Source organism: Burkholderia sp. Bp8992 (assembly GCF_003853705.1).
Taxonomy (GTDB): domain Bacteria; phylum Pseudomonadota; class Gammaproteobacteria; order Burkholderiales; family Burkholderiaceae; genus Burkholderia.
Genome location: NZ_QTQI01000044.1, coordinates 1 through 43804, shown reverse-complemented (window position 1 = coordinate 43804; position 43804 = coordinate 1). Strand labels below are relative to the sequence as shown.

40 protein-coding genes and 1 tRNA gene are annotated in these 43804 nt (G+C 66.6%); 10 read left to right on the top strand and 31 right to left on the bottom strand.

The window, feature by feature from the left end; genetic code table 11:
* From DIE03_RS36255 to hutH, 10 genes are all read right to left on the bottom strand, one after another.
* Positions 1-368: aminotransferase class III-fold pyridoxal phosphate-dependent enzyme (locus DIE03_RS36255; RefSeq protein WP_124456893.1), on the bottom strand; the 368-nt coding region annotated here is incomplete at its 3' end.
* Positions 369-396: 28 nt separating this feature from the next.
* The gene (locus tag DIE03_RS36250) at positions 397-1734 is read right to left on the bottom strand and encodes a glutamine synthetase family protein (protein ID WP_124456892.1); all 1338 of its coding nucleotides are present in this window, start codon (positions 1732-1734) and stop codon (positions 397-399) included.
* A gap of 12 nt (positions 1735-1746) precedes the next feature.
* Complete coding sequence (locus DIE03_RS36245; protein ID WP_124456891.1) at positions 1747-2553, bottom strand: gamma-glutamyl-gamma-aminobutyrate hydrolase family protein; 807 nt, start codon at positions 2551-2553, stop codon at positions 1747-1749.
* 749 nt (positions 2554-3302) lie between these two features.
* The gene (hutG, locus tag DIE03_RS36235; RefSeq protein ID WP_124456889.1) at positions 3303-4100 is read right to left on the bottom strand and encodes an N-formylglutamate deformylase; all 798 of its coding nucleotides are present in this window, start codon (positions 4098-4100) and stop codon (positions 3303-3305) included.
* A gap of 59 nt (positions 4101-4159) precedes the next feature.
* Complete coding sequence (locus DIE03_RS36230; RefSeq protein ID WP_124456888.1) at positions 4160-5536, bottom strand: formimidoylglutamate deiminase; 1377 nt, start codon at positions 5534-5536, stop codon at positions 4160-4162.
* Positions 5537-5593: 57 nt separating this feature from the next.
* Complete coding sequence (gene hutI, locus DIE03_RS36225; protein WP_124456887.1) at positions 5594-6817, bottom strand: imidazolonepropionase; 1224 nt, start codon at positions 6815-6817, stop codon at positions 5594-5596.
* Between the two features lie 3 nt (positions 6818-6820).
* Positions 6821-7432: a HutD family protein gene (locus tag DIE03_RS36220; protein ID WP_124456886.1), complete on the bottom strand. Its 612-nt coding sequence runs from the start codon at positions 7430-7432 to the stop codon at positions 6821-6823.
* Positions 7433-7434: 2 nt separating this feature from the next.
* Positions 7435-9123, bottom strand: a complete 1689-nt coding sequence (gene hutU, locus DIE03_RS36215) for a urocanate hydratase (protein WP_124456885.1) — start codon at positions 9121-9123, stop codon at positions 7435-7437.
* A 39-nt stretch (positions 9124-9162) separates the two neighbouring features.
* Positions 9163-9858: a histidine utilization repressor gene (hutC, locus tag DIE03_RS36210; RefSeq protein ID WP_039369341.1), complete on the bottom strand. Its 696-nt coding sequence runs from the start codon at positions 9856-9858 to the stop codon at positions 9163-9165.
* A gap of 4 nt (positions 9859-9862) precedes the next feature.
* Positions 9863-11386 carry a histidine ammonia-lyase gene (hutH, locus tag DIE03_RS36205; RefSeq protein WP_124456884.1) on the bottom strand — a complete coding sequence of 508 codons (1524 nt, stop codon included), beginning with the start codon at positions 11384-11386 and terminating at the stop codon, positions 9863-9865.
* Between the two features lie 223 nt (positions 11387-11609).
* Here hutH and DIE03_RS36200 point away from each other — a divergent pair, with 223 nt between their 5' ends.
* Positions 11610-12530 carry a glutamate/aspartate ABC transporter substrate-binding protein gene (locus tag DIE03_RS36200; protein ID WP_124456883.1) on the top strand — a complete coding sequence of 307 codons (921 nt, stop codon included), beginning with the start codon at positions 11610-11612 and terminating at the stop codon, positions 12528-12530.
* A 21-nt stretch (positions 12531-12551) separates the two neighbouring features.
* On the opposite strand, the gene DIE03_RS36195 is transcribed toward DIE03_RS36200, so the two are convergent.
* Together DIE03_RS36195 and DIE03_RS36190 are read right to left on the bottom strand one after the other, a co-directional pair.
* Positions 12552-13307 (bottom strand): 4'-phosphopantetheinyl transferase superfamily protein, encoded by a 756-nt coding sequence (locus DIE03_RS36195; RefSeq protein ID WP_124456882.1) that lies wholly within the window; start codon positions 13305-13307, stop codon positions 12552-12554.
* Between the two features lie 164 nt (positions 13308-13471).
* Entirely contained in the window at positions 13472-14512 is a 1041-nt protein-coding gene (locus DIE03_RS36190) for an alpha/beta fold hydrolase (protein ID WP_124456881.1), read from the bottom strand.
* Positions 14513-14763: 251 nt separating this feature from the next.
* Here DIE03_RS36190 and DIE03_RS36185 point away from each other — a divergent pair, with 251 nt between their 5' ends.
* The 3 genes from DIE03_RS36185 (at position 14764) to DIE03_RS38930 (ending at position 17228) form a co-directional block, all read left to right on the top strand.
* Positions 14764-15708, top strand: a complete 945-nt coding sequence (locus tag DIE03_RS36185) for a LysR substrate-binding domain-containing protein (protein WP_124456880.1) — start codon at positions 14764-14766, stop codon at positions 15706-15708.
* A 174-nt stretch (positions 15709-15882) separates the two neighbouring features.
* Positions 15883-17115, top strand: a complete 1233-nt coding sequence (locus DIE03_RS36180; protein WP_124456879.1) for an MFS transporter — start codon at positions 15883-15885, stop codon at positions 17113-17115.
* Entirely contained in the window at positions 17106-17228 is a 123-nt protein-coding gene (locus DIE03_RS38930) for a hypothetical protein (protein ID WP_260435003.1), read from the top strand. The genes DIE03_RS36180 and DIE03_RS38930 overlap by 10 nt, the downstream gene beginning before the upstream one ends.
* Positions 17229-17258: 30 nt before the next feature.
* On the opposite strand, the gene DIE03_RS36175 is transcribed toward DIE03_RS38930, so the two are convergent.
* A complete protein-coding gene (locus DIE03_RS36175; protein WP_124456878.1) occupies positions 17259-18737 on the bottom strand; it encodes a deoxyribodipyrimidine photo-lyase in 1479 nt (492 codons plus the stop codon).
* Between the two features lie 75 nt (positions 18738-18812).
* Between DIE03_RS36175 and DIE03_RS36170 the strand changes: the two genes are divergently transcribed.
* Complete coding sequence (locus DIE03_RS36170; RefSeq protein WP_124456877.1) at positions 18813-19022, top strand: hypothetical protein; 210 nt, start codon at positions 18813-18815, stop codon at positions 19020-19022.
* A gap of 21 nt (positions 19023-19043) precedes the next feature.
* On the opposite strand, the gene DIE03_RS36165 is transcribed toward DIE03_RS36170, so the two are convergent.
* Positions 19044-20024, bottom strand: a complete 981-nt coding sequence (locus DIE03_RS36165) for an acetyltransferase (RefSeq protein ID WP_124456876.1) — start codon at positions 20022-20024, stop codon at positions 19044-19046.
* A gap of 585 nt (positions 20025-20609) precedes the next feature.
* On the opposite strand from DIE03_RS36165, the gene DIE03_RS36155 reads away from it, so the two are divergent.
* Complete coding sequence (locus DIE03_RS36155) at positions 20610-21977, top strand: MFS transporter (protein WP_124456875.1); 1368 nt, start codon at positions 20610-20612, stop codon at positions 21975-21977.
* Positions 21964-23013 (top strand): beta-propeller fold lactonase family protein, encoded by a 1050-nt coding sequence (locus tag DIE03_RS36150; protein WP_124456874.1) that lies wholly within the window; start codon positions 21964-21966, stop codon positions 23011-23013. The genes DIE03_RS36155 and DIE03_RS36150 overlap by 14 nt, the downstream gene beginning before the upstream one ends.
* Positions 23014-23034: 21 nt before the next feature.
* Here the strand turns inward: DIE03_RS36150 and DIE03_RS36145 are convergent, their stop codons facing one another.
* Positions 23035-24072, bottom strand: a complete 1038-nt coding sequence (locus DIE03_RS36145; protein WP_124456873.1) for an AraC family transcriptional regulator — start codon at positions 24070-24072, stop codon at positions 23035-23037.
* A gap of 200 nt (positions 24073-24272) precedes the next feature.
* Between DIE03_RS36145 and DIE03_RS36140 the strand changes: the two genes are divergently transcribed.
* On the top strand, positions 24273-25382 hold the full coding sequence (locus DIE03_RS36140; protein ID WP_124456872.1) for a fatty acid desaturase: 1110 nt from the start codon (positions 24273-24275) through the stop codon (positions 25380-25382).
* A gap of 9 nt (positions 25383-25391) precedes the next feature.
* Here the strand turns inward: DIE03_RS36140 and DIE03_RS36135 are convergent, their stop codons facing one another.
* The 6 genes from DIE03_RS36135 to DIE03_RS36110 form a co-directional block, all read right to left on the bottom strand.
* Positions 25392-26012: an HAD family hydrolase gene (locus DIE03_RS36135; protein WP_124456871.1), complete on the bottom strand. Its 621-nt coding sequence runs from the start codon at positions 26010-26012 to the stop codon at positions 25392-25394.
* A gap of 103 nt (positions 26013-26115) precedes the next feature.
* On the bottom strand, positions 26116-26988 hold the full coding sequence (locus DIE03_RS36130) for a hypothetical protein (RefSeq protein ID WP_124456870.1): 873 nt from the start codon (positions 26986-26988) through the stop codon (positions 26116-26118).
* Between the two features lie 51 nt (positions 26989-27039).
* Complete coding sequence (locus DIE03_RS36125) at positions 27040-27696, bottom strand: TerD family protein (protein WP_124456869.1); 657 nt, start codon at positions 27694-27696, stop codon at positions 27040-27042.
* A 99-nt stretch (positions 27697-27795) separates the two neighbouring features.
* Entirely contained in the window at positions 27796-28812 is a 1017-nt protein-coding gene (locus DIE03_RS36120; protein WP_124456868.1) for a DUF475 domain-containing protein, read from the bottom strand.
* A gap of 44 nt (positions 28813-28856) precedes the next feature.
* The gene (locus DIE03_RS36115) at positions 28857-29597 is read right to left on the bottom strand and encodes a VWA domain-containing protein (RefSeq protein ID WP_124456867.1); all 741 of its coding nucleotides are present in this window, start codon (positions 29595-29597) and stop codon (positions 28857-28859) included.
* Positions 29598-29624: 27 nt separating this feature from the next.
* A complete protein-coding gene (locus DIE03_RS36110) occupies positions 29625-30722 on the bottom strand; it encodes a toxic anion resistance protein (protein WP_124456866.1) in 1098 nt (365 codons plus the stop codon).
* A 108-nt stretch (positions 30723-30830) separates the two neighbouring features.
* Between DIE03_RS36110 and DIE03_RS36105 the strand changes: the two genes are divergently transcribed.
* Positions 30831-31106 carry a hypothetical protein gene (locus tag DIE03_RS36105; RefSeq protein ID WP_124456865.1) on the top strand — a complete coding sequence of 92 codons (276 nt, stop codon included), beginning with the start codon at positions 30831-30833 and terminating at the stop codon, positions 31104-31106.
* A gap of 44 nt (positions 31107-31150) precedes the next feature.
* Here DIE03_RS36105 and DIE03_RS36100 read toward each other — a convergent pair whose 3' ends face one another.
* From DIE03_RS36100 to DIE03_RS36070, 7 genes are all read right to left on the bottom strand, one after another.
* Positions 31151-32488, bottom strand: coding sequence for a virulence factor (locus DIE03_RS36100; protein WP_124456864.1), 1338 nt, complete (start codon positions 32486-32488; stop codon positions 31151-31153).
* 46 nt (positions 32489-32534) lie between these two features.
* Positions 32535-32798 carry a PAAR domain-containing protein gene (locus DIE03_RS36095; RefSeq protein ID WP_060966367.1) on the bottom strand — a complete coding sequence of 88 codons (264 nt, stop codon included), beginning with the start codon at positions 32796-32798 and terminating at the stop codon, positions 32535-32537.
* Positions 32799-32807: 9 nt separating this feature from the next.
* The gene (locus DIE03_RS36090; protein ID WP_185658298.1) at positions 32808-34289 is read right to left on the bottom strand and encodes a virulence factor; all 1482 of its coding nucleotides are present in this window, start codon (positions 34287-34289) and stop codon (positions 32808-32810) included.
* Positions 34286-36547, bottom strand: coding sequence for a hypothetical protein (locus DIE03_RS36085; protein WP_124456863.1), 2262 nt, complete (start codon positions 36545-36547; stop codon positions 34286-34288). The genes DIE03_RS36090 and DIE03_RS36085 overlap by 4 nt, the downstream gene beginning before the upstream one ends.
* A 23-nt stretch (positions 36548-36570) precedes the next feature.
* On the bottom strand, positions 36571-39348 hold the full coding sequence (locus tag DIE03_RS36080) for a type VI secretion system Vgr family protein (protein ID WP_124456862.1): 2778 nt from the start codon (positions 39346-39348) through the stop codon (positions 36571-36573).
* 235 nt (positions 39349-39583) lie between these two features.
* Entirely contained in the window at positions 39584-39997 is a 414-nt protein-coding gene (locus tag DIE03_RS36075; RefSeq protein ID WP_124456861.1) for a hypothetical protein, read from the bottom strand.
* A gap of 45 nt (positions 39998-40042) precedes the next feature.
* Positions 40043-40672 carry a LysE family translocator gene (locus DIE03_RS36070; protein ID WP_124456860.1) on the bottom strand — a complete coding sequence of 210 codons (630 nt, stop codon included), beginning with the start codon at positions 40670-40672 and terminating at the stop codon, positions 40043-40045.
* A gap of 330 nt (positions 40673-41002) precedes the next feature.
* Here DIE03_RS36070 and DIE03_RS36065 point away from each other — a divergent pair.
* A tRNA-Ser gene (locus DIE03_RS36065) sits at positions 41003-41093 on the top strand.
* 72 nt (positions 41094-41165) lie between these two features.
* Here DIE03_RS36065 and DIE03_RS36060 read toward each other — a convergent pair.
* The 3 genes from DIE03_RS36060 to DIE03_RS36050 form a co-directional block, all read right to left on the bottom strand.
* On the bottom strand, positions 41166-43181 hold the full coding sequence (locus DIE03_RS36060; RefSeq protein ID WP_124456859.1) for a sodium:solute symporter family protein: 2016 nt from the start codon (positions 43179-43181) through the stop codon (positions 41166-41168).
* 3 nt (positions 43182-43184) lie between these two features.
* Positions 43185-43529, bottom strand: a complete 345-nt coding sequence (locus DIE03_RS36055; protein ID WP_124456858.1) for a DUF4212 domain-containing protein — start codon at positions 43527-43529, stop codon at positions 43185-43187.
* An 83-nt stretch (positions 43530-43612) separates the two neighbouring features.
* On the bottom strand, positions 43613-43804 hold a 192-nt coding region (locus tag DIE03_RS36050), incomplete at its 5' end, for an AMP-binding enzyme (RefSeq protein WP_148092913.1).

Sequence of the window (43804 nt, the reverse complement as noted above, 5' to 3'; positions counted from 1 at the left end):
CAATAGAAGAAGTGGTTGAAGCCGGCCGGCGTCACTTCCGCGAGCATCGCGGAAAGCTCGATCACCGGCGGGTGCGTGGTCTTGAAGAACGTGTTGTAGAACGGCAGTTCCTGCAGCTGGCGATACGCGGCGTCGGCGAGCTCCTTGCGGCCGTAGCCGACGTTCACACACCACAGGCCGGCCATCCCGTCGATCACCTTGTTGCCGTCCGAGTCCCACAGGTAGACGCCGTCGGCCTTGACGATCACGCGGCTGCCGGCGCGGTTCAGCGCGCCCATGTCCGAGAACGGGTGGATGTGGTGCGCGGCGTCGAGCGCGCGAAAATCGGCAGTCGAGTGCTGCGAAAAGGCTTCGTTTCGATCGGTCATGTTTTCTCCGTCAAACAGCGCCACACGCTCACACGTGCAGCAGCAGATGCCTGCGTTCCCACGAGCTGATCACACGGAAGAACGCTTCGTATTCGGTTTCCTTCAACGCCAGGTACGCCTTCACGAACTTGTCGCCGAGAATGCCGGCAAGCGGCTCGCATGCGGCCATCAGCGAGATGCCCTCCTCGAGGTTGCGCGGCAGCTGGTAAGGCAGGTCGTAACCGTCCGAGGCGATCGGCTCGGTCGGCGCGAGCTGTTGCGACATGCCGAGATAGCCGGCGGCGAGCGTCGCCGCGAACGCGAGATACGGATTGCAGTCGACGCCCGGAATCCGGTTCTCGATGCGGCGCGCGACGGGGCTCGACTGCGGGATGCGGAAGCCGACCGTGCGGTTGTCGTAGCCCCATTGCACATTGATCGGCGCGGCCATGAAGCGCGACAGGCGGCGGTACGAATTGATGTACGGCGCGAAGATCGGCATCAGCGCCGGCGTGTACTTCTGCAGCCCCGCCAGATAGCTGTGGAACAGCGGTGACACGGCGCCGTTTTCGTCGGCGAACAAGTTGCGCCCGGTACGCATATCCGCGAGGCTCTGATGGATGTGCATCGCGGAACCCGGCTCGTTTTCCATCGGCTTGGCCATGAACGTCGCATACATGTTGTGGCGCAACGCGGCCTCGCGCACCGTGCGCTTGAACAGGAACACCTGGTCGGCCAGCGGCAGCGCGTCGCCGTGCACGAAGTTGATCTCCATCTGCGCGGCGCCAACCTCATGGATCAGCGTCTCGATATCGAGGCCCTGCATTTCGCAGTACTCGTAGATGTCCTCGAACAGCGGATCGAACTCGTTGACGGCCTCGATCGAATACGACTGGCGGCCCGTTTCCGCGCGCCCCGTGCGGCCGACGGGCGGCCGCAGCGGCAGATCGGGATCGGCGTTCATGTCGACCAGATAGAACTCGAGTTCGGGCGCGACGACCGGCTTCCAGCCCTTCGCCTCGTACAGGTCGAGCACGCGGCGCAACACGTAGCGCGGCGAGATCTCGACCGGCGAGCCGTCGAAATGCACGCAGTCGTGGATCACCTGCGCGGTCGGATCGACGGCCCACGGAATGAGGCAGATCGTCGACGGATCGGGCACGCACACCATGTCGGGATCGGTCACGCCGGTCAGCGTGCCGTCCTCCGGATAATCGCCGGTGACGGTCTGCACCATCACGGCCTGCGGCAGCCGCATCGATTCGCCGGACTCGAATTTGTTGCGCGGAATGATCTTGCCGCGCGCGATGCCGGCCATGTCGGGAATGATCGCCTCGACCTCGGTGATGCGGTGCTGACGCAGGAATTCGCTCAGTTCGGGTTGCATGATCGGCCTCGTTCAGTCGACGTCGGATGCAGCCGGCGACGGCATCGTGCCGGCGGCCGCATGAAGGCGTTGCGCCATGCGCGCGCGGCACGCCGCGCCGAATGCCGCAAAAATGTCGCGCGACAGCGGCTGTTCCGCGTAGCGCCATTCGGGATGCCACTGCACGCCGAGTGCGAATGCGCGCGCGCCGCGCACGCTGACGGCTTCGACCAGCCCGTCGGGCGCGCTCGCTTCGACGTCGAGCCCCGCGCCGAGACGCGCGATGCCCTGGTCGTGCAGCGAATTGACCGTCGCCTCCTGCGCGCCGCGCGCGACCCTTTGCAGCAGGCCTCCCGGCGCGAGTCGCACGACATGCGCGGGGCCGTACTGCCGTTCGAGCGGATCGGCCGGTCGTTCGCGATGGTCGTCGAAGCCGTTCGTCGCGTGCAGCCGCTGATGCAGCGTGCCGCCGTACGCGACGTTAAGCTCCTGCATGCCGCGGCAGATCGCGAGCACGGGCACGCCCGCGTCGATCGCCGCGCGGATCAGCGGCAGCGCGGTCGCGTCGCGCGCGGGGTCGTGCAATGTATCGGGCGCACTCGCGGCCCCGCCGTAATGATGCGGTTCGACGTTCGAATAGCTGCCGGTCAACAGCAGACCGTCGACTGCCGCGACGATCGCGTCGGCCGGCTGCCGCGCGCCGAGCGCGGGCAGCACGAACGCCAGCGCGCCGGCGCCGTCGACGAGCGCGGCGAGGTACTTCTCGCCCGCCGTGTGATTCGGATGCGCACCGCGCAGGATGCGGTCGGCGGTGACGGCTACGATCGGGCGCGCACGCATGAGCGTCTCTCCTTCTCCGGTAATCGCGCACACCACACGTGCGCACGGGACGATGCAGGCCTGCAGTCGCGCCGCACGCGCGCGCGATCACACAGCGCATGCACATGCGCGATCCTGCCGCGCGGACGATGCGGCAAGCGGCGGTGCGGCCCGGGACGAAAGCGGAAAACGGCGCTAGGGCAACAAGGATGCGCTGCCGTCGCACTGCACCGCGCTGAATACATGCGCGGTCACGACGTTGAAGCGGCGCAGGCCGCGATGGGAAAGGGCGAAGAAACGAGGCTCGCGTAAAGGGGCGGCACGCGTGCCGCAATCAGCATGCCGGTTCGGCCCGGCCTGAGGCGGCGCGCCCGCCGACGGACTTCGCGTCCGGCGTATCGAAGGGCTGGCGGCTTTCACGATCGTACTCGACTGACTGAAGGAGGCAGGACACGCGTCGCGATCAAGCGCATGCGGCAAAGCCGCGCGGCGACACGTCGGCAAGGTGTCACGCAGCGGTTTCGGCGCGGTAGGGCCAGCGTCGAGGCCCCCGCCGCCGGTGCGCGCGTGACGACTTCCTGACATTCAGCTTATATCACCTAAAAATTGCGTCAAATTTTCAGGTGCCGATGACGACATCGATCAGACAAAAAAACGGCATCGGTCTCCGCGATCGATGCCGTGTTGTGCATTGCGTCGACGCGCATGCTGCACGCCGACGGGCCGCGCCGCCCTGCTCCGCCGCGCTGCCGCATGCGTGCGGTCCGCGCTCAGCGATGCGCGAGCGCGGTTTCGACGAGCGTCTGCAGCAGCGGCGCAATTCGCGCTGCACGCGCTTCGTCGTACGCGTACGGACGCGTCTCTTCCATGTAGGTGATCTGCGACAGCTCGAGCTGCACGGCCTCGACACCGGTATCGGGCACGCCGTAGTGGCGCGTGATGTAGCCGCCCTTGAAGCGCCCGTTCGCAACGGCCGTATAGCCGCCGTGCGCGAGCACGCGCGCGGCCAGTGCCTCCGCGAGACCGGGCGCGGCACTCGCGCCGCTCGACGTGCCGAAGTTGAAATCCGGCAGGCGGCCGTCGAAGAAGCGCGGCACGTGCGAGCGGATCGAATGCGCTTCCCACACGAGCACGCGGCCGTGTTCGCGCTTCAGGCGCGCGATCTCGCCCTGCAGCGCGTCGTGATACGGCAGCCAGTAGCGGTCGCGGCGACGCATGATCTCGTCGTTGCCGGGCAGCGCGTTCGCCGGATAGAGCGGCGCCTTGTCGAACGTATCGACCGGCACGAGCCCTGTCGTGTCTTGCCCCGGATACAGGTTCTCGTTGTCGGGCGGACGGTTCAGGTCGACGACGTACCGTGCGTGCGACGGCACGAGGATCGATGCGCCGAGATCGGCCGCGAAGCCGTACAGCCGCTCGAGATGCCAGTCGCAATCGTCAACGAAGCGTGCATCGGGCGTCATCGTCGCGGCGATGTCGTCGGGGATGTGCGTGCCTGCGTGCGGAATCGAGATCAGCAGCGGCAGCGTGCCCTGCTTCAGCGTGAATACAGCCGGTTGTTCAGTCATGTCGCATCACCGTAAGAGTCTGCCGGCGCACGCATGCGGCGTGCGCCGGTTGCCGCGCGTCAGCGCAGCAGTTGCGCCAGCGCGGCGCGGTAGTCCGCATACGCAGCGGCTTCGTCGCGATGGCGGCGGCCGCTCACGACGCGCTCGCCGCCCGTGTAGACGTCGAGCACGGGCGTCTCGCCATGCTCGGCGAACACGATACCCGACAGCCACGACGTGCTGCCGTGTTCGGCGATCGCCGGATGATCGGGATCGAGCACGAGCCAGTCGGCACGGCAGCCTTCGCGCAGCGCACCGACGCGCCGCCCGCTCGCCTGGGCACCGCCCGCGAGCGATGCGCCGAACAGGCGATCGGCGACATGGGCCTGCGACTCGCTCGCCAGCACGTTGCGCGCACGGTGCACGAGCCGCTGCCCGTATTCGAGCAGGCGCAGTTCCGAGCGCCAGTCGACCGATGCGTGGCTGTCCGAGCCGACGCCGATCACGCCGCCTTGCGCGAGATAGTCGACGGCCGGGAACACGCCGTCGCCGAGGTTCGCCTCGGTCGTCAGGCACAGCCCGGCAACCGCGCGACGCTTAGCGAGCGCGGCCGTTTCGGCCGCATCGACGTGCGTTGCGTGCACGAGGCACCAGCGCGCATCGACGTCGAAGCGATCGAGCAGCCACTGGACGGGACGCGCGCCGTATACGCGCACGCAGTCGTCGACCTCGGCCGTCTGCTCGGCGATGTGGATGTGAACGGGCGCGTCGTCGGGCAGCCCGTCGATCAACGTGCGCAGCCCGTTCTCCGACACCGCGCGCAGCGAGTGCGGCGCAACGCCGTAGCGCAGGCCGCCGTGCTCGGGCGCCGCGCGACGCATCGCGTCGAGCAGTTCGAGCAGGCCGTCGGGCGTGTTGATGAAGCGGCGCTGGTCGTCGCGCGGCGGCTTGTTGCCGAAGCCGGCGAACTGGTAGGACACCGGCAGCATCGTGATGCCGATGCCGGCCGAGCGCGCGGCATCGACCACGCGCGTGCCGAGCTCCGCGAGCTGCGGGTAGCGCGAGCCGTCCTGTGCATGATGCACGTAGTGGAATTCGCACACCGACGTATAGCCGCACTTGAGCATCTCGACATACAGCCAGCGCGCGATCGCCGCGAGCGCGTCGGGCGTGATCTTCAGCGCGAAGCGGTACATCAGGTCGCGCCAGCTCCAGAAGCTGTCGGCGGGATTCGCGCGGTATTCTGTGAGCCCCGCCATCGCGCGCTGGAATGCGTGCGAATGCAGGTTCGGCATGCCGGGCAGCACCGGCCCGGCCGCACGCGCGACGCCTGCCGGTGCGTCGCTATCGGGCGTCACGCCGGTCAGCGTGCCGGCCGCGTCCCAGCGCAGCAGCACGTTGCGGCGCCAGCCATCGGGCAGGTACGCATGGTCCGCGAACAACAGGGTGTCGGTCATTCTGATTCCTTGTCGAGCGGCCGGGTCACGCGCCAACGTGCCCGGCCAACTGCAAAACTATCCGTTCATCCGGCGAAACACGGTCGAGCCGCCGCGCACGACCTGCTCGCACAGCGGCCGGCCGATCCAGTACGCGAGCTCCGACAGCGAGCCCACCGACCATGCGGCGAAGTCGGCCTGGCGGCCGACCTCGAGCGCGCCGTGGCGATCCGCGCGGCCGAGCGCCGCGGCGGCATGGCGCGTGACGCCCTGCAGCACTTCGGGCACCGTCATGCGGAACAGCGTGCAGCCCATGTTCAACGTCAGCAGCAGCGATTCGAGCGGCGACGTGCCGGGGTTGTGATCGGTCGCGAGCGCGATCGGCACGCCGTGCTTGCGCAGCAGCTCGATCGGCGGCAGTTGCGTTTCGCGGATGAAGTAGTACGCGCCGGGCAGCAGCACGGCGACCGTGCCGGCCGCCTTCATCGCCTCGATGCCGGCTTCGTCGAGAAACTCGAGGTGGTCGGCGGACAGCGCGCGGTAGCGCGCGGCAAGCGCCGTGCCGCCCGCGTTCGACAGTTGCTCCGCATGCAGCTTCACGGGCAACCCGCGGCGCATCGCGGCCTCGAACACGCGTTCGGTCTGCGCGAGCGAGAAGCCGATGCGTTCGCAGAACACGTCGACCGCGTCGACGAGGCCCTCGTCGGCCAGTGCCGGCAGCATCCGGTCGCACACTTCGTCGATGTACGCGTCCGCGCGGCCCGCATATTCGGGCGGCAGCGCATGCGCGCCGAGGAAGGTCGTGTAGACCGTGACGGGGAAGCGCTCGCCGAGCTGGCGCGCGACGCGCAGCATCTTGCGTTCGCTCGCGAGGTCGAGCCCGTAGCCCGACTTGATCTCGATCGCGGTCACGCCTTCGGTGAGCAGCGGCTGCAGGCGTGCGGCGGCCTGCACGAACAGCGTCGTCTCGTCGGCCGCGCGCGTCGCGCGCACCGTCGACACGATCCCGCCGCCCTGCCGCGCGATCTCCTCGTAGCTGACGCCCGCGAGGCGCTGCGCGAATTCGTCGGCACGCGTGCCGCCGTACACGAGGTGCGTATGACAATCGACGAGGCCCGGCGTCACCCACGCGCCGTGCAGGTCCTCGCGCCGCCAGTGCGCATAACCGTGCGGCAGCGCGGACAACGCGCCGAGCCAGACGATCGTGCCGGTTTCGTCGACGGCGATCGCCGCGTCGTCGATCGTCTCGTCGGGATGGCCGTGCGGACACAGCCTCAGGTGATGCCAGACAGTCGGTTTCATGCGTTAGTCTCGTGCGCCGATGGCGAGCAATACGGCGAGCAGCGCGCCGCTACCGCTCACGACGACGTCAAACGCACGCTGCGGCCCGTCGAGCCGCAGCGTGTCCATTTCTTCCAGTGCGTAGTGCGTGCCGTCGATCTCGACACCGACGGCGCCGGTCGCGCAAAACAGCAGCACGGTATCGGCGTGCGCAACACGGTGCACGCCTGCGCGCCACACGTCGAGCGTGCCGCGCGCGGCGGAGCGACGCGTCATCAGGTTGAAGTCGCGTGTCGCGCCGTCATGCAGCGTCGCGTCGATCGCCGCTTCCCCGGCGAAATCCGCACGGGCCAGCGGCGCGTCGAGTACGTGCTCCGCACCGCCCGCTTCGGCGAGCGTCATGCCCGCGCCGGACAGCAGCACGAGCGTGCGGTCGACGCCGTCGAAACGCGAGAACGGCCCGGCCGTGCCGACGTCCGCGACGCTCACGCGCCACGCGAACGTATCGAGTGCCGCGCCCGGAGGGAACGCACCGATCTCGCGCGTCACGCCGCCGCCGTTCTTCCACGGCGACGCGACGAGATCCGCTGCGCGAATCATCGTCGCGTTCACCGGTGCCTGGTCGAGCGCCGTCATGCTCAGCGGCCGAGCATCGGCAGCTTCAGGCCGGCTTCGCGGGCCGTCTGCTGCGCGAGTTCGTAGCCGGCATCCGCATGGCGCATCACGCCCGTGGCCGGGTCGTTCAGCAGCACGCGACCGAGACGCTCGTGCGCTTCAGCCGTACCGTCGGCGACGATCACGACGCCCGAGTGCTGCGAGAAGCCCATGCCGACGCCGCCGCCATGGTGCAGCGACACCCACGATGCGCCGCCTGCCGTGTTCAGCAGTGCGTTCAGCAGCGGCCAGTCGCTGACCGCGTCCGAACCGTCCTTCATCGATTCCGTCTCGCGGTTCGGGCTCGCGACCGAACCCGTGTCGAGGTGGTCGCGGCCGATCACGATCGGCGCCTTCAGTTCGCCATTCTTGACCATCTCGTTGAACGCCTGGCCGAGGCGATAGCGATCCTTCACGCCGACCCAGCAGATCCGTGCCGGCAGGCCCTGGAACGCGATGCGCTCACGTGCCATGTCGAGCCAGTTGTGCAGGTGCGGATCGTCGGGGATCAGTTCCTTCACCTTCTGGTCGGTCTTGTAGATGTCTTCCGGATCGCCGGACAGCGCAACCCAACGGAACGGGCCCTTGCCTTCGCAGAACAGCGGACGGATGTACGCCGGCACGAAGCCCGGGAAGTCGAACGCGTTCTCGACGCCCATTTCCAGCGCCATCTGGCGGATGTTGTTGCCGTAGTCGAGCGTCGCCGCGCCGCGTTCCTGCAGCGCCAGCATCGCGCGCACCTGGACGGCCATCGACTGCTTCGCGACCTTCACGATGCTCTGCGGATCGACCTTCTGCGCTTCGCGCCATTGCGCGACGGTCCAGCCTTGCGGCAGGTAGCCGTTGATCGGGTCGTGCGCGCTCGTCTGGTCGGTCACGCAGTCCGGCGTGATGCCGCGCTCGACGAGTTCCGCGAACACGTCGGCTGCGTTGCCGAGCAGGCCGATCGACACGGGCTTGCCCGCGCGCTTCGCTTCGTCGATCATGCCGAGCGCTTCGTCGAGCGTCGTCGCCTTCTTGTCGACGTAACGCGTCTTCAGGCGGAAGTCGATGCGCGTCTCGTCGCATTCGACCGCGATCATCGAGAAGCCGGCCATCGTCGCGGCCAGCGGCTGCGCGCCGCCCATGCCGCCGAGGCCGCCCGTCAGGATCCAGCGGCCCGACGGGTCGCCGTTGAAGTGCTGGTTCGCGACCGAGAAGAACGTTTCATAGGTACCCTGAACGATGCCCTGGCTGCCGATGTAGATCCAGCTGCCGGCCGTCATCTGGCCGTACATCATCAGGCCCTTGCGGTCGAGCTCGTGGAAGTGGTCCCAGTTCGCCCAGTGCGGCACGAGGTTCGAGTTCGCCAGCAGCACGCGCGGCGCGTCCTTGTGCGTACGGAACACGCCGACCGGCTTGCCCGATTGAATCAGCAGCGTTTCGTTTTCCTCGAGATCCTTCAGCGACGCGAGGATCTGGTCGTAGCATTCCCAGTTGCGCGCTGCACGGCCGATGCCGCCGTACACGACGAGCGCATGCGGATGCTCGGCGACTTCCGGGTCGAGGTTGTTCTGGATCATCCGGTAGGCCGCTTCGGCCAGCCAGGTCTTGCAGGTCTTCTCGCTGCCGCGCGGCGCGCGGATCGTGCGCGTCGGATCGAGACGGGGATCGATGTGTTTCGGATGGTTCATGACGACTGCTCCCGAAGGAAAATGACTATCAAATAGGAATCAGAAATGCCCGGTGAAGCGATAACGGCTGCCGGGATGCCACAGATTCGCCACCGAGGCGACGACGCCCTGCGACCAGGTGCGCCGATGTAAAACCAGACACGGCTCGACGTCGTCCATCCGCAGCTGCTCGCGCCGCTCCGGCGCCGGGGCCGCCGCTTCGATCCGGTACTCGACGCGCTGCAGCGGGGCCGCGCGCATCAGGTACAGGTTCGGCGTCGTGTTCGTGAAATCCTGCTCGGCGTAATCCGGCGCGACTGCCGGATTCACCCATCGTTCTTCGAGCTGCACGGGCTCGTCGTTCTCGAAATGCAGCACCTGCGAATGAAACAGCTTCGTGCGCACGGCTACCTGCATCTCGTCGGCGAGCGCCTCGTCGGCGCGGATCGTGTCGAGACCGAGCACGCTGGCGTGATACGCATGCCCGCGTGCGCCGACTTCCTCCGAGATGCTGCGGATCGCCACCAGCGTCGACTCGTACTTCGGCCGCGCGACGTAGGTGCCCGCGCCCTTCATGCGCGTGAGCACCTGCTCGGCCGTCAACTCGCGCAGCGCGCGGTTGACGGTCATGCGCGCCACCTTGAATTCGCGCGCCAGCTCGTTCTCGGACGGCACCTGGTCGCCCTCCTCCCACTCACCGGCGTGGATGCGGGCCAGGATGAAATCCTTGATCTCCTGGTAGACCGGCGCGCTCATCGGCTTACTGTTCCGATGCGAACGAGAACGGTGCGACCTTCGCGAACGCACGCTCGCCGACGAGCTTCGCGATCACCGCGATGTCCGGCGCGAAGTAGTGGTCGAGTTCGTAGTGAGCAACCTTGCTGCGGATCGTTTCCATCACCGGCGCCAGCTTCGGGCTCGTGTGGTACGGCGCACGCAGGTCGACGCCTTGTGCGGCCGCCAGCAGTTCGATCGCGAGGATGTGCTTCGTGTTGTCCGCGATGTCGGCGAGCTTGCGCGCGGCGAACGTCGCCATCGACACGTGGTCTTCCTGGTTCGCCGAGGTCGGCAGCGAGTCGACCGACGCCGGGTGCGCGAGCGTCTTGTTTTCCGATGCGAGTGCGGCCGCCGTCACGTGCGCGATCATGAAGCCCGAGTTCACGCCGCCGTCCTTCACGAGGAACGGGGGCAGGCCCGACAGCGTCGCGTCGATCAGCAGTGCGATGCGGCGTTCGGCCAGCGCGCCGATTTCCGATGCGGCGAGCGCGAGGTTGTCGGCCGCGAACGCGACGGGCTCGGCGTGGAAGTTGCCGCCCGACAGCACTTCGCCGGTATCCGGGAAGATCAGCGGGTTGTCCGACACGGCGTTCGCCTCGACCAGCAGCACGTCGGCTGCATGGCGCATCTGGTCCAGGCACGCGCCCATCACCTGCGGCTGGCAGCGCAGGCTGTACGGATCCTGCACCTTGTCGCAGTCGCGGTGCGACTGGTTGATCGGCGAGCCTTCGAGCAGGTCGCGATACGACGCCGCTGCGTCGATCTGGCCCTGGTGGCCGCGCAGCTCATGGATACGGGCGTCGAACGGCTTCACCGAACCGGCTGCCGCGTCGACCGACAGCGCGCCGGCGACGAGCGCCGTGCGGTACAGGTCTTCGATCGCGAACATGTTGTCGAGCGCCAGCGCGGTCGATGCCTGCGTGCCGTTCAGCAGCGCGAGGCCTTCCTTCGCCTGCAGCGTCAGCGGCGCGAGGCCCGCGACGCGCAGACCGTCGAGCGCGCTCGCACGCTCGCCGCGGATGAACACTTCGCCGACGCCGAGCAGCACGGCCGACATGTGCGCGAGCGGCGCGAGGTCGCCCGATGCGCCGACCGAGCCCTTCACCGGGATCAGCGGCAGCACGTCCGCGTTGAACAGCGTGATCAGCGCGTCCATCACTTCGCGACGGATGCCCGAGTGGCCGCGGCCAAGGCTCGACAGCTTCAGCGCCATCAGCAGGCGCACCGACGAACGGGCCATCGGCTCGCCGACGCCGACCGCGTGCGACAGAACCAGGTTCTTCTGCAGCAGCTCGAGCTGGTCGTGCGGGATGTGCGTGCTGGCCAGGCGGCCGAAGCCCGTGTTGATGCCGTAGGCCGGCTCGCCCTTCGCGGCGATGTCGGCGACGGCCTTCGCGCCGGCGTCGATCTTCGCGAAGCTGGCCGGGTCGAGCTTCAGTTGCACCGATTCGCGTGCGATCTGGCGCAGTTGCGGGAGGGTCAGGTGGCCGGGGGTCAACGTAATCATGTGAGCAATCCTGTCTAGACAAGTTCGGAATGGATTGAAGTGTAGCCATCGGAACTTGTCTAGACAACCCGTTTTTCATAATTCCGACTCGGGAGTTTCCCTGATGTCCGGCGCGGCCCGTCGGATCAGACTGACAAGCGTCGCAATTAACATATGTTGCAATTATTTTGTCTTTGGCAACATACGAATCAACACTTCCACGATCCGCCCACGGAGATCTGCCATGACCATCCCGCCCCGGTTGAACACCCTCCTCGGTCGCAGCCTGCTCGTCGCCGTGTGCGCGCTTGCGTGCGGCGCATCGCTAGCCGCGGAACCGCTGTCCGGCACCCTCGAGAAGGTGCGGCAAAGCGGCCTGATCTCGATCGGCCATCGCGAGACGTCGGTGCCGTTCTCCTATGTCGACGCAAGCGGCAAGGTGATCGGCTTCTCGCAGGACCTGTGCGACCGCGTGATCGCCGCGGTGAAGGCGCGCACCGGCAAGCCCGACCTGCAGGTGCGCTTCATTCCGGTCACGTCGCAGAACCGCATTCCGCTCGTGCAGAACGGCACCGTCGATCTCGAATGCGGCGTGACGACCAACCTCGCCGCGCGCCATGCGCAGGTCGCGTTCTCGACCACGTTCTTCGTCGCGACCACGCGGCTGCTCACGCGCACGACGTCGGGCATCCGCGACTTCCCCGACCTTGCCGGCAAGACGGTCGTGACGAACCAGGGCACGACGTCCGAACGCCTGCTGCGCAAGATGAACGAGGAAAAGAAGATGAACATGCAGATCATCAGCGCGAAGGACTACGGCGAAGGACGCCTCACGCTCGAATCGGGCCGCGCGGCCGCGTACATGATGGACGACGTGCTGCTCGCGGGCGTGCGCCAGCTCGCCGCGAAACCGGCCGACTGGCAGATCGTCGGCACACCGCAGTCGTCGGAAGCCTACGGGTTCATGCTGCGCAAGGACGATCCGCAGTTCAAGGCGCTCGTCGACGGCGTGCTCGTGCAGCTGATGAAAAGCGGCGAGATCAACGCGCTGTACGACAAATGGTTCATGAAGCCGGTGCCGCCGAAGGGGCTCGCGTTCGATTTTCCGATGAGCGACGTGATCAAGGCGCGCTATGCGGCGCCGAACGATGCACCGCTCGAGTGACTGTCGCGCGCCGACGTCCGCTCACGCGCGCGTCCACGCGACGCACGCCGCATAGCCGGGCGCCGCGTCGAGCCACGCCGCGTCGAACGCCGCGACGCCGGCTGCAGGCGCGGCCCGCTCGACGATCGTCGTCGCAGGCGTCGCGGCATCGTGCGGCGGCACGACCGCGAACGCGCGCAGCCCGCCGACGATGCCCGTGCCGAGCGCCTTGAGCAGCGCCTCCTTCGCGGACCACACGCGCATGAACGCGTCGGCACGCGCGGCGAGCGGCAGGCCGTCGAGATACACGACCTCGGCGGCCGCGCACACTTCGCGCGTCAGCGCACGCCAGTCGGTCGTGCGGTTGCAGCTTTCGATATCGACGCCGACGCGCCCCGTTGCTGCCCACGCGATGAGCGCGTGATCGCCCGCGTGCGACACGTTGAAATCGAGCGACGCGCGATGCGCGGGCTCCAGCGACGGCCGTCCCGATTCGTCGACGACGATCGCAATGTCCGTCGGCGCGATCCCGAGCGCCGCGCCGAGCACGTCGCGTAACGCGGCACGCGTCGCGGCGCTGCGCACCGCATCCTCGTGCCGCAGGTAGCGCCCGGCACGCGCGCGCTCCGCGTCGCTCAGTGCCGCGTAGGCGGGCGATCCGAGCGGCACGTGCCAGTCGAAATCGACGCGCGCGACCTGCACGCCGGCACGCGACGCGGCCGGCGGCACATCGAGCAGATGCACGCGCCACGCGCGGGACAGGTCGTCGGAAATCTCGGAATCAGGCGGAACAGGCATCGGCACGCGGCAGCCAGGCGAACGAAACGTTCAATGTTAATCGATCACGCGGGACGGAGGCCGACGCATCGCGACCGCGATCGTCGGCAGCGGCAGCGGGCAGCAACGGCAGCCGGTGCGAGCGCCTCATCGACACGACGGCCGGGCTGCGCACGCGTGCGCGCTCACCCGTGCGCGACGGCGCCCGGCACGCCGCTTCCCGCCAGCCGCGCACGCTGCGCCGGGTGGCGCGCATGGACGCGGCCCGGCGCATCGGCCGGCAGCGCGCCGTGTTGCAGCCAGTACAGCGCGACGGGCCACAGTGCGTCGGTAAAGCGGCTGTGAAAGAACGCGAAGTGACCGATCGCGTCGACGCCGATGTCGCGCGGCGCGATCCGCAGGTGTGTGACGTCGCTGCCCGTGTAGTAGCCGACCAGCCGTTCGATCGCGTCGACCGTGCCGAACCCGTCGTCGTCGAGGCCGATCGCGAGCATCGGCGCCGGCAGCCGCGCGAAGCGGGCCGGCAGCGCGGCGCGGCTCGCTGCGGTTTCGGCGAGCAGGCCGTGCGTGTAGGCGTCCTCGAAGCGCGGTTGCGAGCGCACCCACGACAGCGCGACGCCGCGCGGCGTATCTTCCATCCAGCCGAACCGCTTCGCGGGCACGTAGCCGAACACGGCCGCGAGCGCCGGCATCGCGACGTGCCATTTCCACCACATGCGCCGCCGCTCTTCCGGCCGATAGTCGCGCCAGTACGCATACTGCGCGCCCACCGTCACCACGTGACGCACGTACGCATTCGACGCCGCGAGCCCGAGCACGCAGCCGCCGATGCTGTGCGCGACGACGTCGAGCGGCTGGCCCGGAAATGCGTCGCGCGCGTACTGCAATGCGGCCTCGCAATCGAGCCGCCCCCAGTCGAGCCAGTTCGCGCGCAGCTTCGCGAGCTGCGCCGGGCGCGAACCGCCGATGCCGCGATAGTCGTACACGAGCACGTCGCGCCCCTGCGCGAACAGCCAAGCCGCGAAACGGAAGTAGTAGTCGCAGCGCACCGACGTCGCGCAATTGACGACCGTCACGGGCCGCACGGCGCCGCCGCCGCGATGGCGCCACACATGGCCCTGCAATTCATAACCGTCGGCCGCGCGCAGCGTCACGGGCTCGGGTGGTAATGCCCCCGCCGCGCGACCGCGCTGCGCTGCCCCGCTTCCTTCGCTCGAAATCGTCATCCTGTCTCCTGTCGATCAGAGTTAGCGCTTTAGCGCTTACTCGGACCCCATGCTTCGCGGTCGGTCCTCAGTTAGCGCTTCAGCGCTTACTCGGACCCCATGCTTCGCGGTCGGTCCTCAGTTGGCGCTTCAGCGCCTACTCGGCCCCCACGCCTCGCGATCGCCCCACACCCACCGTCAAGCCTCCATTGAACTTGACGCGTGCCGCGTTCTCAACCAATCTTGCTGCTCCGTTCGCATGAGTCATGCGCATGTCAACGCCCCTCGTCCGTCTTCCGTCGCTCGATCTCGTCCGCGGTTTCGTCGCGGTTGGCCGCCGCATGAGCATCACGCTCGCCGCGCAGGACCTGTGTGTCACACAGTCGGCGGTCAGCCGCCAGATCCACGCGCTCGAGGCGCATCTCGGCGTCGCGTTGCTGCAGCGCGGCTACCGGAAGATCGCGTTCACGCCGGAAGGCGAGCGGCTGTTCCGCGTCGCGGACGCCGCATTGCACAGCCTGCAGGACACCGTCGCGTCGCTCGCCGCCGCGCGCGAGCGCCAGCCCGTCACGATCACGGCCAGCATCGGCGTCACCGCGCTGTGGCTGTTGCCGCGGCTCGGGCGGTTGCAGGCGCGCCTGCCCGCGGTCGACCTGCGCGTCGCCGCGAACGACAAGGTACTCGATTTGCGCGCCGAAGGCATCGACCTCGGCATCCGCTATTGTCCGCGCGATCGTGCGCCGGCCGGCGCGCTGCGCCTGTTCGACGAGATCGTCGTCCCGGTCGCGCATCCCGCGCTCGCCGCGCGGCCGGTCACCAGTGCGGCCGCGATCGCCGATCACGTGCTGCTCGAATTCGACGGGCCGCCGCAACCGCAGCTGCAATGGCACGCGCACCTGCATGCGGCCGGGCTCGGCGACGCGCGCCCGAAAGGCGTGCTGCGCTTCAACCAGTACGACCAGGTGATCCAGGCCGCGATCGCGGGCCAGGGCGTCGCGCTCGGCCGGCTCGCGCTCGTCGCGCCGATGCTCGCGGACGGGCGGCTGGCGGTGCTCGGCCCGCACACGCAGGCGCTGTCGGATACGTACGGCTACTGGCTGTTCCAGCACGATCCGGCCCCGCGCCGCGAAGTCGCCGACGTGCGCGACTGGATGCTCGCCGAAGCAGCCGAATGCGATGCGGCCATGCGCGCGCACGACACGACATCGGCGGCGTAAACCGGCGCAGGCTATCCGGTCACGCCTCGGCCGCGGGCAGTGCCTGCCGCTTCCATCGCATTCCCCACACGCATGCCAACCTGACCGAATGATCGCTTGAGCGATGGCGGCCCCGATCGTCTAATCGGATCGAGCGTGGCCGGTTTCGCCGCGCGCCCTCATCCGGAGGCACGCATGACCCCGATCGAACAGGAAGTCCGACGTCGCTGGCTGCCCGTGCTGGCCGGCGGCCTGATCATGGGCGTCGCGCTCGGCATCCGCCACGTGCAGGGCCTTTTCCTCGCGCCCGTCTCGCTCGACCACGGCTGGTCGCGCGAAGCGTTCGGGCTCGCACTCGCGCTGCAGAACCTGATCTGGGGCGTCGCGCAGCCGTTCACGGGGATGATCGCCGACCGCTTCGGCTCGGCGCGCGTGATCGTCGTCGGGATGCTGCTGTATGCGGCCGGGCTCGTCACGATGGCGCACGCGGCCACGACCGGCCTGTTCACCGTCGGCGCCGGGCTCGTGATCGGCATCGCGCTGTCGGGCTCGGCGTTCGCGTCGATCTACGGCGCGCTGAGCCGCCTGTTTCCGCTCGACCGGCGCGGCTGGGCGCTCGGCGTCGCGGGCGCGATCGGCGGGCTCGGCCAGTTCTGCATGGTGCCCGTCGCGCAGGAACTGATCGGCGGCATCGGCTGGCGGCACGCGTTCATCGCGCTGGCGCTCGTCGCGGCGCTGCTCGCGCCGCTCGCCGTGCTGCTGCGCGACCGCCCCGCGCAAGCGGCCGGCGCCGCGGCCGGCCCCGACCAGTCGATCGGCGAAGCCGTGCGCGAGGCGTTCGCGCATCGCGGCTTCTGGCTGCTGAACGCGGGCTTCTTCGCGTGCGGCTTCCAGCTCGCGTTCATCGCGACCCACCTGCCCGCGTACCTGCTCGACCACGGGCTGCCCGCGCGCCACGCGAGCGTCGCGCTCGCGCTGATCGCGCTGACCAACGTGGCCGGCACCTATGCATGCGGCCATCTCGGCGGGCTGCTGCGGCGCAAGTACGTGCTGTCGGTGCTGTACCTCGTGCGTGCGCTCGCTATGGCGGCGTTCGTCGCTGCGCCGCTGTCGCCCGCGAGCGTGTATGTCTTCGCGGCCGTGATGGGGTTCACGTGGCTCGGCACGGTGCCGCTGACGAACGGCGTGATCTCGCAGGTGTTCGGCGTGCGCTACATCGCGACGCTGTTCGGCTTCGTGTTCTTCGGGCACCAGCTCGGCAGCTTCTTCGGTGTCTGGCTCGGGGCGCTCGTGTACGACGCGACGCACTCGTACATGCCGCTGTGGATCGGCTCGATCGCGCTCGGCGTGCTCGCCGCGCTGCTGCACCTGCCGATCGACGACGCGCGCGTCGCGCGGCCCGCGCCGGGCAACGCGGCATGGGCCTGATCCGCGCGGCGCTGGCCGCCGGCACGCTCGCGTTCGTCATGTGGTGCGGCGCGGCCTACTTCGATTCGGGCATCGCGTACGCGCTGCTCGAACATGCCGCGTTCTGCAACTGACGCGGCGCTCCGTGCCGCGCAGGCACGCGCTCAGTGCCGCTTCGGCAACGCGGCCAGCGCATCGAGCGCGCGGGCACGTGCGGCCGCATGCTCGACGAGCGGTTCCGGGTAGTCGACGCCGAGCCGCACGCCGGCAGCCTCGAGCGCCAGCGGCGACGCTTCCCACGGCGCGTGGATCGACGCGTCGTCGAGGCCGGCGAGCTCAGGCACCCAGCGCCGCACGTATGCGCCGTCCGGGTCGAACTTCTGCCCCTGCGCAACCGGATTGAAGATGCGGAAGTACGGCGCGGCATCGGCGCCGCAGCCGGCCACCCACTGCCAGCTCGCCGCGTTGTTCGCCGGGTCCGCATCGACCAGCGTGTCCCGGAACCACGCTTCGCCCGCGCGCCAGTCGATCAGCAGGTGCTTGATCAGGAACGACGCGACGACCATCCGCACGCGGTTGTGCATCCAGCCGGTCGTCCACAGCTCGCGCAGGCCCGCATCGACGAGCGGATAGCCGGTCTGCCCGCGCTGCCATGCACGCAACGCGGCGGGATCGTCGCGCCACGGCATCGCGTCGAACTGCGCGCGGAAGTTGTCGGTCGCGAGCGTCGGGAAGTGATACAGCAGCGTGTAGCTGAATTCGCGCCAGCCGAGCTCGCTCAGGAATTTGTCGGCGTCCGCGGCGTACGCCGCACCGCCGGCGTGCGCGGCGCCCTGCACCGCGTGCCATACCTGTCGCGGCGACACGTTGCCGAAGCGCAGGAACGGCGACAAGCGGCTCGTCGCGGGAAGATCCGGACGGTCGCGCGCGTCCGCATAACCGGCGAGCGAGTTCGTCAAGAATGCGTCGAGCCGGGCGTGCGCGCCGGCTTCGTCCGGTGCGGGCCACGCTTCGCGCAGGCCGCCGGCCCAGTCCGGCGCATGCGGCAGCAGCGCGAGCGCGTCGAGCGCCAGCGCGCGGTCGCGCACGGTTTTGGGCCACGGCTGAAACGCGATCCGATCGGGTTCCGGCAGCGGTGCGGCGACCGTGCGATCGCGGCGCGCCGCCCGCCAGTACGCGGTGAACACCTGGTACGGACCGCCGCTGCCCGTCAGCACCTCCCACGGCTCGTTCAGCAGGCTGCCGTTACTGCTCTCGACCGTGACGCCGCCCGCCTTGAGCGACGCCTTCAGCGCTGCGTCGGCGTCACGCTCCGGCCGTCCGTAGCGGCGGTTCCAGTACACGGCTTGCGCGCCCGTGTCGTACACGACACGCTCGATCTCGCGCCGTGCGTCGCCGCGCAGCAGCAACAGGCGTCCGCCGTGGCGCGCGAGCGCGGCATCGAGCCCGGCCAGCGACCCGTGCAGCCACCAGCGTGCCGCGCCGCCGAGCGGGCGCCCTGCGCCGTCGCCGGTGTCATCGACGAATACGCAGACGAGCGGCCGGCCCGACTCGACCGCGCGGGTCAGCGCGGGCTGGTCGGTCACGCGCAGATCGTCGCGGAACCAGACGATCGCGGGAGCAACGGACGACTTGGCGGGCACGGGCACCTCGATGACATCAGCGAAAAGAGACGCGTATTGTCGCGGCTGCGCTGCGCGGTGTCGACGCCGGCCGTCATGGCCGCACGATCCGCGCGCGACCTCGCGATCCGTGTCAATCCGATGGAAGTCGCCCCGCAGAACGTCGGCGCGCAAGGAATATTGCCCGGGCTGTGGTACGTCGGCCGGTTCGTGCACACCGTGCACGGCTGGCGCAACGCCGAACGCATCGAAGCACGCCGCGGCGGCCCGGCGGGCCGACCGTGCACCGCCGGTGCGACCGGCTGATCCGGTCGACGATGCGTCGCGTCAATCGAGCCGGAACGCGGCCTCGAAGCGCTCGGCGAATGCGTCGAACTCGGCCTCCGGCAGATGGTTGATGCCGCCTGCGCGCTTGCGCCCGCCGCCCGTCGCGAAACCGCGGCAGAACTCGTCCGCACCGAGCGGCCGGCCGTCGGGCACGCGCACGCTGACGACGAGCCCGCCGCCGGCACGCGGCGACAGCACCGCGAGCGCCGCATCCGGCGCATTGCGCATCCGCTCGTTCGCCAGCATGCCGGTCGCGCGCCGCGCCCACGGATGATCGGGCATCCGGACCAGCGTCGCCCCCGGCACCTCGCGCAGCGGTGCAAGTGCGCACGCACGCGCCATGTCGTCGCGGTAGCCGTCGCGCAGCGCGGCGAACACGGCCGTCTCGCGCACGAAATCGAGCGGATCGACGCACGGCAGCATCGCATCGGCGAGCACCGCCGGATCGAAGTGCAGATCGCCGACGCACTCGCCGTACGCGTTGTAGTTCAGATAGCGCCCGAATTCGGCGAGCACGCAGCGCTCGGCTTCGTCGATCCCGTGCTCGCGCGCCAGTGCGTCGCCGAGCGCCGGCAGTTCGTCGCCATAGGCTGCGACGATCGCCCAGCGCACGTACCGGCCGCCGAGATAGCGGTTCACGATCGCGCTCGTGCAGACGTCGGCCGCCGTGTCGATATGCGCGTCGAAGCGCGGATGGTCGGGCAGATCGCCCGCGAAGTGATGGTCGAAGTAACGCACTGTCGCGCCGTCGCGCAGCAGCCGCACGCACGCGTCGCGGTTCTGGTCGTGCGACACGTCGAGCGCGGTGACGATGTCGCCCGACCGTGCGTCGATCCGCTCGAGCAGCCTGATGTCGCGCTTCACGCCGGTGATGAGCGTGCCGTGCACGCGTTCGGCGAGCCGCAGTTGCTGAAGCGCGCACAGGCCGTCCGCGTCGCCGTTGAACGCGAAGACGTGCCGCGCGTGCTGATTGTCCCGCATGATCCGTTGCTCCATCGTCAAGCCATGAAATCGCCGCCGTTCGCGCGAGCGGCATGCACGCCGAGTTCGCGCGCCCGGTATTTTGCCGCAACCGCGAGCGCCCTTCGATACAGCGTAGCCGCGCTCCCCTGCAAACGGCTTGCGGGTCCGTTGCATGTCGATCGTCACGATCGCGCCGCGCAGTTGCCGTTGCATGTGCGGCACGACTTCCTGCATGAGCGCCATCGTGCGAAACACGCAGGTATCGCGCACTGCCCCGTCGAGGTCGGTTTTCTCCACCGGCTCCGGAAACGCGCCGTACTCGAATGCGCCGCCTCGACCGCGAGTTTCACGCCGAGCCTGGCCCACTCCCGGACTGTGGTCGACACGACACGATGTCGTTTCATGTCATACGTCATCAGACATGAAACCGCACCTTCTCCATCGCGCGAATTCTCCAAATTTAAGCAAAATTTCGGGTAAACCCGCGACGCCATCCCGAACACACCGGCGTACCATGTTATACGACGACATACTACATAGAGCGCCACCCGGATGCGGATGCGGCCCGCCGCCCCGTCCGCCGCCGCCCGACCGGAGACACCCTTGAACCCGCCCTCGCCCGCCCTGTCCGGCCGCGACCCGCTCGCGTCCGCCGTCTCGAAAGTGAAGTGGCACGTGCTGCCGCTCGTGCTGATCATGTTCATCGCGAACTACATCGACCGCGTGAACGTCGGCTTCGTCGATCGCCACCTCGAAGCGTCGATCGGCATCGGCGCTGCCGCGTACGGACTCGGCGCCGGGTTGTTCTTCGTCGGCTATGCGCTGTTCGAAGTGCCGTCGAACCTGCTGATGCAACGCTACGGCGCACGCGTGTGGCTCGCCCGCATCATGGCGACGTGGGGCATCGTCGCGGCCGCGATGGCGTTCGTGTGGAACGACACGTCGTTCTACACGCTGCGCTTCCTGCTCGGCGCGGCCGAGGCCGGCTTCTTCCCCGGCGTCGTGCTGTACCTGTCGCAATGGCTGCCACCGCAGGAGCGCGGCAAGGCGATGGCGATCTTCCTCGGCGGCTCCGCGTTCGCGTCAGTGCTGTCCGGGCCGGTGACCGGCGCACTGCTGTCGATCCGCGGCTTCGGCCTCGAAGGCTGGCAGTGGATGTTCCTGATCGAAGGGCTGTTCTCGGTCGCGCTGTGCGGCGCGAGCTGGCTGCTGCTGAAATCGCACATCCGCGACGCGACGTGGCTCACGGCCGAAGAGCGCACGGCGCTCCAGAACGCGCTCGACGAGGAACGCGCGGCACGCGACGTGCGCTCGAACGTGCCGGTGCGCGCCACCGCGCTGCTGCGCGACCCGCAGATCATGCTGTTCTGCTTCCTGTACTTCTCGATCCAGCTGACGATCTACGCGGCCACGTTCTGGCTGCCGACGATCATCCGCAAGATGGGCGGCCTCACCGATTTCCAGGTCGGCCTGTACAACACGATTCCGTGGATGATCGCGATCGGCGCGATGTACGGCTTCGCGGTGCTGTCGTCGAAGTGGCGGCATCCGCAGCGCTGGCTCGCGTGCGCGCTCGTGCTCGCCGCCTGCGGGCTGTTCGCGTCGACGTCGCACGACCCGGTGTGGTCGTTCGCGTCGATCTGCTTCGCCGCGCTCGGTTTCAAGGCCGCGTCGTCGCTGTTCTGGCCGATCCCGCAGGGCTATCTCGACACACGCGTGGCCGCGGCCGTGATCGCGCTGATCAACTCGGTCGGCAACCTCGGCGGCTTCGTCGCGCCGACGGCCTTCGGCTATCTGAAGCAACATACGGGTTCGATCACGGGCGGCCTGTATGCGCTCGCGATCGCTTCGCTCGTCGCCGCGGTCGCCGCGCTGTTCGCGCGCACGCACCGGCGCAGCGATCCGCCGCGTGGCCTGCCGGCCGACGCATCCTTCACGAACGCTTCGATGCTCCGCCATGCCGAACACTGACCGCTTGACCGTCGTCGTCTCGAATGCCGTCGACGGCGACCTCGCCACGTTCTCCCTCGCCGGCGACGGCACGCTCGCGCCGCTCGCGCGCTATCCGGCCGCCGACGTCGCGATGCCGATCGCCGTGCAGGCCGACCACACGCGGCTCTACGTCGCGACGCGCGGCGAACAGCCGACGATCGTCGCGTTCCGCATCGCTGCGGCCACGGGCGCGCTCGCACGCATCGGCACGACGGCGATCGACGCGAGCCATGCGTACCTGTCGCTCGACCGCAGCGGCCGCTGGCTGCTCGGCGCGTCGTACGGCGGGAATTCGCTGAGCCTCTACGACGCCGCGCGCGTGCGCGACGGCGACGGCACGCCGCTGCAGGTCGCGAGCGGCATCGCAAATGCGCATGCGGTGATCGTGTCGCCCGACAACCGTTTCGCGTACGTCAGCTCGCTCGGCTCGGACCGCCTGTTCGGCTTCGCGCTCGTCGAGGATGCGGCCGGCCTGCGTGCGGTCGAACATGGCGAAACGCGCGTGCCGGCCGGTTTCGGCCCGCGTCACCTGCGGTTCGCGGATGACGGCCGCACGCTCATCGTCGTCAGCGAATTCCAGGCCACGCTCGCGACCCTGGCACGCGACCCCGATACCGGCAGGCTCGGCGACGCCCACGTGAGCGCGCGCCATCCGGCCGTCGCCGAACTCGCGCCGGGCCATGCGCGCCCGCCCGCGCCCCTCGAACCGTCCGTGTGGGCAGCCGACCTGCACCTGACGCCCGACGAACGCTTCGCGTATGTCAGCGAGCGCACGTCGAGCCGGCTGCTCTGCTATCGCCGCGACGAGGACGGATCGTTCGAACCCGCACACGCGACGGCGACCGAGACGCAGCCGCGCGGGTTCGCGATCGATCCGTCGGGACGCTGGCTCGTCGCCTGCGGCGAACAGTCGGAACACGTGGCGGTGTACGCGATCGCTCCGGACGACGGCGCGCTGACGCCGCACGCGCGCGTGCCGGGCGGACGCGGCGCAAACTGGATCGCGATCGTGTGAAGCCGCGGCCGGTGCAGGCGTTCAGCGTCGCTCGCTCGGCGCGACGCCCGTCCAGCGCTTGAATGCGCGCGTGAAATTGGCGCGGTCCGTATAGCCGACACGCGCCGCGATCTCGTCGACCGGCAGGCGCGTGCCCTCGAGCAGCCGCAGCGCATCGCGCAGCCGGATTTCGTCGAGCAGCGCCGAATAGGTCGCGCCGTACTCGGCGAGCTTGCGCTTGAGCGTGCGCGCCGACACGTGCAGCTCGCGCGCGACGTCGTCGACCGACGGATAGCCGCCATCGCCGCAGATCAGCAGGTTGCGCACGCGCTCGACGATGCTCTCCGCATAGCCGAGCCGCGCGAGTTCGGCCTCGCACTGCTGGACGATCATCTGCGCGGTCTGCGCGTTCGCGGTGCCGATCGGCTCGTCGAGCAGCGCGGCGTCGCAGCGGATGCGGTTCGCGCTCGCATCGAAATGGCAGCGAGGCAACCGCGCGCGATAACGCTCGAACCACGGCGGCTCGGACCATTCGAAATGGAGTTCGGCACGCGACTGCAGCGTGCGGCCCGGCATCGGATACAGCAGCGAATTGAACAGGATCGCGGTCTCGACCAGGAAGTTCTCGACCGCGAACTGGCGCAGCCGCCCAAGCGGAAACGCTTCGAGCACGTCGATATCGACGATCCCGTCGAGCTGCGCGAGCCGCACCGAGAAGAACGGCACGCGCGTCGGCAGGTAGCGGATGCCGAGCGCGATCGCCTCGCCGAGCGTCGCGCAGCTCATCAGCCCGAAGCCGATCAGCCCCGCTTTTGTCAGGCTGCTGCGCAGGCCGATCTCGATCGCGATCGACGGGTCGTCCGTCGCGTCGAGCAGGTTGAACACGATCGCCGCCTGCTGCAGCGGCGTGATGCGTGCATCGGGCTGCGCGAGCCGGTCGCGCTCGACGCCCGAGCCGGCGAGAATGCGCCCGCCGTCGATGCCGCGCTCCTCGGCCAGCATCAGCATGAACAGCGCATACGCGGACGACACCGTCGCCTTGTTCAGCTGGCGCGCGGCATCCGGGACGGACAGGGCCATGCGGCGGACTCCGGAGCGGTTTCGGCGGATTGTAGCGTCGCTGGCCCGCAATGACACCGCGGCGGCACTCTAGCCGGACGGCCAACGTGGCCCGAAATGACACCGTCATTGGCACCGCCGGCCCTCGCGCGCGGTCCGGCGGGCGCCTATGCTTGTCACATCGGCATTGCGCCCTACTCTTTCCGCACGGATCCCGGTCGATGAGCCAACCCGCACGAACCGTCTTTCGAAACGATGCAGACAAGGTCGCGTACGTCCGCCGCGAGGTCAACGCCGCGAGCGACGCGATCCGCGCGCGTTACCCGCTGCTCGACAACCAGAACCTCGTCGGCGCGACCGTGATGGCCGTGTCGGTGAGCGCGATGCTCGCGATCGCGTGGCTGTATGCGCGCGGCGCGCTCGCGTGGTACGTCGCGCTGCCGCTCGCCGCGTTCGTCACGTCGCTGATCCACGAACTCGAGCACGACCTGATCCACCTGATGTACTTCAAGAAGACGCCGTGGGCCTATCACCTGATGATGGCGCTGTGCTGGCTCACGCGGCCCGGCACGATCAACCCGTGGACGCGGCGGCGCATGCACCTGCATCACCACAAGGTGTCGGGCGGCGAATCGGATCTCGAGGAATTCGGCATCACCAACGGCGAACGCTGGGGCGTGAAGCGCCTGCTGATGATCGCCGACGGCATGCTCGCCGTCGTGCTGCGGCCGGCCGCGATGCGCCGCAAGGTGAAGCAGTACGTGGCCGCGCAGCCGGTGCAGGATCCGTCCGAGCGGCTGCAGCTGCGCGTCGAACAGGTGTCGTCTTACATGCCGGTCGGTCACGTGTACTACGTGCTGTGGCATGCGTTCATCGTCTATCACGCCGGCCTGTTCGCGCTGCATGCGCTCGGCTATACGGTGACGGTGCCGGCGGTCGTCGTGCGCGCGATGAGCGTCGTCGACTTCCTCGCGGTGGTGTGGCTCGGGCCGAACTTCCTGCGCAGCTTCTGCATCAACTTCGTCAGCTCGAACATGCATTACTTCGGCGACATCGATTCGCGCAACGTGATCCAGCAGACGCAGGTGCTGAACCCGTGGTGGATGGTGCCGTTCCAGCTGTTCTGCTTCAATTTCGGCAGCACGCACGCGATCCATCACTTCGTGGTGCGCGATCCGTTCTACATCCGGCAACTGACCGCGCGCACCGCGCATGCGGCGCTGCGCGAAGTCGGCGTGCGCTTCAACGACACCGGCACGTTCGCGCGCGCGAATCGCTGGGGCGGTGATCGGCCGCAGCGCGGCACGCGCCAGGCACCGGCAGACGCGTGACGCGCTGAATCAAGCGCCGATCGGCGGCATCGGCCCCTGCCCGCGGATCCACGACCAGTTCGCGAGCTCGGCCATTTCCTTGTCGCCGCGGCTGTCGCCGTACGCGAACAGCTGCTTCGGCGGCTGGTTGCCCCACCACCCGCGCAGCCGCACCACTTTCTGCGGCCCCCAGCAGTTCTCGCCGTCGAGGCGACCGGCGAAGGTGCCGCGCTCGAACGCGAGCCGCGTCGCGAGCACGGCGTCGAAGCCGGCCGTCTTCGCCCACTTCTCCAGATACAGCGACGGCGACGCGCTGACCAGCACGACTTCATGCCCGCGCGCCCGATGCTCGCGAATGCGCTCGAGCATTTCCGGACGCACGAGGTTCGGCAGATAGGTATCGACGAACGTGCGCGCCTGCGCATCGAGCGCGTCCTCGCGGATCGGCCCGAATGCGAACGACGCGAACTTCGCCTTCGCGTCGCCGCGCGACAGCAGCCCGGCCTTCATCGCGACGATCCACGGCAGCGCGCGCAGCCCGGCCCAGGCGAAGCGCGGCGTGCCGACCGCGTAGCGGACGAAATGGCGGAAGCTGTCGGTAGTCGTGATGGTGCCGTCGAAATCGAACGCGGCGACGATGCGGTCAGTCATGGAGAATCGGCGGGAAAGCGATGGGATGCCCGGGAAGATAGCAGACTCGCGGCGCCACGCGCGAAACGGCGCGACGCCGCGCCGCGGCCGCCGTGCCGTTTGCTCAGCGCTGCGGCCGTGCGGCCAGCGCCGCCGGCAACACGACGTTCATCAGGTGATCGGCGCGCGACAGCAGATCGGTCACGCGCTCGTCGAGCCCGCGCAGTTGTGCCGGCTGCATCCGGATCTGCTGGACGGCCTGCCCGACGATGTTGCGGCGGTCGAACAGCGTGCGCTCGACACCGGCGTCGTCCGGCGCACGCACGACGTCCGACACCGCGCTCAGCGCCGCGAGCACGACCACGAGGTTTTCTTCCGCATGGCGGACCTTCGCGGCGAGTTCCTCGGTACGGCGTGGAAAGAACCCGAGCGACTGTTTGAGCGCGCCGATCGCCGCGCGGTAGTCGACCTGCCCCGACGCCGCGCCGAACCAGCGTTCGAACATGCCGGCCTTGCGCGTCGCCTGCGCGAGCATGCCGGCCATCATGTCGGCTGCGCCAAGTTCGTTGAATTCGCGCGTCGTCGCCGCGACGGCTTCGACGAGGTTGCCGGCCGCTTCCAGCGCGCCGTCGCCGATCGTCGCGACCGTCGCGAGCTTCAGCGGCACCAGTTGCCGGATGTGCCGCTCGATGCGCGGCGCGTAGTCGGGATAGAGATTCGGGAAGCTGGCCTGCGCGGCGCGGAAGCAGGCTTCGAGCTGCGGATGATTCGATTCGCCGAACAGTGCGCGGCCGATCGCGTCGACGGGCGGCGCCTGAACGCCTTTCCCTGACACGGGCGCCGGCCCGAGGTCGAGCGCCTGCGGCGCGGGCCGCTCGGGCGCACGCACGGGCGGCGCACCGGCCGCGGCCGGCGCGTCGAACGCAAGACGCCCGGGCGTGGGCTCGGGCGTCGTATCGAACTCGAGCCGCTTCGGCTCGCCGGACGGATTCGTCATCGCTGCTTCCTGCCCGGCGCGGCGCTGCTCCCCACGCCGGGCTGCCGCCAGTCAGACCGCGCCGCCGTACGCGCGCACGAAATCGCCGAGGCCGCGGTTGTAGCCGGCGCCGACAGCCTTGAACATGAAGTGGCCGTCGCGGCGATAGAAGCTGCCGACCTGCACCGACGTCTCCATCGAGAAGTCTTCCTCGAGCGCGTATTTCGCGATCACCGCGCCCGTCACCTCGTCGGCGATCTGGATGTAGCTGTTGCGCACCTGCCCGAAATTCTGGCGGCGTGCTTCGGCCTGGTCGATCGTCACCACCACCGAGATTTCCTCGATGTCGGCCGCGAGCTTCGTCATGTCGATGAAGATCACTTCGTCGTCGCCGGCGCCGCTGCCCGTGCGGTTGTCGCCGCTATGCACGACGCCCAGGCACTTCGACGCCGGCATCCCGCGCTTCGGGAAAGCGTCGCCCGGCTGGATGAAGGTTTCCTTGCGCTCCATCGTGCGCACTTCGCTGTTGTAGAACACGAAGTGCTGATCCGAGATCAGCTTCGGATTGCTCTGTTCGTCGTACTTGCACAGGAACACCGACACGTCGAGATCGAAGTCCGTGCCCGTGTCCGTCGCGTTCGCGTCCCAACCAAGACCGATGCGGAATTTCTGCGTGCCGGGCGCCTCCTTCGACAGGTTGACGCGACCGCCTTTCGACAAATTGATCATCTGAACCTCTTCTGCTGGAACCGCCGTTGCGCCGGCGGCAATGCCGGGCCGCCCGGTGCGGCCCTTCGTTGATGGCTTTCGTGCCGCGCGTGACCGCGCTTATTTGCCGGCGACCGCGGTGCGGTCTTCCCGGCGTTGCACGACGATCGACGACCACACGGCCGCGGCGATCATCGCCGCGCCGATCAGGCCGGTGACGACTTCGGGCACCTCGAACTTCACGCCCAGGAACATGATCGTCGCGAGTGCACCGATCGCCCAGAACGCGCCGTGCTCGAGAAAGCGGTACTGCGCGAGCGTGCCCTTCTTCAGCAGCACCAGCGTCATTTCCCGGATGTAGGCCGCGCCGACGCCGAGGCCGAGCGCGATCAGGAAGATGTTGTTCGACAGTGCGAACGCGCCGATCACGCCGTCGAAGCTGAACGACGAATCGAGCACTTCCAGATACATGAAACCCGCGACGCCTTCGCGCACCACGCGCGTGCCCGTGTCCTCACCGCCGACCAGGTCGCCCACGCCGTGCGCGATCACGAAGCCGATCACGCCGAACGCGCCCGCGAGCAGGAAGCTGACCTGCTCGGCCGCCGGCACGTAGAACGACGCGACGATCACGATCGCGAGCGTCAGCGCCACTTCCAGCGCGGTGATGCGGCCGAGATGGCGCATCGGGCCTTCGAGGAAGCCGATCCAGTGCTCGTCCTTCTCGGTGTCGAGCATGAACTTGAAGAACACCATCAGCAGGAACGCACCGCCGAACGCCGACACCTCGTGATGTGCGGACGTCAGCACCGCCGCGTACTTGTCCGGCGATTCGATCGCGAGCGTCAACGCGTCCCACAGGCCGATGTGGCCGATCACCGCGACGATCAGCAGCGGGAACACGAGCCGCATGCCGAACACCGCGACCGGCAGGCCGAACACCATGAAGCGGTTGCGCCACTTCTCCGACCAGTTCTTGAGCACCGAGGCGTTGACGACCGCGTTGTCGAGCGACAGCGAAATTTCGAGCACGCACAGGACCGCGACGATCAGCATGTCCTTCACGCCGCCGAGGAGATAGGCCGCGATCAGCGCGAGCGCCGTGAGCGACAACGGGATCTTGAAGTCTTTCAACATGATGGGGGTAATCGAGTTCAGAAAAAGGGGCGTACGGGCCGCGCTTACTTCGCGCGCACCCAGTCGCAGAATTCCTGCGTGATCAGCTGTTCGTAGATCTGTTCGTCGCTGATATTCAGCGATTCGAGATGCAGGAAGCCGACGTTCGGCATTTCGCCCGCGATTTCCGCGAGGAAGCCGAATTCGCTCGGATCGCCGACGCCGACCAGCGACCAGTACAACGGGAAATGCTGCGACTCGGCCAGCAGCTGGCGCACGCGCTTGCGGTCGTTCTTCGGGTTCTGGCCGTCGGTGACGAACAGCACCCACGCGGGCAGATGGCCGTTCGCCGGTGCGGAGGCGGCCGGCGCGGACGTGTCGTCCGCACTGCCGAACAGCCGGCTCAGGAAGCCGCGCCTGGCTTCGCGCTTCGGCTCCGGCGCGCGGAAGAAGAAGTCGACGATGTCGTTCATCACCGGCGCATACTGCGTGCCGCCCCACTTCTCGATCCGCGCGTCGAGCACGTGATCGGAGATGTACGAGCCGTAGTTGTCCGGCGTCGCGGTCGGCAGGCGGTCGTAGCCTTCGGTGAAGGTCCACGTGTCGACTTCGCCGTTGTCGTCGAACTTCAATGCGATGCCGAGGATCCGGTCGTGCGTCTCCTGGATCACGCCCGACTGGTACAGCGGCTTCGCCGAACCGGAGATGTCGAGCGCCGCGCCGACGCGCACGACGGGCGGCTTCAGGATCTGGCGTTTTTCGAGGACGATCGCGACCTTCGCCGCGCGTTTCTCAAGCGTAATCATGCGGTGTTCTCTCGGTTCTCTTGGTTATCAGTTCTGCTTCGGAGCGAATCGGGTGATCAGGTCCTGTTCGAGCTGGCGCAGGCGCGGCGCGTCCTGTTCGCGCTGGCGGCGGCCGTCGGCGATGATCTGCGTGATGTCGTCGAACGCGCCGAACAGCTGCTGCTGCGCGTATTCGAACGTGTCGGTCGAGATCACCGGACGCTGGCCGAGCTTCGCGACTTCCTGCGCGTTCTGGCGGTTCAGGTCGGCCTGCGCGCGGATCGCCTCGTCGGCCGCGTCGTACGTCGCATTCGCGAGTGCCGCCGCGCGCTTCGTGCTGAGCTGTTCGAGGTAGAGCGCGAACGCGTTGGTCCACGCGGGGATCAGCACGGTCTTGATCGTCATGAACTTCGACGTCAGCGTGCGTTTCTGGTCCTGCTCCATCCGGATCTGCGGCGCGAGCTGCTTCGACATCAGCATCGCGCGGTCGAGGTCGTCGAGCTTGCTTTCGAGCGCGTCGACCTTGCGCTTCACGTCGAGCAGGCGCTGCGCGGCGAACGCGTCGTCCGCCGGCTGCTGGCCGGCCGCGAGGTGCGCGCGCAACGTGGCGAGTGCCGTTTCGCCATGCGCCTTCGACTGCGCAAGCTCCTGGTGCAGCGCGTAGTTGTCGTTGTACATCCGCTCGAGCTCGTCGATGCCGGCCTTCTGGCGCTGCGCATGGTTTTCGAGCTCGACGACGAGCGTGTCCATCCGCTTGCTCACCGACTCGTATTGCGACAGCAGCTTCTCCTTGGTCGAGCGGAACAGCCGCGTGACCTGCGTGAGCAGCCCGCCCTTGTCGGCGCCGCGCGGGTCCAGCCCCTTCGCGGTCGCGATCAGTTCGTTGAGCTTGTCGCCGAACTGGTCGGCATCCGACGCGCGGACGCTCGCGAGAATCTGCTGGGAAAAGGCGGCGATCCGCGTGCCCTGCGTCGCGCCGAGCTGGTCGATCTCGTCGACGGTGATCAGGCGCGCGTGCTCCGTCGGCTGGGCGGCCGGTACGACGACGTTGGCGACGGCGGCAGGCACCGCGACGGGTGACGAAGACGGAATGGAAGGACGATCGCTGACCGCATCGGATTTCTTGTCGTCGAATAGCGGCTTCATGTGGCTACCACGTTTCCTTTTCTGCTTTTTGCTACGTGTTGGCGTGCGCGCAACGCGCGCTTCCGCGATTGCCGTCGTGCTCTCTCACGGGCGGCAGACGGACAATAAATGGCGACGGTGCGGCACGTCAAGCCGAGTAAATCTTTCATTTTCCATACGATATGTAATGTATACGAGAAAAATCCCGATGCCGCTTTTGGTGGCGCGGGTGCAAATGCCTTGATGGAGCGAGATTCCGGATTTCCGGGCAGGTGCCGGCAACGAACAATCGAAAGTATTTTGAAAGAATTTGCTTCTCGCTATTCCGCTGATTGTTACAGATTGCTTAATGCCGGGAGGGTGTCGTCGCAACGCACCGTCGGCGGTGCATCCGCCGATGCTTGACGGGCGGACATGCAATGTATTGCCGCAGTCGCCTGCGCGAGGTCCTACTCCGAATAGCCTTGCGACGCTGGACGCGCATCGTGACGGCGGCCCCACCACGGCAAGTACGCGTTGTTTTCGCCGCGTGCGCGGAACCAGTTCTTGCCGGCATCGATCGGTGTCAGCTTCGATGGCGCGACCACCACCGCTGCCGTCGGATGCTCGGCGTCGGTCGTTCCCGCCACGAGCACGTTTCCACCGAGGTGATTCGCGCGGCCGATCGCGAGTGCCACATTGGTCAACGCTGAACCGGCACCCATGTCACCGAGCAGTGCCGTCGTATTGAAGGTTTCGCCGCGGAGGTCGCTTTCCGGCACGGCTTCCGCGAGGCCTTGTGAAAGGGACGCAGCCCTTGCCGAAGCGACCGCGCTGCCCTTGCCCGCATCGTGGACAACGTAGTTCAGCGACGAGGCCGTGACGCCCGCGTTGCCTGCCGCCGCATCGATCGTCGACTTCCATGCGTGCACCGCGCGGCTCCCGCCTTGCTTTGCGTCGAAAGCCTGGACGCTGCCTTGCGACGCCTTGCCGATCCATGCCAACGGTTCGCGCTCGGTCTTCAGATCGGGGCCGGCGAGGAACAACACCACCATGTTCTCGTTGATCTGTTCGTCCTGCGGGGGAAAACCTGGTGCGTCCCAGTTCATCACCCATGCGCTTTTGTCGGGGTGCGCAGCGAGGTAGTCCAGCGCGGCGTTCAGCGACGTGAAGCCGGCATTCTCCCGACCCGACGTCACGTGCACATCGGGCGGCGTGTCGTGGATCCATAGATTTTTTGCGGAGGGGTTGCCGATTTCATACATATTTACCATCTCGTCACGCAAGAACGCTCCGGCGCCTTCTGGGTCGAGCCGGCCGGCAGGAAGTGCGAGTTCGACACGCACCCCGGCAAGTTCACGCCACTCTCGCTTGTACTTCGAGCCGATGGTGTAAAAATAATCGGGGTTCATCACGTAGCGCGTCCGAAACAACACGAGAAGTTCGCGTACATATTTTTTATAGAAACCCACGAACGACTCACGCCCCCACCGCCCATCGGCGACGATGGAAACCGCCTGCAAGGTCGAGTATTTTTTTGGGTTTGTGCGAACCATGTCGTCGTTGGCATTCGGTTTCACCAACCCGAGCGTCCACAGCAATTGCCACTCGGTCGGATAGTCACGACGCTGCAGCGGATTGAGCCATTCAAGTCCGACGACTTGAGCAACAAACGGCGCGGCGGACGCACCTTCGACGGATTGCGTCGATGCGGCGCGCGTCTCAGCCCGCAATGGCGAGCCCGACAAGAGTGTCGCTACGACGATCGGGACGCACCCGATACGTCTGGCAAGCATGAAGCCGTTCATGAATATCCCGATCGAACCGGCCGATCCAGAGCGCCGGTTCAGCAATTCATTCCCGCCCGGACGACGCCAGACTCGAAATCAGCGTCGCGCCACACGAGGTCTTGTGCCCATCGAATGCAGCGGGTTTGCCGTCGACGATGACCTGCGGATCGCCTTCGGCGATAAAGCAGGCCTGATGGCCCGTGATCGGACAGACACACGTATCACCGAGCCGCGCAACCGGCCGTCCCATCACTTCGCTGACCGCGCTGCCGGTTACGACCTGCCCGCCGTGGCTCGTTGCGTCGCCGACTCGAATGATTCCGCGCATGCGCGCTCCTTATTTTGAGTAGCCTTGAGTCGTAGGACTCGCATCGTGACGACGTCCCCACCAAGGCAGATAGGCGTTGTTTCCGCCGCGTGCGCGAAACCAGTTCTTAGTTGCATCGATCGGCGTCAGTTTCGAAGGCGCGACCACAACCACCGCTGTCGGGTGCTCGGCGTCGGACGTTCCAGCTACGAGCACATTTCCACCGAGGTGATTCGCTCGGCCGATTGCCAGCACCACATCGGTCAGCGCTGCGCCAGCCCCCATGTCACCGAGCAACGCCGACGTATTGAAGGTCTGCGTACGGAAATCGTATTCCGGCAGGACTTCCGTCAGCGTCTGCGACAGCGACGCAATGCGTGTCGACGCAGCATCGCTGCCCTTGCCCGCGTCGTGCACGATGTAATTCAATGACGACACCGGCACGCCTGCGTTACTCGCAGCCGTATCGATCGTCGACTTCCATGCCTGCACCGCGCGGCTCGCACCTTGCTTGGCCTCAAAATCCTTGACGTTGCTTCGAGCGGCTTTACCGATCCACGCCAGCGGATCGCGCTCGGTCTTCAGATCCGGGCCGGCAAGGAACAGCACCACCATGTTCTCGTTGATCTGTTCGTCGTTCGGCGGGAAACTCGGTGCATCCCAGTTCATCACCCATGCACTCTTGTCAGGATGCATAGCGAGATAGTCCAGCGCGGCGTTCAGCGATGTGAAGCCGGCATTGCCGTGCCCCGTCGTCACGTGCACATCGGGCGGTGTGTCGCGGCTCCATAGATTCTTTGCAGCCGGGTTGCCGATTTCGAATATATTGACAATGTGATTGCGCAGATATGACGCAGCCGATGCAGGCTCAATTCGTTCGGAAGGAATAGCCAACTCCACATGCATGCCAGCCAACTCACGCCACTTTCTTTTGTCATCCGAGCTCACGGTGTAAAAATAATCTTCGCCCGTAAAATATGGAACCCGGAAGAGCAGCAATAATTTATCGACATATTTCCCATAAAATCCAGCAAATGATTCACTTCCTCCGTTACCATCCGCAACGATGGAAATTGCCTGCAACGTCGAATATTTCTTCGGATTCGTTCTAACCATATCATCGTTGACATTTGGCTTGACCAGCCCAAGTGTCCACAATATTTGCCACTCGGTAGGGTAGTCCCTGCGTTGGAGGGGATTCATCCATCCAAGCCCTACAACCTGCGCAACGAAAGGCTTGGATGAACTGGTCCCAGCTATCGGGACTGCCTTATCGGCCGATGAGGCGGCCATCGCGCGAGGAGCAGCAATCAGTGTTGCGAACGCAAATACCATGATTGCCACGAGCCCCGGGACCAGCACCAATCGTTTCATCAGATTACCCATACCCAATAACTCCCCTGCCGGCTTGCCAGACGAAATCAATATCAAAAACGATGCCCCTAAAGCAAAAAACAACGCGAGGCTCGCAACTCCGACTCGACGCGGCCAGGTCGCGATGACCGCCCTCATAAAATACCTCCCAACTTCATGAAAAAGCCGCCATCTCGCTCATCATAAATTTTCCCCGGCATCGCGGCACCTTCGTCCTTTTTAACCCAGTCAGGCAAAAATAGATCGCCGTGCTTGCCAGTATTTATATAATTCATCAAATGGAAATTAGGATCACCCGACTTGGAATCACTGGCAAATCTCCAATCAGCTTGAATTCTGATATATTTGAAATCATCTTCAGTCAAATAGCAAAGCCCAATTGCCACATCATAAGCCAACGCCTTTTCAGCATGATCCTTGTTGGTCATGATGGTCGAATGGTTAGTGGGGTTATTCTTGTCCCCGCCGTTCAGAATCTGGAATATCTCGTTGTTCCGCCATTCGGTATAGTCAGCACTCGCTGCCTCCGGATTGTCCTCCCCGATCACATTTCCTTCCTTGTCGACCCAGCGACGATTTCCGGACCTTCTCGCTTCCATCCGGAGAATGGAATGATCCTCGTATCGCTGCGCAGCTTCGGATGCGGCATCGCCCTGCGCTTTCAGCGCGTCACCCTCGGTCGCGAACTTTTCCGACTTGGCGTCGAAGTTGTCGTATGGATCGTCATCCCGCTTGTTTTCCTTGTTGGCGTCACGCCCAGCCGACGGTGGATCGTAACCCTCGTTGAAGCGCCCTTCCTCAATCGGTTTCCCTTGCGCATCGCAAGCGCCCGATGGTTTGCCATAGCGGAACGCCTGCGGAAGGAAGCGAGTCTCCTTGTCGAGCATCGGTGCCGTAATCGGGATTTCCCAGTCTTTGGGTGGATCGGCATTGACCGCCATGTTCGTCAAATTGAACAGGTAGAGGACGGGGCTCGTGGCAATCGTGAAAAACTGCGGGAGCCACCATCCATTAGAATGAACACCTCGTCCAAGACCATACCGCGCAGGCGGTGATGGCGGATACCAGAAACCTTCCTTCTGATTCTTGTCCTTGCGCCAGTCATCCTGCCAATACCGGTAGAGCTTGTTCTCGCCGCCCACCTCGTAATTCGATGCAAACACGCGTTGCGAAAAAACGCCCCACGCGTTCGTCGCACTGATTTCATCGACACTCATCCCGCGCCAGCCGATTCCCTGAACGGTCAAGGCGGAAATGACCTGATCGTGCGGGCAGCAGTACAGCGTCACTCTCCCGTAAGTGTTTTTCTGGTACAACCCGTGCGCCTCCCGGTCCTTGGCTGCGCTATACGGTTTGCCCCCGTTCTTCGACGGTCTCGCGTTTTCCATCGCGCGATCGAGATCCTCCGCGGGCATCTCCAGCTCGGCCCGGGCACGCAGGATATCGAAGTACTCCCTCAGCGTTTCCTTACGCGCGACATAGGTCTCGCGCCCCACGTGCCCGTTTTTGTCGCGCACCCCACGCTGGGCCCATGAGTCGGTCATGTTGGCCTCGACGAGACTGTACGGGGGATTGGCGAGAACATAGGTATCTGCGACGCAGCGCCCTTTCTTGCCCCATTGATCCGTCACCTCGGGCAAGCGGTCTCCAAGAAATGCAGCGGCAAGGCCGATCATGTTTCCCTGGCTGTGGCAAACGATCGTGATCGGCGCGTCGGCCTGTCGCTTGCGGATCGACTCGACCAAGCGTGCCAGCCGCAGGGCGCCAAGCACGCCGTAAGTGCGCGGTGGCGTGGAGTAGATTTTTCGATTGCCGATGCCATTCATGTGCTGAACGGTCAGCCACAGAAAGAGCCGATCGTTCAACCCGTCGTTCCACAGATCCGGCAGACTCGAACACCCGCCCGCGAACGGGCCGCCACCCCAGTAATTCTTCTCGTTGAGCATGATCTTGTCGCCATACTCCTTCAGCTCCACTGCGTTGGCGGCATAGCCCCACCGGAAGTGGATGACGGGCGAAAAGGACGGATCGGGCTTGATGTACGTCTTCGACGACATTTCCGGATTCAGGAACCCATCCGGCGTCAGGCTTTCGATATAGCTGACCGGCGTCATCTGCCCGGCCACCGGCCCGCAATGGAACAACTGATCGTCATATCGCCCCATGCGCCGGTTCAATCCGTCACACAGCCCCTGCTCGGCGTCCTTGAACCATTCGCCCTCGGAATTCACCCCGTGCACGAAAATGACGACGCCCGGCAGCGGCATCTGCATCACGCATTCGAGGTCGTTGCGATTGAACAGCGTCGTCCCCAGTCCACCGCCCACCGAAGTCTGCGACGGGTCGTCCGTCGACGTTTGCCCGCCCGGGTTCTGCGCAAAGTTGTAGTTGAACATGTTGTTTTTCTTGAAGACTCAGCTCAGGTTCTCGACTTGAAAAAGCGAACCGCCAATTGTTCGAACTGATCGCTGCTGACCGGCGCCAGCTTGCCTTGCGCATCGGTCTTCCCCTTGATCAACTCTCCCGACGCCTTTCGCACTTCGGCTTCCATGCCCTCGACCGGCTGCCCGTCAGTGGCCCGGACCAACTTCGGCACGCGCCCCAACGAGCCTTGGTCGAACTTCGGAAAGTCGGCGCTCATGCTCGCCGGCCCGGCCCACGTATGCGACGCGGACTTGACGGTGAAACTCCCCGGACACCCGAGCTCGATATCGCCGCCATGCAGCTTCAGATACGCGCCGCCCGACGTCACGAACACGACCTGCTCGCTGGCCATGCCCGCGAGCTTTCCGCCCCCCGCCGTCATCTGGATATTCTTCGCCGAATCGATCTGCGTATCGTCGTTCTGGCTCTGCAGCGCCACCTTCCCCCGGTTGGCGATTGCCGACACGCCTTCGCTGTGCGCGAACATCGCCACGCCATGCCCGGCCTGCAGGTTGATCCGCTGACCACTCGTATACTGCAGGTGGTTCTGCGCGACGACATCGACATTGCCGCCCGCATGGGTCGTGACGGTCTTCGGCGTCGCCATGCTGATGCCGGCCGGCGCGGTGATGCCGATCGCGGCCATCGACGCGCCTGACGACTCACCGCCGCCGGACTCCCCGCCGTTCGGCCAGCCTTTCACCGTGGTCATGAGTGCATCGTGCGGCTGCGTGTCCGGCGCGACGCCCTGGTGCTGGCCCGCATAGTCGCCGAGGCTCTTGAACAGTTCGACGCATTCCTGCATCAGTTGCAGATACTCGTCCCGCGCAAGGTGGCCGTCGCTCGCGCGCAGCCGCTCCCACGCCGAAATCAGCATCGCCTTGCCGCTGCGAATCGCCACGTGCGCATCGCTGCGCAGCTCGGCGCCCTCGCCGCGCGCCGCGCCCTGCCCGTTGTCGCGCGGCTGCGTCAGATAGCCGAGGTTCAACTGACTGTACGCATGCTCGCTCGCCAGCTGACTGCTGATCTGCCCGGGCGTATCGTCGAAGCGGATCTGGTTGTACCGCTGCCCCTTGATTTCCTTCGTCTTCGTGCCCGACAGGTAGCGGTTGCCCGGCAGCGCGCCGGTATGGCTGAAGGTCGCCGGCATGTTGGGCCCGTTGGCCAGCACGCCCATCACGACGAGCCGGTCCGGATCGCCGCCGATATGACCGATCAGCACCTCCATGCCAACGCGCGGCAACGTATTCGCGCCGAAATTCGGCCCGGCGAGTGCGCAGGCGACGCGCACCGGCGCACTGTCGGACGGCGTGCCGCTCGTGCCGGCACCCTGTGCGTGCGCATGATCGTCCGCGCTCAGCCCCTGGATCCGCACACGGATGCGGCCCATTTCATCGCAGAACACCTCCTCGCCCTCCGGGCCGACGACGACGGCCGTCATCGGATGGACGGGCGGCAGGTCGACGTGGGGGTCGTAGGCAGGCGTCAGCGGCACGCCGCGCCGCACGCAGGAGAAGGTGTTCTCGTAGCGCCTGTCGCTTTCATCGCCTGACGGGCTGCTCACGTTGGTCGGCACGGCATTGAACAGCACGCGGCTCGCCGCGAACAGCGACTGCGCGCGCTCGTTCAGTTCCTTCGGCAGGTTGTTCCGCACGCGATGATGAAGCGATGTGACGACGAACTGCCGCTGTTCGGCCGGCAAGGTATCGAGCAGCGGATGCTCGGCAAGCGCAAACCAATGGCCGACGGCCAGGTCGCGCACATTGCTCACGCCGTCGACGGATTCCGCACGCAGTTCGTGCGCAAGCATGCGGTCCTTGCCGATCCGGTCGAGATCGGACGACGAATCCCCCGCGTGCGGGATATCGATGACGGCATCGGCCAGCAAATGCCCGAGATTGTTGCCGCCGTCGCCCTGGTCGACGATCGTCGCCTGTTCCGTTTGCGACATCCGGCCGGTCTTGTAATCCCATGTCGGCCGGACGATCTTGCCCGGGATCAGGCTACGGCTCGTCGCCCAAAGCGTGATCGAGTCGCGCTCTTCAGTGGCCGCGTCGCGGTGATAGCGAACGGTACCGGCAACCGTCTCGGGCAACTTCATCGAGTCGTCGACAAAGACGAGCGTATGAACCGGCGTGTCGTGCGCGTTGCCGCTCACCCGCTCGCCGGCCTTGCCGGCCTTGACGAATACGGTCGCCCCCTCCCGTCGCAGCAGCCGCCGGATGAAGTGCGCGTCCGACTCGTTGACCTGCCGCGTGAGTTCACGCGCCGGGTAACGCTCGGCTTGCAGGCCGGACAGGTCGAATTCGAATGCGCCCGCCAGCGCCGAACTGCGCTGGCGCCACTCCTGAAGCAGCACGCCCAGAATGTCGGGCAGGTTCTTGGTGCGGAACAATCGGGAATTGGTTCGTCGCTCCATCACCGACAGCACATCGCGAATCGTCAACTGGTAACAGGTCAGCGAACCGTCCGACTGTCCGGTACGGACGTCGGTGACGATGCCGTTGATGGTGTGGAGACGCCCGCGATCGGTCGTCATCTCGACGGAGACCGGCAGCCCGATGAGGCTGCGGATCGGAAGATCGGCCCGTGCCGACACGCAGGTCAGATGCCCCTCGATGCCCGTCATCAACCCTTCGCGGATATCGGCGTACTGGAGCGCAAGCACCTGCTCGAGCGTCTTCTGTGCGGCCCCCCAGTTCATGCGAACCGGCCGATTGTTCTGATCGACCACCCCGGACGCAAACGTGCGTAGCAATTCGGCTGTATTCACAGCGTGACTCTCAGGATTTTGTTTGACTTCGTTGTTCGGCGAGCAATCACGCCCGCTGGTCCGTCCTGGGAGTGCCGCCCGTCTGGTTTTCGGCGAGCATAGCAAATTTGTCAGGTTGATGATGGTTTTTTGTCAGGATTTAGAATCCTTTTTGCAAAGCGACCGACCGGATTCGAATATTCACATTCTTTCGAATCGGCTCCACCCTCCAGCGGTACCCGACCGTCGTCCGGTGTCATCCCCGTACGTGCCGCATGCTCAATGCGGGCAAGACGAACGGCACCGCCAGATCACGAATCGTGAAATCCCATCGCCCGTCGATAGCAACGAACGTCGCGCTGAAATGGCGGTCGTCGGCCCAGATCAGGTCGTCCAGATGACACGACGCATACATCGCGCCGACCGTGCGCCGCGCGCGCACCTTCAGCGACTCCTTCGACACGAGCGTGAACGTAACGGCCTCCTCGAACGGGCAGTCGTAGTCGGTGACGAGCAGATACGCGGCCGGCGTCTCGAACTGGCGCAGCAGCACGTAGCCGGAAACGGCGAGCGCGGAACACACGCCATCGACAAGCACCCGCGTACGCGACGGCCACGTCTCATACGGCCCGTCGTGCGTCTCGAGCGCGAAGCGATCGACCGCCTTCATCGTCGCACCGGTGTCGGCGTGCCACTTCCTTTTGGCATCGCCGCTTCAGTGCGCGGCCTTCCGGTACAACGCGACGTACCCCGCGAGCATCAGCAGCAGCGACCCGCTGATGCGATTCAGCCACTTCTCCCCGGCTGCTTTCCACACGCGGACCGAATGCACGCCCAGCAGCGCGTAACCGGTCATCCCGATGACGTCGATCGCGACGATCGTCGCGGCGAGAATCGCGTACTGCGGCGCGATTGCGTGCGACCGGTCGACGAACTGCGGCAGCAGCGCGGACATGAACAGGTAGTACTTCGGGTTGCTCATCGCGACGAAAAAGCTCTTCAGGAAGGCGGTCCGGCGCTCGGGCGTCGCGGATACGTCTGCCTGTTGGACCGTGGAGCCACCGCTCGACATCAGCATCCGGATGCCGACGTACGCAAGCCACGCCGCGCCGAGCAGCTTCAGCGTCACGAATGCCGTTTCCGACGCATCGAGCAGCACACCGAGGCCGAACCCGACCAGCGCGACGAGCACGACGTCGGCCGTGACGGCGCCGAGCATGCCGACCATCGCGTGGCGCAATCCGTACCGCGAGCCGTTGCTCATCGCGAGCAGCACCGTCGGGCCGGGCGTCGCGACGCCGACGGACAGGATCAGGGCGAATGCGAGCAAGGTGGAGAGCGGCATGGCGTGGCGTTCCTTTTGAAAACGGCAGTGGGGCCGGCCGGCATCGTCAGGATTGGCCCCGGCCGATGCGTACGGTTTGTTGCGACGAATGCGGACTCGCATGATCGCATGTTCGTCCCGACGCCCGCTCGGCAGTTGGGCGCCGCTACCCGTCAAAGTCGCACCGCCCCCCGCGCACAACGCGGGCCTGGCGCCGCCGCTGTTCCGGTCGGCGGATATCTGACGCAGGTCGATCCGCGGTCGGTGTGGCTGTCGACGGCGACGGATTTTTGACGCAAGCGGAAGGGAGTGGCGGGCTGCCGCCAGAGTTTGCTATACTCTCGGTCTTCCGGAGAGATGGATGAGTGGTTTAAGTCGCACGCCTGGAAAGCGTGTATAGGTTAATCGCCTATCGGGGGTTCGAATCCCCCTCTCTCCGCCAGATTCCATGAAGCCCCTGATTTCCCGCGAAATCAGGGGCTTTTCATTTGGAGCGCCGGCACGCCCGGCCTCCTCACGGATGCCGAATGTAATCCACCAGCGCCCGCGTATACTCATCCGGCCGCTTGTCGCACAGACTCACCGCGATCGCCACCGCAAACCCCGCCGGCACGCCGAACACCCCTGAACTGATCGGCTCGATCCCGAACCACGTGCGCCCGGCGAACCCGGTCAGTTGCGTGAAGTACGGATAAGTCGACACGATGTAGTACACGCACACCGCCAACCCCGTCACCATCCCCGCAATCGCCCCGCGCGTCGTCGTGCGCTTCCAGAACACGCCGAGCACCAGCACCGGAAAGAAGCTCGATGCCGCCAGCGAAAACGCGGCACCGACGAGAAACAGGATCTTCCCCGTATTGAGCGACGCGACATACGACGCGAACAGCGCGACGCCGAGCAGCAGCACCTTCGAGATCGTCACGCGCCGCTGGCTCGATGCATCGGGCGCGACCATGCAGTAATAGACATCGTGCGACAGCGCGTTCGCGATCGTCAGCAGCAGGCCGTCCGCGGTCGACAGCGCCGCGGCCAGCGCACCGGCCGCGATCAGCCCCGACACGACGTACGGCAACCCCGCGATCTCCGGCGCGGCCAGCACGACCATGTCCGGCTGCATCTGGATCTCTGACCAGTGCACGATGCCGTCGCGAATCACCTCGACGACGCTGATGAGGTCCGGTTCGAAGTGGTGCCATTGCGTAACCCACGCCGGCAATTCCGCGAACGGCCGCCCGACGAGGTTCGCGAGGATCTCGTACTTGATCAGCACCGCGAGCACCGGCACGCTCAGGTAGAACAGCGCAATGAAGAACAGCGTCCAGCCGACCGAGCGCCGCGCCGACGCGACCGACGTGGTCGTGTTGTAGCGCGTCAGGATGTGCGGCAGGCTCGCGGTGCCGAGCGACAGGCACAGCAGCAGCGCGAGGAAATTGCGTTCGCGCGGCTTGCGCTCGTCTTCGCTCGCGGCGGGAAACGGCTCGTGCATCGGCACGGGCGGCTCGGCGCGCGCCAGCAGGTCGTCGCGCGCCTGCGTCCACGCAACGCGCGCCGCCGCCGGGTCGCGCGGGAAATCGGCCAGCTCGCGCTCGCGCAGGCTGATCTCGCGCAGCGGCCCGTTGTGGCGCCGCAGGTCGGCCAGCTGGTCGACGAGATGCCGGCGCGCGTCCGCATACGACGAAGGCAGCCGGTCGAGCTGCGTCTGGATACCGGCGGCCTGCCGGCGGTACGCATCGCGCACCTGCTGCTCGTCGGACGCATCGCGCACCTGCGCCTCGCGCGCCGCGACGCGCTCCATCAGCTTGCCGTAATTGAACTGCGGCACCGGGCCGAGCCCGTTCTTCATCGCGATCAGCGACACCGGAATCAGGATCGCGCTGATCAGGATGATGTACTGCGCGACCTGCGTCCACGTGACCGCGCGCATCCCGCCGAGAAACGAGCACACGAGAATGCCCGCGAGCCCGCAGAAGATCCCGATCGCGAAATCGACGCCGATGAAGCGCGTCGCGATCAGGCCAATGCCCTGGATCTGCGCGACCAGGTACACGAACGAACACAGGATCGCCGCGCCGGCCGCGAGCGCACGCACGGCCGTGCTCGAGAAGCGCGTGCCGAGGAAATCGGGAATCGTGTAGCGTGCGAGCTTGCGCACATACGGCGCGAGCAGGAACGCGACGAGGCAGAATCCGCCCGTCCAGCCCATCACGTAAGCGAGCGCGTCGTAGCCGGTCGCGTAAAGCGACCCGGCCAGGCCGATGAACGACGCGGCCGACAGCCAGTCGGCCGCCGTCGCCATCCCGTTGAACGCGGACGGCACGCGCCGCCCGGCCACGTAGTACTCGACGAGATCGGACGTGCGCGACAGCAAACCGATCACCGCATACACGGCGATCGGCACGAACAGGAACACGTAGCCGATCCACACGCCCGAGCCCGTCGCGCGCTCGATCCGCCACATCAGCAGCACAAACCCGAGAAACCCGAGCGTGTAGAGCGCGTACGCGCGGATCAGTCGATGCGTCAACATGAATCAGCGCCCGCCGTTCGCATTGCCGGCGTGCGCCGCATGATCGTCGTATGCGCGGCGCAGCATGCGGTCCGCGCGCTGCATCAGCCCGATGTAGACGACGATCAGCACGAGGTACACCAGAATCGCACCCTGCGCGCCGACATAGAACGGCAGGCTGAAGCCGGCGAAGCGGACGCCCGCGAGCGCGGGCCCGAAGAACGGCACGATGAACGACACCGAAAAGCCGATCACCATCAGCACCGCGATCAGCGCGACGTTGAAGCGCCAGTAGCGCGCGTGGGCACGCGCGAGCGGCTCGGGAACGGGCGGTGGCGCAGCAGGCGCCGAACGGGTCGGAACGGTCATGCCGTTATGTAGCAAAAAGCCCCTGCGCGGGCAATCCGGATTGCCGCGCAGGGGCTCGTGCGCGAGATGCGCAACCGGTACGATCAGCGCACTTCGGCGAGCTGTTCGAGGATGGCCGGATTCTCGAGCGTGGACGTATCCTGCGTGATCGCCTCGCCCTTCGCGAGCGAGCGCAGCAGGCGCCGCATGATCTTGCCGGAGCGCGTCTTCGGCAGGTTGTCGCCGAAGCGGATGTCCTTCGGCTTCGCGATCGGCCCGATCTGCTTGCCGACCCA

Bases quoted from the DNA above. Each gene is read 5' to 3' on its own strand.
- DIE03_RS36250 (WP_124456892.1), bottom strand. From the start codon at position 1,734: ATGCAACCCGAACTGAGCGAATTCCTGCGTCAGCACCGCATCACCGAG.
- DIE03_RS36245 (WP_124456891.1), bottom strand. From the start codon at position 2,553: ATGCGTGCGCGCCCGATCGTAGCCGTCACCGCCGACCGCATCCTGCGC.
- hutG (WP_124456889.1), bottom strand. From the start codon at position 4,100: ATGACTGAACAACCGGCTGTATTCACGCTGAAGCAGGGCACGCTGCCG.
- DIE03_RS36230 (WP_124456888.1), bottom strand. From the start codon at position 5,536: ATGACCGACACCCTGTTGTTCGCGGACCATGCGTACCTGCCCGATGGC.
- hutI (WP_124456887.1), bottom strand. From the start codon at position 6,817: ATGAAACCGACTGTCTGGCATCACCTGAGGCTGTGTCCGCACGGCCAT.
- DIE03_RS36220 (WP_124456886.1), bottom strand. From the start codon at position 7,432: ATGACGGCGCTCGACCAGGCACCGGTGAACGCGACGATGATTCGCGCA.
- hutU (WP_124456885.1), bottom strand. From the start codon at position 9,123: ATGAACCATCCGAAACACATCGATCCCCGTCTCGATCCGACGCGCACG.
- hutC (WP_039369341.1), bottom strand. From the start codon at position 9,858: ATGAGCGCGCCGGTCTACCAGGAGATCAAGGATTTCATCCTGGCCCGC.
- hutH (WP_124456884.1), bottom strand. From the start codon at position 11,386: ATGATTACGTTGACCCCCGGCCACCTGACCCTCCCGCAACTGCGCCAG.
- DIE03_RS36200 (WP_124456883.1), top strand. From the start codon at position 11,610: ATGACCATCCCGCCCCGGTTGAACACCCTCCTCGGTCGCAGCCTGCTC.
- DIE03_RS36195 (WP_124456882.1), bottom strand. From the start codon at position 13,307: ATGCCTGTTCCGCCTGATTCCGAGATTTCCGACGACCTGTCCCGCGCG.
- DIE03_RS36190 (WP_124456881.1), bottom strand. From the start codon at position 14,512: ATGACGATTTCGAGCGAAGGAAGCGGGGCAGCGCAGCGCGGTCGCGCG.
- DIE03_RS36185 (WP_124456880.1), top strand. From the start codon at position 14,764: ATGTCAACGCCCCTCGTCCGTCTTCCGTCGCTCGATCTCGTCCGCGGT.
- DIE03_RS36180 (WP_124456879.1), top strand. From the start codon at position 15,883: ATGACCCCGATCGAACAGGAAGTCCGACGTCGCTGGCTGCCCGTGCTG.
- DIE03_RS38930 (WP_260435003.1), top strand. From the start codon at position 17,106: ATGGGCCTGATCCGCGCGGCGCTGGCCGCCGGCACGCTCGCGTTCGTC.
- DIE03_RS36170 (WP_124456877.1), top strand. From the start codon at position 18,813: ATGGCCGCACGATCCGCGCGCGACCTCGCGATCCGTGTCAATCCGATG.
- DIE03_RS36165 (WP_124456876.1), bottom strand. From the start codon at position 20,024: ATGCGGGACAATCAGCACGCGCGGCACGTCTTCGCGTTCAACGGCGAC.
- DIE03_RS36150 (WP_124456874.1), top strand. From the start codon at position 21,964: ATGCCGAACACTGACCGCTTGACCGTCGTCGTCTCGAATGCCGTCGAC.
- DIE03_RS36145 (WP_124456873.1), bottom strand. From the start codon at position 24,072: ATGGCCCTGTCCGTCCCGGATGCCGCGCGCCAGCTGAACAAGGCGACG.
- DIE03_RS36140 (WP_124456872.1), top strand. From the start codon at position 24,273: ATGAGCCAACCCGCACGAACCGTCTTTCGAAACGATGCAGACAAGGTC.
- DIE03_RS36135 (WP_124456871.1), bottom strand. From the start codon at position 26,012: ATGACTGACCGCATCGTCGCCGCGTTCGATTTCGACGGCACCATCACG.
- DIE03_RS36130 (WP_124456870.1), bottom strand. From the start codon at position 26,988: ATGACGAATCCGTCCGGCGAGCCGAAGCGGCTCGAGTTCGATACGACG.
- DIE03_RS36125 (WP_124456869.1), bottom strand. From the start codon at position 27,696: ATGATCAATTTGTCGAAAGGCGGTCGCGTCAACCTGTCGAAGGAGGCG.
- DIE03_RS36120 (WP_124456868.1), bottom strand. From the start codon at position 28,812: ATGTTGAAAGACTTCAAGATCCCGTTGTCGCTCACGGCGCTCGCGCTG.
- DIE03_RS36115 (WP_124456867.1), bottom strand. From the start codon at position 29,597: ATGATTACGCTTGAGAAACGCGCGGCGAAGGTCGCGATCGTCCTCGAA.
- DIE03_RS36110 (WP_124456866.1), bottom strand. From the start codon at position 30,722: ATGAAGCCGCTATTCGACGACAAGAAATCCGATGCGGTCAGCGATCGT.
- DIE03_RS36105 (WP_124456865.1), top strand. From the start codon at position 30,831: ATGGCGACGGTGCGGCACGTCAAGCCGAGTAAATCTTTCATTTTCCAT.
- DIE03_RS36100 (WP_124456864.1), bottom strand. From the start codon at position 32,488: ATGAACGGCTTCATGCTTGCCAGACGTATCGGGTGCGTCCCGATCGTC.
- DIE03_RS36095 (WP_060966367.1), bottom strand. From the start codon at position 32,798: ATGCGCGGAATCATTCGAGTCGGCGACGCAACGAGCCACGGCGGGCAG.
- DIE03_RS36090 (WP_185658298.1), bottom strand. From the start codon at position 34,289: ATGAGGGCGGTCATCGCGACCTGGCCGCGTCGAGTCGGAGTTGCGAGC.
- DIE03_RS36085 (WP_124456863.1), bottom strand. From the start codon at position 36,547: ATGTTCAACTACAACTTTGCGCAGAACCCGGGCGGGCAAACGTCGACG.
- DIE03_RS36075 (WP_124456861.1), bottom strand. From the start codon at position 39,997: ATGAAGGCGGTCGATCGCTTCGCGCTCGAGACGCACGACGGGCCGTAT.
- DIE03_RS36070 (WP_124456860.1), bottom strand. From the start codon at position 40,672: ATGCCGCTCTCCACCTTGCTCGCATTCGCCCTGATCCTGTCCGTCGGC.
- DIE03_RS36060 (WP_124456859.1), bottom strand. From the start codon at position 43,181: ATGTTGACGCATCGACTGATCCGCGCGTACGCGCTCTACACGCTCGGG.
- DIE03_RS36055 (WP_124456858.1), bottom strand. From the start codon at position 43,529: ATGACCGTTCCGACCCGTTCGGCGCCTGCTGCGCCACCGCCCGTTCCC.